57 protein-coding genes, 1 other RNA gene and 1 pseudogene (2 of these 59 only partly in view) are annotated in these 54632 nt (G+C 68.2%); 29 read left to right on the forward strand and 30 right to left on the reverse strand.

Translation table 11 applies throughout. From position 1 onward, the window contains the following. A protein-coding gene (locus tag ACQE3M_RS06985) for an O-methyltransferase (protein WP_430504878.1) crosses the window boundary here: on the forward strand, window positions 1-79 show its end. It extends 581 nt beyond the left edge of the window; the window shows 79 of its 660 coding nt (coding positions 582-660); its start codon lies off the left edge, out of view; the stop codon is at window positions 77-79. A gap of 208 nt (window positions 80-287) precedes the next feature. Here the strand turns inward: ACQE3M_RS06985 and ACQE3M_RS06990 are convergent, their stop codons facing one another. Then, window positions 288-1094, reverse strand: a complete 807-nt coding sequence (locus ACQE3M_RS06990) for a TrmB family transcriptional regulator (protein WP_430504879.1) — start codon at window positions 1092-1094, stop codon at window positions 288-290. 367 nt (window positions 1095-1461) lie between these two features. Between ACQE3M_RS06990 and ACQE3M_RS06995 the strand changes: the two genes are divergently transcribed. The 5 genes from ACQE3M_RS06995 to ACQE3M_RS07015 all read left to right on the forward strand — a co-directional run bounded on the left by ACQE3M_RS06995 (window position 1462) and on the right by ACQE3M_RS07015 (window position 5525). Then, window positions 1462-2274 carry a TrmB family transcriptional regulator gene (locus ACQE3M_RS06995; protein WP_430504880.1) on the forward strand — a complete coding sequence of 271 codons (813 nt, stop codon included), beginning with the start codon at window positions 1462-1464 and terminating at the stop codon, window positions 2272-2274. 265 nt (window positions 2275-2539) lie between these two features. Next, a complete protein-coding gene (locus ACQE3M_RS07000; protein ID WP_430504881.1) occupies window positions 2540-3310 on the forward strand; it encodes a creatininase family protein in 771 nt (256 codons plus the stop codon). Window positions 3311-3391: 81 nt separating this feature from the next. After that, window positions 3392-3787 carry a nascent polypeptide-associated complex protein gene (locus tag ACQE3M_RS07005; protein WP_430504882.1) on the forward strand — a complete coding sequence of 132 codons (396 nt, stop codon included), beginning with the start codon at window positions 3392-3394 and terminating at the stop codon, window positions 3785-3787. Further along, window positions 3784-4524, forward strand: coding sequence for a methyltransferase domain-containing protein (locus ACQE3M_RS07010; RefSeq protein ID WP_430504883.1), 741 nt, complete (start codon window positions 3784-3786; stop codon window positions 4522-4524). The genes ACQE3M_RS07005 and ACQE3M_RS07010 overlap by 4 nt, the downstream gene beginning before the upstream one ends. A 128-nt stretch (window positions 4525-4652) precedes the next feature. After that, the gene (locus tag ACQE3M_RS07015; RefSeq protein ID WP_430504884.1) at window positions 4653-5525 is read left to right on the forward strand and encodes a transcriptional regulator TbsP domain-containing protein; all 873 of its coding nucleotides are present in this window, start codon (window positions 4653-4655) and stop codon (window positions 5523-5525) included. Window positions 5526-5578: 53 nt separating this feature from the next. Here the strand turns inward: ACQE3M_RS07015 and ACQE3M_RS07020 are convergent, their stop codons facing one another. After that, window positions 5579-5905 (reverse strand): transcription factor S, encoded by a 327-nt coding sequence (locus ACQE3M_RS07020; protein WP_430504885.1) that lies wholly within the window; start codon window positions 5903-5905, stop codon window positions 5579-5581. A 176-nt stretch (window positions 5906-6081) separates the two neighbouring features. Between ACQE3M_RS07020 and ACQE3M_RS07025 the strand changes: the two genes are divergently transcribed. Beyond that, window positions 6082-7422 (forward strand): MFS transporter, encoded by a 1341-nt coding sequence (locus ACQE3M_RS07025; RefSeq protein ID WP_430504886.1) that lies wholly within the window; start codon window positions 6082-6084, stop codon window positions 7420-7422. Window positions 7423-7463: 41 nt separating this feature from the next. Here the strand turns inward: ACQE3M_RS07025 and ACQE3M_RS07030 are convergent, their stop codons facing one another. Both ACQE3M_RS07030 and ACQE3M_RS07035 read right to left on the reverse strand, forming a co-directional pair. Continuing rightward, a complete protein-coding gene (locus tag ACQE3M_RS07030; protein WP_430504887.1) occupies window positions 7464-7868 on the reverse strand; it encodes a CBS domain-containing protein in 405 nt (134 codons plus the stop codon). A 213-nt stretch (window positions 7869-8081) separates the two neighbouring features. Next, window positions 8082-8858: an enoyl-CoA hydratase/isomerase family protein gene (locus tag ACQE3M_RS07035; protein ID WP_430504888.1), complete on the reverse strand. Its 777-nt coding sequence runs from the start codon at window positions 8856-8858 to the stop codon at window positions 8082-8084. A 123-nt stretch (window positions 8859-8981) separates the two neighbouring features. On the opposite strand from ACQE3M_RS07035, the gene ACQE3M_RS07040 reads away from it, so the two are divergent. After that, on the forward strand, window positions 8982-9491 hold the full coding sequence (locus ACQE3M_RS07040; RefSeq protein ID WP_430504889.1) for a DUF5797 family protein: 510 nt from the start codon (window positions 8982-8984) through the stop codon (window positions 9489-9491). Between the two features lie 82 nt (window positions 9492-9573). On the opposite strand, the gene ACQE3M_RS07045 is transcribed toward ACQE3M_RS07040, so the two are convergent. The 4 genes from ACQE3M_RS07045 to ACQE3M_RS07060 all read right to left on the reverse strand — a co-directional run bounded on the left by ACQE3M_RS07045 (window position 9574) and on the right by ACQE3M_RS07060 (window position 11671). Then, the gene (locus ACQE3M_RS07045) at window positions 9574-10503 is read right to left on the reverse strand and encodes a mechanosensitive ion channel family protein (RefSeq protein ID WP_430504890.1); all 930 of its coding nucleotides are present in this window, start codon (window positions 10501-10503) and stop codon (window positions 9574-9576) included. Beyond that, a complete protein-coding gene (locus ACQE3M_RS07050) occupies window positions 10503-10748 on the reverse strand; it encodes a YhbY family RNA-binding protein (RefSeq protein ID WP_430504891.1) in 246 nt (81 codons plus the stop codon). The genes ACQE3M_RS07045 and ACQE3M_RS07050 overlap by 1 nt, the downstream gene beginning before the upstream one ends. Before the next feature lie 59 nt (window positions 10749-10807). Continuing rightward, complete coding sequence (locus tag ACQE3M_RS07055; RefSeq protein ID WP_430504892.1) at window positions 10808-11125, reverse strand: ribonuclease P protein component 4; 318 nt, start codon at window positions 11123-11125, stop codon at window positions 10808-10810. A 111-nt stretch (window positions 11126-11236) separates the two neighbouring features. Then, window positions 11237-11671 (reverse strand): hypothetical protein, encoded by a 435-nt coding sequence (locus tag ACQE3M_RS07060; protein WP_430504893.1) that lies wholly within the window; start codon window positions 11669-11671, stop codon window positions 11237-11239. A gap of 130 nt (window positions 11672-11801) precedes the next feature. Between ACQE3M_RS07060 and ACQE3M_RS07065 the strand changes: the two genes are divergently transcribed. After that, a complete protein-coding gene (locus ACQE3M_RS07065) occupies window positions 11802-12101 on the forward strand; it encodes a DUF3892 domain-containing protein (RefSeq protein ID WP_430504894.1) in 300 nt (99 codons plus the stop codon). Between the two features lie 92 nt (window positions 12102-12193). On the opposite strand, the gene ACQE3M_RS07070 is transcribed toward ACQE3M_RS07065, so the two are convergent. Then, on the reverse strand, window positions 12194-13168 hold the full coding sequence (locus ACQE3M_RS07070) for an aldo/keto reductase (RefSeq protein ID WP_430504895.1): 975 nt from the start codon (window positions 13166-13168) through the stop codon (window positions 12194-12196). A 77-nt stretch (window positions 13169-13245) separates the two neighbouring features. Further along, window positions 13246-13818 (reverse strand): LURP-one-related/scramblase family protein, encoded by a 573-nt coding sequence (locus ACQE3M_RS07075; RefSeq protein ID WP_430504896.1) that lies wholly within the window; start codon window positions 13816-13818, stop codon window positions 13246-13248. A gap of 130 nt (window positions 13819-13948) precedes the next feature. Between ACQE3M_RS07075 and ACQE3M_RS07080 the strand changes: the two genes are divergently transcribed. The 3 genes from ACQE3M_RS07080 to ACQE3M_RS07090 all read left to right on the forward strand — a co-directional run bounded on the left by ACQE3M_RS07080 (window position 13949) and on the right by ACQE3M_RS07090 (window position 16649). Continuing rightward, entirely contained in the window at window positions 13949-14560 is a 612-nt protein-coding gene (locus ACQE3M_RS07080; RefSeq protein ID WP_430504897.1) for a hypothetical protein, read from the forward strand. A 78-nt stretch (window positions 14561-14638) separates the two neighbouring features. After that, window positions 14639-16171: a cryptochrome/photolyase family protein gene (locus ACQE3M_RS07085; protein ID WP_430504898.1), complete on the forward strand. Its 1533-nt coding sequence runs from the start codon at window positions 14639-14641 to the stop codon at window positions 16169-16171. A 4-nt stretch (window positions 16172-16175) separates the two neighbouring features. After that, window positions 16176-16649, forward strand: a complete 474-nt coding sequence (locus ACQE3M_RS07090; RefSeq protein ID WP_430504899.1) for a GNAT family N-acetyltransferase — start codon at window positions 16176-16178, stop codon at window positions 16647-16649. 49 nt (window positions 16650-16698) lie between these two features. Here ACQE3M_RS07090 and ACQE3M_RS07095 read toward each other — a convergent pair whose 3' ends face one another. Then, a complete protein-coding gene (locus ACQE3M_RS07095) occupies window positions 16699-16893 on the reverse strand; it encodes a cold-shock protein (RefSeq protein WP_430504900.1) in 195 nt (64 codons plus the stop codon). Window positions 16894-17093: 200 nt separating this feature from the next. On the opposite strand from ACQE3M_RS07095, the gene ACQE3M_RS07100 reads away from it, so the two are divergent. Next, window positions 17094-19736, forward strand: a complete 2643-nt coding sequence (locus tag ACQE3M_RS07100; protein ID WP_430504901.1) for a heavy metal translocating P-type ATPase — start codon at window positions 17094-17096, stop codon at window positions 19734-19736. 21 nt (window positions 19737-19757) lie between these two features. On the opposite strand, the gene ACQE3M_RS07105 is transcribed toward ACQE3M_RS07100, so the two are convergent. The 13 genes from ACQE3M_RS07105 to ACQE3M_RS07165 all read right to left on the reverse strand — a co-directional run bounded on the left by ACQE3M_RS07105 (window position 19758) and on the right by ACQE3M_RS07165 (window position 35276). Next, complete coding sequence (locus ACQE3M_RS07105; protein ID WP_430504902.1) at window positions 19758-20615, reverse strand: VOC family protein; 858 nt, start codon at window positions 20613-20615, stop codon at window positions 19758-19760. A gap of 82 nt (window positions 20616-20697) precedes the next feature. Next, a complete protein-coding gene (locus tag ACQE3M_RS07110) occupies window positions 20698-21294 on the reverse strand; it encodes a winged helix-turn-helix transcriptional regulator (RefSeq protein ID WP_430504903.1) in 597 nt (198 codons plus the stop codon). Window positions 21295-21360: 66 nt separating this feature from the next. After that, window positions 21361-22152 (reverse strand): alpha/beta hydrolase, encoded by a 792-nt coding sequence (locus ACQE3M_RS07115; protein ID WP_430504904.1) that lies wholly within the window; start codon window positions 22150-22152, stop codon window positions 21361-21363. After that, a complete protein-coding gene (locus tag ACQE3M_RS07120) occupies window positions 22145-23143 on the reverse strand; it encodes a VOC family protein (RefSeq protein WP_430504905.1) in 999 nt (332 codons plus the stop codon). Before ACQE3M_RS07120 ends, ACQE3M_RS07115 begins: the two co-directional genes overlap by 8 nt. A gap of 119 nt (window positions 23144-23262) precedes the next feature. Beyond that, complete coding sequence (locus ACQE3M_RS07125; RefSeq protein ID WP_430504906.1) at window positions 23263-24270, reverse strand: isocitrate/isopropylmalate dehydrogenase family protein; 1008 nt, start codon at window positions 24268-24270, stop codon at window positions 23263-23265. Then, on the reverse strand, window positions 24267-24935 hold the full coding sequence (gene leuD / locus ACQE3M_RS07130) for a 3-isopropylmalate dehydratase small subunit (RefSeq protein ID WP_430504907.1): 669 nt from the start codon (window positions 24933-24935) through the stop codon (window positions 24267-24269). Before leuD ends, ACQE3M_RS07125 begins: the two co-directional genes overlap by 4 nt. Next, complete coding sequence (gene leuC, locus ACQE3M_RS07135) at window positions 24932-26353, reverse strand: 3-isopropylmalate dehydratase large subunit (RefSeq protein ID WP_430504908.1); 1422 nt, start codon at window positions 26351-26353, stop codon at window positions 24932-24934. The genes leuD and leuC overlap by 4 nt, the downstream gene beginning before the upstream one ends. Next, window positions 26354-26683, reverse strand: a complete 330-nt coding sequence (locus ACQE3M_RS07140; RefSeq protein WP_430504909.1) for a hypothetical protein — start codon at window positions 26681-26683, stop codon at window positions 26354-26356. It abuts the gene before it with no gap. Then, the gene (gene ilvC / locus ACQE3M_RS07145) at window positions 26676-27725 is read right to left on the reverse strand and encodes a ketol-acid reductoisomerase (RefSeq protein ID WP_430504910.1); all 1050 of its coding nucleotides are present in this window, start codon (window positions 27723-27725) and stop codon (window positions 26676-26678) included. Before ilvC ends, ACQE3M_RS07140 begins: the two co-directional genes overlap by 8 nt. After that, entirely contained in the window at window positions 27722-28360 is a 639-nt protein-coding gene (ilvN, locus tag ACQE3M_RS07150) for an acetolactate synthase small subunit (RefSeq protein WP_430505274.1), read from the reverse strand. The genes ilvC and ilvN overlap by 4 nt, the downstream gene beginning before the upstream one ends. Window positions 28361-28443: 83 nt before the next feature. Then, entirely contained in the window at window positions 28444-30321 is a 1878-nt protein-coding gene (gene ilvB / locus ACQE3M_RS07155; protein ID WP_430504911.1) for a biosynthetic-type acetolactate synthase large subunit, read from the reverse strand. 379 nt (window positions 30322-30700) lie between these two features. Further along, window positions 30701-31915 (reverse strand): LeuA family protein, encoded by a 1215-nt coding sequence (locus ACQE3M_RS07160; RefSeq protein ID WP_430505275.1) that lies wholly within the window; start codon window positions 31913-31915, stop codon window positions 30701-30703. Window positions 31916-33101: 1186 nt separating this feature from the next. Continuing rightward, a complete protein-coding gene (locus ACQE3M_RS07165) occupies window positions 33102-35276 on the reverse strand; it encodes a S9 family peptidase (RefSeq protein ID WP_430504912.1) in 2175 nt (724 codons plus the stop codon). 82 nt (window positions 35277-35358) lie between these two features. Here ACQE3M_RS07165 and ACQE3M_RS07170 point away from each other — a divergent pair, with 82 nt between their 5' ends. From ACQE3M_RS07170 to ACQE3M_RS07190, 5 genes are all read left to right on the forward strand, one after another. Beyond that, complete coding sequence (locus ACQE3M_RS07170) at window positions 35359-35790, forward strand: EamA family transporter (protein ID WP_430504913.1); 432 nt, start codon at window positions 35359-35361, stop codon at window positions 35788-35790. A 72-nt stretch (window positions 35791-35862) separates the two neighbouring features. Beyond that, window positions 35863-36636, forward strand: a complete 774-nt coding sequence (locus ACQE3M_RS07175; protein WP_430504914.1) for an inositol monophosphatase family protein — start codon at window positions 35863-35865, stop codon at window positions 36634-36636. A gap of 274 nt (window positions 36637-36910) precedes the next feature. Continuing rightward, window positions 36911-37594 carry a YqjF family protein gene (locus ACQE3M_RS07180; RefSeq protein WP_430504915.1) on the forward strand — a complete coding sequence of 228 codons (684 nt, stop codon included), beginning with the start codon at window positions 36911-36913 and terminating at the stop codon, window positions 37592-37594. Between the two features lie 105 nt (window positions 37595-37699). Continuing rightward, the gene (locus tag ACQE3M_RS07185) at window positions 37700-38164 is read left to right on the forward strand and encodes a PH domain-containing protein (protein WP_430504916.1); all 465 of its coding nucleotides are present in this window, start codon (window positions 37700-37702) and stop codon (window positions 38162-38164) included. Beyond that, a complete protein-coding gene (locus ACQE3M_RS07190) occupies window positions 38161-39819 on the forward strand; it encodes a PH domain-containing protein (protein ID WP_430504917.1) in 1659 nt (552 codons plus the stop codon). Before ACQE3M_RS07185 ends, ACQE3M_RS07190 begins: the two co-directional genes overlap by 4 nt. Window positions 39820-39983: 164 nt before the next feature. Here the strand turns inward: ACQE3M_RS07190 and ACQE3M_RS07195 are convergent, their stop codons facing one another. The 4 genes and pseudogenes from ACQE3M_RS07195 to ACQE3M_RS07210 all read right to left on the reverse strand — a co-directional run. Beyond that, entirely contained in the window at window positions 39984-40673 is a 690-nt protein-coding gene (locus ACQE3M_RS07195; RefSeq protein WP_430504918.1) for a hypothetical protein, read from the reverse strand. A gap of 136 nt (window positions 40674-40809) precedes the next feature. Further along, the gene (locus tag ACQE3M_RS07200; protein WP_430504919.1) at window positions 40810-41565 is read right to left on the reverse strand and encodes an ABC transporter permease; all 756 of its coding nucleotides are present in this window, start codon (window positions 41563-41565) and stop codon (window positions 40810-40812) included. After that, complete coding sequence (locus ACQE3M_RS07205; RefSeq protein ID WP_430504920.1) at window positions 41562-42626, reverse strand: ABC transporter ATP-binding protein; 1065 nt, start codon at window positions 42624-42626, stop codon at window positions 41562-41564. The genes ACQE3M_RS07200 and ACQE3M_RS07205 overlap by 4 nt, the downstream gene beginning before the upstream one ends. Before the next feature lie 129 nt (window positions 42627-42755). Next, window positions 42756-43040 (reverse strand): annotated as a pseudogene (locus ACQE3M_RS07210) (DUF5779 family protein); the annotation flags it as partial. 900 nt (window positions 43041-43940) lie between these two features. Between ACQE3M_RS07210 and ACQE3M_RS07215 the strand changes: the two are divergent. The 7 genes from ACQE3M_RS07215 to ACQE3M_RS07245 all read left to right on the forward strand — a co-directional run bounded on the left by ACQE3M_RS07215 (window position 43941) and on the right by ACQE3M_RS07245 (window position 48398). Further along, window positions 43941-44360 carry a DUF7548 family protein gene (locus ACQE3M_RS07215; RefSeq protein WP_430504921.1) on the forward strand — a complete coding sequence of 140 codons (420 nt, stop codon included), beginning with the start codon at window positions 43941-43943 and terminating at the stop codon, window positions 44358-44360. A gap of 189 nt (window positions 44361-44549) precedes the next feature. Beyond that, window positions 44550-44860: signal recognition particle sRNA (gene ffs, locus ACQE3M_RS07220), an RNA gene on the forward strand. 179 nt (window positions 44861-45039) lie between these two features. Next, on the forward strand, window positions 45040-46269 hold the full coding sequence (gene ilvA / locus ACQE3M_RS07225) for a threonine ammonia-lyase (RefSeq protein WP_430504922.1): 1230 nt from the start codon (window positions 45040-45042) through the stop codon (window positions 46267-46269). Window positions 46270-46354: 85 nt separating this feature from the next. Beyond that, a complete protein-coding gene (locus ACQE3M_RS07230; RefSeq protein ID WP_430504923.1) occupies window positions 46355-47296 on the forward strand; it encodes a DNA adenine methylase in 942 nt (313 codons plus the stop codon). 34 nt (window positions 47297-47330) lie between these two features. Then, window positions 47331-47618, forward strand: coding sequence for a zinc ribbon domain-containing protein (locus ACQE3M_RS07235; RefSeq protein ID WP_430504924.1), 288 nt, complete (start codon window positions 47331-47333; stop codon window positions 47616-47618). A gap of 42 nt (window positions 47619-47660) precedes the next feature. After that, window positions 47661-48008, forward strand: coding sequence for a DUF7111 family protein (locus tag ACQE3M_RS07240; RefSeq protein WP_430504925.1), 348 nt, complete (start codon window positions 47661-47663; stop codon window positions 48006-48008). A 72-nt stretch (window positions 48009-48080) separates the two neighbouring features. Beyond that, window positions 48081-48398 carry an RPA12/RPB9/RPC11 RNA polymerase family protein gene (locus ACQE3M_RS07245; protein WP_430504926.1) on the forward strand — a complete coding sequence of 106 codons (318 nt, stop codon included), beginning with the start codon at window positions 48081-48083 and terminating at the stop codon, window positions 48396-48398. Window positions 48399-48492: 94 nt separating this feature from the next. On the opposite strand, the gene ACQE3M_RS07250 is transcribed toward ACQE3M_RS07245, so the two are convergent. After that, a complete protein-coding gene (locus tag ACQE3M_RS07250; RefSeq protein ID WP_430504927.1) occupies window positions 48493-49227 on the reverse strand; it encodes a protein sorting system archaetidylserine synthase in 735 nt (244 codons plus the stop codon). Window positions 49228-49424: 197 nt separating this feature from the next. Between ACQE3M_RS07250 and ACQE3M_RS07255 the strand changes: the two genes are divergently transcribed. The 3 genes from ACQE3M_RS07255 to ACQE3M_RS07265 are packed head-to-tail and all read left to right on the forward strand — an operon-like array spanning window position 49425 to window position 53320. Then, window positions 49425-49853 (forward strand): cupredoxin domain-containing protein, encoded by a 429-nt coding sequence (locus tag ACQE3M_RS07255; RefSeq protein WP_430504928.1) that lies wholly within the window; start codon window positions 49425-49427, stop codon window positions 49851-49853. A 2-nt stretch (window positions 49854-49855) separates the two neighbouring features. Then, window positions 49856-50746 carry a sulfite exporter TauE/SafE family protein gene (locus ACQE3M_RS07260; RefSeq protein WP_430504929.1) on the forward strand — a complete coding sequence of 297 codons (891 nt, stop codon included), beginning with the start codon at window positions 49856-49858 and terminating at the stop codon, window positions 50744-50746. After that, window positions 50747-53320, forward strand: a complete 2574-nt coding sequence (locus tag ACQE3M_RS07265; RefSeq protein WP_430504930.1) for a heavy metal translocating P-type ATPase — start codon at window positions 50747-50749, stop codon at window positions 53318-53320. It abuts the gene before it with no gap. A gap of 498 nt (window positions 53321-53818) precedes the next feature. On the opposite strand, the gene ACQE3M_RS07270 is transcribed toward ACQE3M_RS07265, so the two are convergent. Next, window positions 53819-54250 carry a universal stress protein gene (locus ACQE3M_RS07270; RefSeq protein ID WP_430504931.1) on the reverse strand — a complete coding sequence of 144 codons (432 nt, stop codon included), beginning with the start codon at window positions 54248-54250 and terminating at the stop codon, window positions 53819-53821. A 211-nt stretch (window positions 54251-54461) separates the two neighbouring features. Here ACQE3M_RS07270 and ACQE3M_RS07275 point away from each other — a divergent pair, with 211 nt between their 5' ends. Continuing rightward, window positions 54462-54632, forward strand: partial view of a thiolase C-terminal domain-containing protein gene (locus ACQE3M_RS07275; protein WP_430504932.1) — the 5' end (the start) only. It continues 987 nt past the right edge of the window; the window shows 171 of its 1158 coding nt (coding positions 1-171); its start codon is at window positions 54462-54464; its stop codon lies off the right edge, out of view.

The raw sequence follows: 54632 nt of genomic DNA on the forward strand, positions 1-54632 counted from the left end.
CGTCCGCGCGAGCGAGGATTTCGAAACGTCAGTCCTGCCGGTCGGGTCGGGGATCACGGTGAGCGCACTGGTCGGCTGACGGAGACGGACAGTGTGAAAACGCAGCGGCGGTGGAATGCCGGAAAGACGATCTGGGGTGGGATGCCGGAGAGCGGTCTTTCTCGCCGCTGCAAGAGACAATAGCAGCCGTACGCCCTTATATAACCCCGCCTTTGAGCGACGAGATCGGTTTTGAGTAACCGAGTAACTGCTGTAGTTCCCTTTTGTGCGGGTCGGGTCGCTGACGGTTACTCGGAGCGACTTGCCGAGACGGTCTCGTCGTCGAACCACTCCGTGAGCGCGTCCTTCAGCATCTCGACGAGCAGGTTCCGTTCCCCGGTCCCCCACACGGCGAGCGTCGGGTCGATCGACCGATCGCGACCGACTGAAACCGTGACGACGGCCTGCGTGCCGTCGACGAGGAGGCGTTTGCCGTCGGGAATGTCCGTCGTTTCGGGAATCCGCGTCACGGTCTCGACGTCCGGGATGTGCGTCGCTATCGCGTCGTCGTGGCCGTCGCCGTTGCCGCCGCCGTCGCCGACGATTCGCACCTGGATACCGTCCTCGGCGGCTTCCGATAGGGTGTTGAGAAGATCCTCCGAAAGCGGCGTCCCGTCGGTCACGAGGATGATCTCCTCGGTCGCGGCCCGGACGACGTCGACGAGGCAGTCGACGACTTCCGCCCGACCCGTGACGGTTCTAACGTCCGACTCGTCGTCGTTCTCGCCCTCAAGCATGCTCAACACGGCCGTGAGCGTCGCCTCGCGATAGCGATACTCCTGTCTGAGCTTCCGGATCGCGTCCCGGGCCGGAACCGGGTCGAAGTGCTTGGGCGAGTGCTCCTCGACGTCGATCAGGTCGTTCTCGAGCAGCTCCTCCGCAGCGTCGTACACGCGGGTTCGCGGGACGTCGGCGACCTCGCTGACGCCGCGAGCGGTCGAGACCCCGTTCCGGAGCAGCGCCACGTACATCCTCGACGCGTAGGTGCTCAGTCCGAACGCCTGCAGCTGCTCGATGGCCGTCGACGACGGGCTATCGATGGGATCTGGAGTCATGCTCGAGTCTTCCTCGGATGGCAGCTACGTGGCCGCTCCGTTGCTGACGGCTGGTTCTGGCCACGCTCCCGCCGGATGAATGCGGGTAGGTCGGACGGCTGTAATAATGTTTTGTGATTAAGTGAGTCAACCTGTTTGGGCGGTTCGTGACTCCTCGAGTGACTCGACCGGAACCGCCGCACCGCTACCGGGGCGAGAAGCCTACTAAACGGATACTGCAGCCGGTGGCGGTCCCGAGCAGAGAACGGGGCTGAGGAACGCCGCGTGTGACTGTAACGACAGAAGTTACAATACCATCAACGTCTTTTATCTGGAGAGAGAAATCTCGCATAACGCGACACCAATGGGGAGCGACTGACTGGACTCAATGGAAACGAACGACGCGCACACGGAAGCGAACGGGCTGTTACAGGAGCTCGGGCTCAAGGAGTACGAAGCAAAGTGTTTCGTAGCCCTGAGTCGACTTCCGCGGGGCACGGCGAAGGACGTCAGCGAGGTCTCGGACGTCCCACGGACGCGGGTGTACGACGCGGTCCGCGTGCTGGAGTCCGAGGGACTCGTCGAGGTCCAGCACAGCAACCCGCAGCAGTTCCGGGCCGTCCCGGTCGAGGAGGCGATCGAGACGCTCCGGGACAAGTACGAATCCCGCTTCGAGACGCTCCGCAGCGACCTCACTCAGCTTCCACCGGTCCACGAGGACCGGGAGGAAACCGTCCACGAGGTCTGGTCGCTCTCCGGCCGGACGGCGATCGCGAACCGAACGACGCAGCTGCTCGACGAGGCGACCGAGGAGGTCGTTTACATCGTCGGCAACGACGAGGCACTGAACGACGAGATCCTCTCGAGCCTCAACGCGGCGACCGACAGGGGGACGACGGTCGTGATCGGAACGATCACGGAGGACCTCCAGCGCCGCTGTGCACGGGCGGTCCCGGATGCCGAGGTGTTCGTCTCCGAGCTCGACTGGCTCACGGCCACCGCGGACGAGCCGCACCCGGGCACCTCGATAAATCGGCTGCTCCTGACTGACCAGCGGTCGATCCTGGTCAGCTCCCTCGACGAGGCGAGCGACACCGAAAGCGCCGTCTACGGGACGGGGTTCACCAACGGGTTCGTCATCATCGCCAGGCGGTTGATGGCCACGGGGCTGCTGACGAGTGAGGACCCGGCCGACTCCTGAGGACGCTGGCCGCCACGGCTGCCCCCATTGGTCGCTCGTTTTCACCGTCGCCAGCGACGGCCCCCTGCAGTTGCCGGCGACGCTTCCTCCTCAGTCGTCAGCGACGGTTCTCACTCAGCTGCCGATGATGGCTCGACGCCGCGACGGTTCTCACTCAGCCGCCGACGATGGCTCGACGTCCGCGACGGCGACCGGTGCCGCTCTCGAGCGCTTCGTTCCCGGCCGAGTTCACCAACGTATTCAGCCTCCACGCCAAGTCGGGGATATGTATCTCGGAGACGAGGCCTGGCCGGACCTGGGTGAGTACTTCGAAGACGAGTCGCTGGCGCTGGTCCCCGTCGGGTCGACGGAGCAGCACGGCCCGCACCTTCCGGAAGCGACGGACCACCTCATCGCGGAGGCGTTCGCGCGGGAGGCCGCCGACCGCTGCGAGTACCTCTGCACGCCGACCGTCAACGTCGGCGTCAGCCCGCACCACCGGCAGTTCCACGGCACCATGTGGGTCGACGCGCCGGTGTTCCGCGACTACATGGAGTCGCTCACGCGCAACCTCGCGTATCACGGTATCGACCGCGTCATCTTCGTCAACGCGCACGGCGGGAACGTCGACCACCTGCGCGAGGTCGGCCGTCGCCTCCGCGACGACGAGACGCTGTACGCCATTGAATGGATGTGGGACAACTCGATCCCCGAGCTCGTCGACGAGCTGTTCGCGCAGAACGGGCCCCACGGCGGCCCCAAGGAGACCGCGATGATCCAGTACCTCCAGTCCGACCTCGTTCACGACGACCGGCTCGCGGAGGCCCGGGACGGCGGCCCGGCCAGCGTCGCCGAGGCGGACACGGTCAAGCACGGCGCGCGGACGTTCTACGACGCCGCCGACAACACCGAGAACGGCGTCCTCGGCGACCAGACCGACGCGACGGCCAAAAAGGGCGAGCAGCTGTTCGAGGCCGCGACCGACCAGCTCGTCCAGCTGGCCGACTGGCTCGACGAGCAGCCGTTCGAGGCGCTCATGCCGAAAGACCACGTCTGAGCCCGCGACCGGTCGGCGGACTACGTGCGCTGCACTCCACGGTTCAAACCCTTTTTGTATCGGCGTAGCCTCTCTCCAGGCATGTTTGGAGGCGGCGGCATGAACCCACGCAAGATGAAGCAGATGATGAAACAGATGGGCATCGACGTCACCGAGATCGATGCCAACGAGGTCGTCGTCAAGACCGACGACGAGGACCTGGTCTTCGACGCCCCGCAGGTCACGCGCATGGACGCGCAGGGCGAGATGACCTACCAGATCGTCGGCGAGCCCGAGTCCGTCGAGCCCAGCGCGGGCGGCGCCGCCGGCGCGGTCGAGGGCGCCGAGGGTGGCGAAGAGGCCGAGGCGGAGGCCGGCATTCCCGAGGACGACGTCGAGATCGTTGCCCAGCGCGCCGGCGTTCCGGGGAGTGACGCGCGCGAGGCGCTCGAAGCCGAGGACGGCGACCTCGCCGCGGCCATCGCCCGCCTGGAGTGACCGACGCGGCGTACCTCCTCGTCCACGAGGACCGGGAGTACCTGCTGGAGCCGGGCGAGGAGTTCGGCACCGACCTCGGCGTCATCGACGTCCCCGAGGACGTCGCGGCAGGTGACACGATCGAGACGCACCTCGGCACCGAGTTCGAGGTCCGCGAGCTTCGCGGCCCCGACCTGTTCGATCACCTGGAGCGCACGGGCGCGCCGATGATGCCCCGCGACGTCGGGCTCGTCATCGGCCATACCGGCGTGAAGGCCGGCGACCGCGTCCTCGACGCGGGCACGGGCACCGGCATTCTGTCGGCGTACCTCGGGCGCGTCGACGCCGAGGTCACGACCTACGAGCAGGACCCCGAGTTCGCCGAGGTCGCGCGAGAGAACATGCGCGTCGCCGGCGTCTCGGATCAGGTCGACGTACGGACCGGCGATCTCACCGAGCACGTCGACGAGCTCGCGGAGGGCGACGGCTTCGACGTGCTGACGCTCGACACCGCCAACGCCCCGGAGATCGCGGCCCGCGCGGACGAGCTGCTCGTGCCGGGCGGCTTCCTCGCCGTCTACTCGCCGTTCGTCGAGGCGACCCACGACGCGGCCGACGCGGTGACGGAGGCCGGCCTCACGGAAATCGAGACGCTGGAGACGATCCAGCGGGAGATGGACTTCTCCGACCGCGGCTCCCGCCCGTCGACCGCCGGCGTCGGCCACACGGGCTACCTGCTGTTCGCGCGTCGTCCCTGACGCGGGGTCCTTTTTAATAATCTCGACGCGGGACGACAGGTCGTCGCACTCGACCGAACAGTGGATCCCACCTAGCGGATAACGTCACCCATCCGAACGTTCTTGAGGCATCGCGCAGCAGGCCCTGTATGGTTCTCACCGACGAGGCCCGCGACGCGCTCTCGACCGCGAGCGACCTCGTCGTCGCGGACCCCGATCTCGACCTCCTCGAAGCCGTCCTCGACGTTCGGGCGGATGCGGAGCAGGACGCGGAGCAGGACGAGGAGTGGCGATTGCTGCTGTCCGACGACGTCGCTGACACGCTCGGCTACGAGTTCGTCCTGGGCACCCGCGTCGAGGAGCGTCGGCAGCGAGGTGGGCTGCTCGCTCGCCGGGTTGCGTCGCCGCCAGGGACGCTGATCGCGACCCCCGACGCGGCGTTCGCCGTCGCGGGCCCGCCCTCGTCGCGGACGTTGCTCTCGACGACCGAGACGGCGGACGCAGTCCGGGGCGCCGTCGTCGACCGCTTCGAGACGGCCCAGCCCGTCGACCTCGGCGTTCCGGATCGACGCACCCTGCTGAACGCCGCCGAGCGATCGCTGTCGACGGCGTTCGCGGCCGACCTCGACGTCGCGCTCCGGGAGACCGACCGGCTGCATCGGTCGAGCGACGTCAACGTCCTTACCCTCCTGGTCGCGCTCGGGGCGAGACACGGCCACCTGTTCGGCGTGGTCCGGACCTGGGCAGAGGAAGTCGGAATCGCCCCCCGGCAGCTGTTCAGCGACGAGAAGCGGACGCTCGTCGACGCCGACGTGATCGAGACGATCAAGCTCCCGCTCGGTAAGGGGCACCCACGGTCACGGCTCCAGCTCGTGGCCGAGGAGTTCGGCGACTGCCCGCCGGGAACCCTTACGGAACGGCTGGAAGCACGGCTTCAGGGGGAAGCCGAGGCCGGTCCTGCAGCTACGGAAGAGCGAGTGCCGGTGTGGAAACGCCAGAATCGGTCCGTCGGGCCGGACTAGCGGGAGAATTGAGCCGGACTAACGGGAGAAGGTCGTAGGGACGAGCTCGTCGCTCAGTGGTCGTCTTCGCGCCACTTGTGCTCGCACTCGGTACAGACGAAGAAGCGCGTCTCGGACTCGTCGGCCGCGCGGATCTGCTGCATGTACCAGTAGGCCTCGTCGTTGTCGCACTCGGGACACTGGGCCGTCGTCGACGGGAGGCCCTTGTCCTCGGCGTCGCTCACGTCGATGATCTCGGAGGACTCCTGGCCCGTGGTCGTGACCATCTGTGCTTCCGCCTGTTTGTCTCGACCCTTTTCGAAGCCGCAGGAGGAGCAGACCCAGTGGTCCTCCCCCTCTCCGGCTTTCATCATCGATCCGCACTCGTCGCAGAACTCCATAGAGAACCCAGCGGATACCGATATTTAAACGACGGGGTTCCGGGGGCAACCCGGACTACTGTGCCGACGGCTCGTCTACGCTCGCTCGGTGATCTCCAGGCAGTCCCCCCAGTGAAAGCCGGCAGTCCGGAGGGAGTCCAGAAGTACCTTGTCGGCCGACGAGAAACGTGTCGGTAATGGTGCTTTCTCGGCTTTTTTCTCCGATCGCCGACACCGACAGACGGGTGATCGTCCTCGCGCTCGCCCGGATGGTCGGCGCGCTCGGCAACTCGTTCCTCGTCGTCGTGCTGCCGCTGTACATCGCCAGCGAGGTCGTGGATGTCGACGCCCTCCTCGGCTCGACGGTCGGCGTCGCCGGGATCGGGATGACGGTGACGGAACCACTCCTCATCGGCTTCGTCCTCTCGCTGTTCGGGTTCCTCAACAGTCTCTCACAACCGTTCACCGGTCGCCTCTCGGACCGCACGGGGAGCCGGAAGCCGTTCATCCTCGCCGGGGTGCTCCTGCTCGGGACCGCCTCGGGGCTGTACGCGTTCGCGACCGAGTACTGGATGCTCGTCCTGTTGCGCGCGATCCAGGGGCTCGGGGCGGCGCTCACGATCCCCGCGACCGTCGCGCTGGTCAACGAGTACGCCACCTCGGGCAGCGAACGCGGCGGCAACTTCGGCGTGTACAACACGTTCCGGTTGATCGGCTTCGGGCTCGGCCCGATCATCGCCGGCGCGGCTGTCGAAGCGGGCCCGTACGACCTCGGCTGGCTCGGCATCGACCTCGTGATCTCCGGTTTCGACGCCGCGTTCATCGTCGCCTTCGTCGGCGCGTACCTCTCGCTCGGGCTGGTGTACCTGTTCGTCCACGACGCCGCGGAGGCGAGCGAGGCCGGCGAGGACCTCTCGATCCGGATCCGCGGCGACGAGAGCCTCCTCGACCCGGTGTTCGCGCTCGGGCTCGCCACCATCGCGATGGGGATCTGCATCGCGCTGTACGCGACGCTGCAGAACCAGATCAACGTCAGGCTCGACCAGGCGCCGATCTGGTTCGGCGCGCAGTTCTCGGCGGTCACCCTCGCGAACGTCTTCCTCCAGATCCCCGTCGGGCGCGCGTGTGACCGGTTCGGCCGCCGCCCGTTCCTGCTCTCGGGCTTCGTGCTGCTCATTCCCGCAACCCTGTTCCAGGGCATCGTGACGACGCCCGTAACGATGCTTGCCGTGCGGATCCTCCAGGGCGTTTCCGTCGCGTTCGTCTTCGCGCCGTCGCTGGCGCTGGCCGGCGACATCGCTCGCGAGGGCGAGTCCGGGTCGACGCTCTCCGTGCTGACGATGGGCTTCGGCTTCGGCATCGCGCTCGGCCCGCTCGTCTCCGGTTGGCTCGTCGCCTACGGCTTCCTCGTCCCGTTCGCGGTTGGCGCTGGGCTCGCCGCGGTCGCGCTGCTGGCCGTGATCACGCAGGTGTACGAGACGCACGACGTTCGCGATAAGGACCTGGCCGTCGACGCCGATGCCGACGCCGCGGAGTAGATCGGAGAAGGAGTTCCGTCGACCCAGCCAGTAGTCGGCGACTATCGCGCCTTCTTCGTCTGCAGACCGGAGATGTACGCTGCCAGGTCCGTCGTCGAGACGATGCCGATGACACCCTCCTCGTCGTCGACGACCGGGAGGTGATGGATGCCGTGGTCGATCATCTTCTCGGCGGCCTCGGCGATGCTGTCCTGTGCCGACGCGGTCGTCACGTCGGTCGACATGTATCGCTCGACCTTCGTCTCCGCCTTCGGCTTGCTCGCAGCCACGATCTTCACGAAGTCCGTCGTCGTCAGGATGCCTTCGAGGTTGCCGTCGTCGTCGACGACGATCAGCGATCCGACGCCGTTGTCCAGCAGCTTGTTCGCAGCCGGCTCGACGTACGTGTCCGCCGTCACCGTGATCGGGTCGGAGGTCATTACCCGCGCAACGAGAATATCGTCCATGTGGTATGGTGGCAGTGGCCGACTAAAAGGGTGTTGCCACCAGCGAACCGCTAACACTCGGGTCGGTCGGGTGCCGAGTCGAAGACGCGGTTTGCCACGTTCGGCGACTCTGGAGCCGCTCTTCGTCGGTCCTGATTCGACGTTCCGATACTGGATAACGGCTCGTGAGAGGGTATCGGGCGCTCCTATTTATAAATAAGACGGGCCCTCGCGCTACTCGAAGTCGGCCTCGCGGTCCTCGAGGAACGCCTCCATCCCCTCTCGCTGGTCGTGGGTGCCGAAGAGCCCGGACCAGGCGCGGCGCTCGAAGGCGAGACCGGCCTGCTGAGGCTGCTCGTGGACCATGTTCATCGCCTCCTTGGCGGTGCTCAGGGCGAACCGCGGCTTCGCGGCCAGCTCGGCGGCCAGCTCCGCGACGTGGTCGTCGATCCGGTCGTGGGCGACGACCTCGCCGACGAGGCCGATCTCGTTGGCGTCGGTCGCGTCGACGCGGTCACCGAAGAAGATGAGCCGGCGGGCGGTCTCGTCGCCGACGAGCCGCGAGAGGCGCTGGGAGCCGCCCCAGCCCGGGACGATCCCCAGGTCGATCTCGGTCTGCCCGATGATGGCGTTCTCGGAGGCGACCCGGAGGTCACACGCGAGCGCGAGCTCGCAACCGCCGCCGAAGGCGTAGCCGTTGATGGCGGCGATGACCGGCGCCGGGAACGCCTCGAGTCGGTCCGCGACCTCGTGGCCGAGCTCGGCGTACGCCTGCGCTTCTGGCGTGGACAGGTCCTTCATGTAGGAGATGTCCGCACCGGCGATGAACGCCTCCTCGCCGGCGCCGGTCAGCACCAGCACGCGGGCCTCGGCCTCCTCGGCTTCGGTGAGGGCCTCGCGGATCGCCTCAAGCGTCGTCACGTTGAGCGAGTTGAGCTTCTCCGGGCGGTCGATGGTAAGCGTCGCGACGCCGTCGTCGTCAATGTCCAGTGAGATGGTTTCCCACGTCATGCCCTGACCGTTCGGCGGCATCCTCAAAATCGTTCCCCAACGGAGCGGCGACCGTCGCCGCGCTCCGGGATACCCAGCTGCCGATTCGGAACGCCCTTTACCGGGGTTCCTGTATCACGCCGTATGGATCTGTCGGAGGAGGAACGAGAGCGACTGGCCGACGTCGTCCGCCTGCAGCCGACGAAGAACTCGGAGCTGCAGGACGCCTGGGACATGGAGAGCGGCAGCGAGGTGCACGGCTACCTCCAGTCGCACCTGAAGGATTACTACTTCCGCGACGACAACAGCCTCATCCGCGCGACGGCCGAGGCGGCCGACCTCGTCGACGTCGAGCCCGGCATCGAGAGCGGCGAGGGCGGCGAGGAGGGCGGCGTCCCGAGCGTCGTCCGCGTCCCCGAGCTGGAAGCGCAGGTGTTCGAGGTCCTCGCCGGCCCGGACGAACGCTCCGAGTCCGTCGTCAGCGTACTCAACAAGGTCCGGGAGCAGTTCGACGTCGACCCGGAGGCCGAAGACGTCAGAAGCGCGCTCCAGAGCCTCCGTCGAAAGGGCGTCGTCGAGATCGAGTATCGGACCGTTCCGACGTTCCGGCTGGCCGTCGCCCGCGACGAGGTCGACGTCGAAGTGAGCGAGTAGGTCGACGTCGAAGTGAGCGGGGAGCTGGTCGCGTGCATCGTTTTTAAAAGATCCGGGAATCGCCGTCAGCAGCGAGCTTTCCTTACGATTCCAGGTTCTCGGGCGAGGCGCCCTTGCCGAACTCGGCGGGGTCCTCCCAGGCATCCCGGCCCGAGACGGTCATCTGCGGGAACGGGAAGGAGATACCCTCCTCGTCGAACCGCTTCTTGACCGCTTCCACGTACTCGGCGCGCGTTTTCACGAAGTCGGCCCGCGACGGGTTTTCGATCCAGATGCGGGACTGGAGGCCCACGTAGGAATCGGCCAGCTCCGTCAGGCGAACCGACGGCGCGGGGTCGCCGAGGATACCGTCGTGCTTCTCGGCCTCCTCGATGATGACGTTCGTTGCCTGGTCGATGTCGTCGTCGTAGTCGATGCCGAAGACGAACTTCAGGCGGAGCTGGTCCTTGTCGACCGGGTTCTTCACCACGCTGCTCGTCAGCTCGTGGTTCGGGACGGTGAGCAGCTCGTTGTCGAACGTCCGCACGCGCGTCACGCGCAGCGAGATGTCCTCGACGATGCCCGAGTGGTCGCCCCACTCGATCCAGTCACCGATGCGGAACGGCTTGTCCGTGTAGATGAACACGCCGGAGACGAAGTTCTTGATGATGTCCTGCATCGCGAAGCCGATGGCGAGCGTGGCGGCGGCCGCGATCGTCGCGAGCGACTGCAGGAAGTTGCCGAACCCTGCCAGGCCGAAGCCGACGCTAACCCCGGCGAACAGCACGACGAACGTCGCCAGCTTGTTCAGCGGACGGCGTGCGTGAGCGTCGAGGCCCCGCTTGTCCAGCATCGAGTTGACGAGCGGGTTGAGAACCGCCTTGTTCAGCACGTAGAAGACGGCGACAACGAGCAGGAAGACGCACGCCGAGACGACGATCGAGGCGAGGCCAGCACCGAGGAACGGCGCCAGCGCTCTCTCGGCCGGGGCGAACTGTGCGACCGGCGTCGCGGACCCTCCGATTCCGGCCATTAGTGCAGTACTGCGGTGTTCCCTCGGGTTTCGACCAGCTCTGCGTCGACCATGTCGGCCAGCTCCTCGGCCAATGCCTCCGTCGACGTGCCGGCGCGTGCCGAACGGAGGAACTTCACCTTCACCAGACGCCGATCGTCCAGCTGGTCGTCGAGTTCGTCGACGACCGACTCGATACCGCTCTTGCCAACCCAGACCGTCACGTCGACGTCGTGGGCCTCCTGTCGGAGTGTCTGATCGGTCATGCAAAGACGAACAACCCCCGAGACATTGAAGCTTGAGGTACGCGGCCGTCGCCAGCGCGTCAGGCGCCGGACGTCGCGTCCGACTCCTCGCCCTCCGAATCCCCGAACGGGTAGCGGTGTGTTGCGCCACAGGAGAGACAGCGGACCACGACGTGACCGGGCTGCGTCCGGACACGCGCGGTGACGCCCGGGCGGAGATACACGTCGCAGTCGTCGCACGTTTTGCGGGCAAACTCGCGCGGGAGACCGGTGCGGTGGCGCTCGGCGATCCGCCGCGCGAGGTGCACGTACTCCCGGGACCGGTCGGGCTCGCCCTCGACGACGGCCTCGCGGGCGAGGGTCAGCAACCGGTCGATTCGCTCCTCCGGGATTCCCATGGAGGTAGGCGGGCGCCGCGGGCCAAAGGTATTGCGAAGCGGGCGACGCGACTACAGGTCCGGATCAAAAGTCGAAATACCGAAGTCGAAAACGCGGGGGCAGCCGGAGCCTCAGTCTTCGAGCGCCTGCGCGATGCGCTGGAGCTGGCGGGTCGCGTCGCGGACCTCGTCGCGGAGCTGGCGCACTTCGCGCACGAGCTCCTCGTTGCCGACGCTCTCGCCGCCTTCCTCGCCGGGGCGACCGCCGGGACCGCCGGGACCGCCAGGACCGCCGCCCATCCCCGGCGGGCCGCCACCGCCGCCGCCGCCCATCATGCCGGACATCATCTGCGCGAAGGGGTTACCGCCGCCACCGCCGCCACCCATGCCGGGCGGGCCGCCACCGCCACCCATCATCTCCTCGGGGCTGGGGCGCTCGCCCTCGCCTTCCTCGCGTTCCTGCTCTCGTCGCTCGCGGATCTCCTCGACCCGCTCGCGGAAGGACTTCTCCTCCCCGTCGCCTTCCTCGCCGTTCTCGCCGGAGTCGGCTTGCTCGTCGTCAGCCATACATCGCGGTAGTGCGCCACACCCGAAAAGGGTTGTTCCTCGTGTCGGCCAGTCGCCCGCCATTCGCCGGGAGGGTGAACCGAGCCGACCCGCCAGCGTTCTTAAGGGTCCGCCGGGAGCAACGTCGGACATGTCCGAGTGGGACGCGGAGTACGTGATCACGCACGTCAGGTACGTCGGCCACCACATCGAGAACGTCCGTCGGTGGCGCATCGAGAACGGGCACCTCGTCGACCCCGTCGAGGTCTCCCGTGAGATCGTGGCGCAGGACCTGGAGATCGGGCTGACGTACCGGACGGCGATTCAGGAGGACGACGAGTGGATCCCGGGCGACCGGGTGACGGCCTTCGACATCGACGGCGACCGCTACCTGCGGACGAAAGCGGGCGACAACCCCGCGGACAACCTCGGCGGCCTCCCGGAGTTCTGAGGGCGTCGCTGGCGCCGGCACACCTTCACTGGCGGCGGCATTCTGTCGCTGTCGATAGCGCTTGAGGCGCTTGCGACGGTGCGTGACCGCCCCTACTCGTGGCCGGACACCGGCACCGGCTCGTAGGGCTCCTCGAGGTACTCGACGTCGGAGTCGCTCAGGTCGATGTCGAGCGCCTCGACGGCGTCCTCGAGGTGCTCGACGCTGGTGGTGCCGACGATCGGCGCGTCGACCCAGTCCTTGTGGAACAGCCACGCGAGGGCGATCTGGGCCATCTCGACGCCTTTCTCGGCGGCGAGCTCCTCGACGCGCCGGTTGATCGACCGGCCGCCGCCCTCGCGGTAGGGGTGATCGTACATGTGCTCTTCCGTCTGGCCCCGTAGCGTCGCGTCTATCTCCTCGTCCGGGCGCGTGAGGTAGCCGCGGGCGAGGGGGCTCCAGGGCATGACGCCGACGTTCTCCTGCTCGCAGAAGGGGAGCATCTCGCGCTCCTCCTCACGATAGACGAGGTTGTAGTGGTTCTGCATCGTGACGAACCGCTCCAGCCCCAGCTCGTCGCTGGTGTGGAGCATGTCCTGAAACTGGTGGGTCCACATCGACGAGGCGCCGACGTACCGGACCTTGTTGCGACGGACGGCGTCGTCGAGCGCGCGAAGCGTCGTCTCCGGCGGCGTGTCGTAGTCGTAGCGGTGGATCTGGTAGAGGTCGACCGTGTCCATGCCGAGCCGGTCGAGGCTCGCCTCCAGCTCCTGCTCGATCGCCTTCCGGGAGAGACCGCTTGAGTGTGGGTTCCCCTCGTCCATCTGGTGGAACACTTTCGTGGCGACGACGGTCTCCTCACGGTGCCCCTCCAGCGCTTCGCCGAGCACGCGCTCGGACTCGCCGTTCGAGTACATGTTGGCGGTGTCGAAGAAGTTGATCCCGAGATCGAGCGCGCGGTCGACGAGCTCTTTCCCCTCCTCCTCGTCGAGAACCCACTCGCGCCAGTCCGAGTCGCCGAAGCTCATGCAGCCGAGGCAGATCTTCGAAACTTCCATGCCGGTGTCACCGAGGGTCGTGTACTCCATGGGAGGGGTGTCGGTGTCGGGTGGCAAAAAGGTCCCTTCCGCGGCGAAGAACTGGGCGATCTTTTAAACGCGGCGTCTCAGTTCCCCTGAATCGCGTCGATCACCATCGCGGCGGCGACGACAGGCTCCGTGGGCACGTCACTCCCGTCGTCGATGCTGATCACGTATTTGTCCTTGAGCGAGAGCTTGCCGCCGATGGTCCCCACGTGTCCGCCGTCGGCGTCGGCGATCTCGTACCTGTGCGGAATCAGCTCCCCGAGCGGGAGGGTGTTTCGCGCGAGCGTCGTGAGCGCGCCCCGCGAAGTTATCGTTGCGATGACCGACTCGCTCTCCGCGTCCCGGACGCGCCAGCTGTCCTTGAAGATGGAGTAGTCGTTGTCGAGCACGACGACGTCCTCCCCCGTCACGGCGTCCGAGATCACGTAGTTGCCGGCGACGTCGATGATACCGCCAGCGTTCACCTCGAACACCTCGTTGCCGTCGCCGTCGACGAACGGGAACTGCTCTTTCAGTTTAAACAGCTTCTGCTTCCCCCGGAGAACGACCTCGTCGTCCTCGTCGTAGGCGGCGTACTTGTTCCGGACCAGCGACTGGACGACGGTGTACGTGTCGTCGTCGAGCGTGATCGCTTCGAACCCGTGTTCGGGCATAGGGCAGGATCTCTCGGGTCCATGCTTGAAGCTTTTTTATTCCACCCTTAATCGGTGGAAAATACCCTGGTTCGCGCGGCGTCGCGTTCGAACCACAACCCTCAACTCGCCGTTTCACCTGGTATCCGACGTGCCGAAGTGTGACTACTGCGGGGAGACGTTCGACGACGACGACGCCCACGACGAGCACCTGCTGGCGACGCATCGCGACGAGCTCGGCCGGATCGACAGACGCCGCCTCGACCTCGCCGGCGACGACGAGGGGGAGGAGGGCGTCTCGGCCGGCATCGTCATGCTCGGCGCCGTCATGGCGCTCGCGCTGATCGCCGTCGGCGTCGCGATGTACCTGACGAGCGGCAGCGACGGGGGCGGAGCCGACGGGCCCACGAACGTGGGCGGCGTCCATTACCACGGGACGATGGACGTCGTTATCGACGGCGAGTCGGTCGACTTCTCACAGCCGAAGTACCAGTACAGCAACACCGGCGAGGACGCCTTCCACTACGAGGCCGGCGACGGATCGCAGTGGCACGTCCACGCCAACCGCGTCACGCTCGCGTACGCGATGGACAGCCTGGGCATCCCGGTCAACGCGACGAGCGTCACCTACGAGGGGACGACCTACCGCGACGGCGACGCCAACACCACCGTCACCATCACGGTCAACGGCGAGCCGGTGACGCCGAGCGAGTACGTCCTGCAGGAGGGCGACCACGTCCGGATCGTCGTCGAGCAGTCCTGAGCCCGTCCTCCCGTGCCCACCTTTAAGTAGCGCCCCGTCGACCCCGACGTATTTGGGGCCTCCCGTCGACGACGTGGTATGACCGTCTGGCTGCTCGGCGACCAGCTGTACCCCGAGGCCGACGTCCTCGAATCCGCCGACCGCGTGCTATTCGTCGAGGCCCGCGAGGTCGGCGACCGGAAGCCGTACCACCCGCAGAAGCTAACGTACCTCTTCTCGGCGATGCGGCACGCCCGAGACGACCTCCGCGACCAGGGGTACGAGGTCGAGTACGTCGAGTCCGACACGTTCGGCGAGGGGCTCGACGAGTACTTCGCGGCCGAGCCCGGCGACGACCTCGTGATGCAGCGCCCGCCGAGCCACGGCGTCCCCGAACGCTTTCGGGAACTCGTCACCGCCCGGGGCGGGTCGCTCTCGTTCGTCCCCGACGGCCGGTTCGTCACGACGCCAGCCGAGTGGGACGAGTGGGCCGACGAGAACGGGGGTAGCGAGGGAGACGACGCGAACCCCTCCTACCGCCAGGAGGACTGGTACCGCCACGTGCGCCGGCAAACCGGCGTCCTGATGGACGACGGCGACCCCGTCGGCGGCGAGTGGAACTACGACGACCAGAACCGGGAGACGCCGCCCGACGACTGGACGCCACCGTCGCGCGCGACGTTCGAGGCGGACGCGATCACCCGGGAGGTTGCCGAGGAGGTCGCCGAGCGATACGGCGACCACTGGGGCGCGCAGGAGCCGCCCGACGGGTTCGACTGGCCCGTCACGCGCGAGCAGGCGCTCGCGGCGCTGGACCACTTCGTCGAGCACCGGCTCGGCGCGTTCGGGCCGTATCAGGACGCGATGGTCGAAGGGGAGTGGGCGCTGTCGCATTCGCTGCTCTCGCCGGCGGTCAACCTCGGACTCCTGCATCCGATGGAGGCCGTCGAGGCCGCCGAGGCCGCCTACGAGGCCGGCGACGCGCCGCTCAACAGCGTGGAGGGGTTTATCAGGCAGCTGATCGGCTGGCGGGAGTTCATGCGCCACGCCTACCGCGAGGCGATGCCGGGCCTGGCCGAGGCGAACCAGCTCGGGCAGGAGCGCGACCTGCCGCCCGCTTACTGGGACGGCGACACCGACATGACCTGCCTCTCCGAGGCCGTCGGCCACGTCCACGACCGCGGGTACGCCCACCACATCGAGCGCCTGATGGTGCTCGCGAACTTCGCGCTCGTCTACGGCGCCGACCCCCAGGAACTCAACGACTGGTTCCACCTCGGCTTCCTCGACGCGTACCACTGGGTGACGACGCCGAACGTCGTCGGCATGGGGACGTTCGCCTCCGACGTCGTCTCCTCGAAGCCGTACGCGTCCTCGGGAAGCTACGTCAACCGGATGAGCGACTACTGTGCGTCCTGTCCGTACGCCGTCTCCCGGACGACGGGCGAGGGGGCCTGCCCGTTCAACGCGCTCTACTGGGACTTCCTCGCCGAGCACGAGGAGACGCTGCGCGGGACCGGCCGGATGGGGCTGATGTACTCACACCTCGACGACAAGGACGACGACGAGCTAGCCGCGATCAGGGAACGCGCCAACGAGGTGCGCGAGCTGGCCGCGAGTGGGGAGCTGTAGACCAATGCCCGGCACGGACGTCGAGATCCGCGAGGCGACGAGCGACGACGCAGAGCGTCTCGCGGGGGTCTACCGTAGCGCGTACGCCCACAACCGGAAAATCGGGTTTCCGGCAAGCGCCGAATCGGCGACGCGGTCGGAGGTCGTCGAATGGATCACGGCTCACACGGTCTTCGTCGCCGTGGCCGAAAGCGCCGTCGTCGGCGGCGTGCGGTTAACTGAACCGGAGCCGGCCCGTGGCAAGATCAGTCGCTTCGGCGTCCACGAGGACTGGAAGGGGCGGGGCATCGGCGGCGAGCTGCTGGCGCACGTCGAAGAGGTCTGTCGTAACCGTGGGTACGACTCCGTCCGACTCACGACCCCCGGCGACCATCCGTTTCTACCGGGTTTCTATCGCTCCCGTGGATACGAGAAAACCGGGGACTACCCGCTCGACTACCGGGACTACGACGAGATCGTGATGGCGAAGCAACTGTGAGACGCGTCGCTATCGACCTGCGAGACGCGATAAAAGGTGCCGGGTGGGCCTACAGGCGCGTCAGGTTCTTGGCGCGCGGGCCCTTGTCGGCCTGCTCGATCTCGAATTCAACTTCCTGTCCCTCCTCGAGGTCCGGGCCGCCGATGTCTTCCATGTGGAAGAAAACGTCCTCATCCGCTTCCTCGGTCTCGATAAAGCCGTAGCCTCCTGTGTCGTTGAAGAAGGCAACCGTTCCTGTCGCCATCGCGTCTCCAAAGACACCCAACGCGGAAATAAACGTTTGGGGAGCGGTCGCCGACCGCTGGCGACCGCCACAGCGAACGATAGGGCGCAACCTCCAAGATAGAAACGCAGTTCAGGTTTGGATTCCGAAGTACATCCGCGTTTGAGTTCTCGTTTAAAGGCACAACCGCCATCAATGAGGAGCCCGTAGTATACAATAACATGAGCACCCAGCGAGCGCATCTCGAGATCCGGGGAATGTCCTGCGCGACCTGCTCCGGGACGGTGCAGGAGGCGCTGACGGCCCTCGACGGCGTCGAGGAGGCGAGCGTCAACTTCGCCACCGACGAGGGCACCGTGACGTACGACCCGGAAGCGGTCTCCCTGGGCGAGATCTACGCGGCGATCGAGGACGCGGGCTACGAGCCGGTGTCCGAGTCGGCGTCGGTGACGGTGATGGGGATGACCTGCGCGACCTGCGCGGAGACGACCGAGCGCGCGGTCGCCGACGTCCCCGGCGTCGTCGAGGTCGACGTCAACGCGGCCAGCGAGGAGGCGCGGGTCGAGTACAACCCGATGGACGCCGACCTCGAGGCCGTCTACGACGCCATCGAGGCCGCCGGCTACGAACCGGTGCGCGAGGAGGACGGTGACGCCGGCGCCCGCGAGAGCGCTGTCGACGCCGAGCTGCGTCGCCAGCGACGGCTCGTCGTCGGCGGCGGGCTCCTGACGCTCCCGTTCTGGGCGCTGATGGGGAGCATGGTCGGCCTCTACTCGGTCCCCGAGACCGTCGCCGGCGTCCGGATCGGCTGGTTCGAGTTCGCCATCGCGACGCTGCTGATGGCGACGCTCGGCAAGGAGTTCCTCGTCAGCGCCGGCCGCGCGTTCCTGAACAGCCGCGACGTCAACATGGACACGCTGGTCGCGGTCGGCTCCTCGGCCGGGTACCTCTACTCGACGGTCGTGCTCTTCGGGCTGCTCTCGGTCGGCAGCGGCCTCTACTTCGAGGCGGTCGCGTTCATCCTCTGGTTCATCACCGTCGGCAACTGGCTGGAGGCGCGCTCGAAGGCGACCGCCAGCGACGCGCTCCGCTCGTTGCTCGAGCGCGAGGCCGAGGAGGCGACCCTCGTCGAGGACGGCGAGGAGCGCACCGTCCCGCTCTCCGAGGTCGAAGTGGGCGACGTGATGAAGGTCCGCCCGGGCGAGAAGGTCCCGACCGACGGCGTCGTCGTCGACGGCGAATCCGCGGTCGACGAGTCGATGATCACCGGCGAATCGGTCCCGGTCGAGAAGGAGCCGGGCGACGAGGTCGTCGGCTCGACGGTCAACGAGAACGGCGTCCTGCTCGTCGAGGCGACGAAGGTCGGGGAGGACACCGCCATCCAGCAGATCGTCGACCGCGTGCGCGAGGCGCAGTCGCGCCAGCCGGACATCCAGCGCCTCGTCGACAAGGTCTCCGGCGTCTTCGTCCCGCTCGTCCTGCTCAACGCGACGGTCTGGGCAGTCCTCTGGTTCCTCTTCCCCGAGCAACTGACCGCGGTCGCAAACGCCCTCCCGCTCTGGGAGCCGGTCGGCGGCGGCCCCGTCGCCGCTGGCGTCCCCGTGCTGGAGTTCTCGATCATCGTCTTCGCCTCCGCGGTCCTCATCGCGTGCCCGTGCGCGCTCGGCCTCGCGACGCCCGCGGCGACGATGGTCGGCTCCACCATCGCCGCGACCTCCGGCATCCTATTTAAAGGCGCGGACGTCCTCGAGCGCGTCCGCGACGTCGACGTCGTCGTCTTCGACAAGACGGGGACGCTGACGCACGGCGAAATGGAGCTGACGGACGTCGAGGTCGTTGCGGGCGACGGGCACGCTGTGGACGGCGGCGTCCCGACGGAAGCCACCGACGGCGGCGTTGCGACCGCGCCGGACGCCCAGGGCCCCGAAGCCGACGACGACGACCAGCCCGCAGCGACGGAGGAACTCGTCCTGCAGGCTGCCGCGAGCGCGGAGGGCGACAGCGAGCACCCGCTCGGCGAGGCCATCGTCGAGGGGGCCGCGGAGCGCGGCGTCGACGTTCTCGACACCGAGTCCTTCGAGAACGTCCCGGGCCACGGCGTCCGGGCGACGACCGAGCTCGGCGAGGTCCTCGTCGGCAACCGGAAGCTCCTCCGGGACAACGACGTCGACCCGGGCCCCGCCGCCGAGGCGATGGAGCGGCTCGAACGCGAGGGGAAGACCGCGATGCTCGTCGTCGTCGACGGTCGGCTCGTCGGCGTCGTCGCCTGCGCGGACACGGTCCGCGAGAGCGCTCGCGAGACCGTGCAGGCGTTCCGTGAGCGCGGCATCGCGGTCCAGCTCCTCACCGGCGACAACGAGCGGACCGCGCGCGCGGTCGCCGAGGAGGTGGGCATCGACCCCGAGAACGTCCGCGCGGAGGTGCTCCCGGACGACAAGGCGGACGTCGTCGACGAGATCCAGGCCGACGGCACGCGGGCGGTGATGGTCGGTGACGGCGTCAACGACGCCCCGGCACTGACGACGGCCCACGTCGGCATCGCCATCGGCTCCGGCACGGACGTCGCCATCGAGTCCGCGGACGTGACCCTGATGCGGGACGACCCCGCGGACGCGCTGAAGGCGCTCCGGATCTCGGACGCCACCATCGCGAAGGTCCGCCAGAACCTGTTCTGGGCGCTCGCGTACAACGCGACGCTCATCCCCGTCGCCTCGCTCGGCCTCTTAAACCCGGCGCTCGCGGGGCTGGCGATGTCGATGTCGTCGGTCTCGGTCGTCACGAACAGCCTCACGTTCCGCCGCTGGGACCCGAACGAGGAGTACCACCCGGCCGTCCTCCGGCCGGTCTACCGGCTGCTCGAATAACCCGCGTTCCGGCTGCTCTTTTTAAACGGATCCGTCGCCGGCGACGAGCCGGCACTCCATGCCGTCGACCGTGACGGCGTCCGTCGCCTCGTCGACGTCGTAGCCCGCGCTCCGCAGTCGCTCGCGGGTGGCAGCCAGCGCCTCGGCGCTCGGGAGGCGGATCTCGAACCAGTCCAGCCCACGGCCGCGCTGGGGTTCGGTCCGGTCGTTCCAGGTGTTGAGCCCGACGTGGTGGTGGTAGTCGCCCGCGGCGACGAACGTCGCGGACTCGTTCCACGTCTGGCGGACGCGCATCCCGATACCGTCGACGAACAGTGACTGAGCCGCCGGGAGGTCGGTCACTTCGAGGTGGACGTGCCCGACGGTCGTGGCAGCTGGGACGCCCTCCGCCGCTGTCGCGTCGGCTCGGCTCGCGTGCGCCCGGAGGTCGGCCAGGTCCAGCGGCCGGCTGTCGATGGCGACCTCGCCGTCTCCCTCCTGCCACTCGGACCTGGGGGTGTCACAGTACACCTCGACGCCGTTGCCCTCGGGGTCGCGGAGGTAGAGCGCCTCGCTGACGAGGTGGTCGGAGGCCCCCGTCAGGGTGGCCGTCGCCTCGATGCGCTCGAGGGCGACGCCGAGCGCCTCGCGCGAGGGGACCAGAAACGCCGTGTGAAACAGGCCGGCCTCCTCGCGGGTCCGCGCGGGCGCGTCCGGCGCCGCGGAAAGCACTAGCAGGGGTTCCTCGCCGGCCCCCAGCACGACCCGGTCAGCGGACTCGCGCAGGCGACGGAGTCCGACCACCGTCTCGTAGAACGTCGCTACCGTCTCGAGGTCGGCGACGCGTAGCGATACCCGGCCGATCGCCGTCGACGGCGGGATCCCGTCGGTTTCTCCCATATTGAAATACAGGCAGCAGGCTGCCTTGAGGTTACCCCCTGCAGCGCGCCCGCCGCTAGCCGGGCCACGGCCGGCCGTCCCCTCAGGCCCCCTCCTCCAGCTGGTCGTACCGCGCTTCGAAGTTTGCGAGACAGGAGCCACAGCAGAAGTGGTAGCGAGTGCCGTCGATGCGGGCGGTCTCGCCCTCGCTCCCGACGGTGTTCCCGCACTCGACGCAGTCGATGGCGAGCTCCGCGTCGCCGAGCGAGGGCGTCCACTCGTGGCTGGCCAGCATCGTGACCGCGACGTCCTCGACGGCGTCCAGCCCGACCGTCTCCGCGAGGAAGGGACGGATCTCGCCCTCGACCGTGGTTGTGAACCGGATCGTGCCGTCGGCCGCGACGAACACGTGGTCCACGCGGTCGGAGGCGACCAGGGCCGCTCGGCACTCCTCGACCGCGTCGGCGGCGTCGGTGCTGACGGTCAGCGTGACGAGCGCCTCGATCCCCTCGGAGACGGTCTCGTCGTCGATACGGACCGAGAACCCCTCGATGACGCCGATCTCCTCGAGACGGTCGACGCGGTCGGAGACGGCCGGCGCCGAGAGGTCGACCTGGTCGGCGATGTCGCTGTATGGGCGGCGGGCGTCCTCCAGGAGCAACCGCAGGATCTCGCGGTCCACGTCGTCGAGCGTTCGCATGGCCGGACGTTGCGCTGCATCCGTTAAGTCGTCTCGGGTCGACCACAGGGGAGCGGTATCCGGCGTTCAGTCGGCGGCGTCGACGAGCGCGTCGAGCCGGTCGCGGATCCAGTCCATTTCGTCCTCAGTGACGGCGTGGCCGGCGTCCGCGTAAATCCGCTCGGTGACGTCGGCTCCGTGTTCTCCCAGTATCGCCGTCGTTTCCCGGACCGCGTCGCGGCTGACGTGCGGGTCCGTCTCGTCGCAGCCGACCAGCGCGGGCGTGCCGGCGAGCGATCCGCTGTCAGCGGGGCCGGTTCCGATCCGTGCGTCGATACCACCATCGCCGCCGCGGGCGCCGTCGCCGGCTGCACCAGTCCCCGGAACCGCACCGGAGAGGACCCCCAGGCCGCCGTATCGGTGGCGGTTCCGAATGGCGTACTCGGCGGCGACGCAGGCGCCCTGCGAGAACCCGACGAGGACGGTGCGCTCGGGCGGCACCCCGGCGTCACTCGCGCGGTCCAGCGCGTGCCGGACGCAGTCGACGGCCGAGGAGAGGTGCGGCTCGTTGGCCTCGACGGGCGCGTCGAACGCGCGCGGGTACCAGCTGCCGTGGTACGCCGCGGGCGCGAGGAACGTGACCCCGTGGCGGTAGAAGTCGCTGGCGACGCCGCGGACGAACCCCTCAGGCGTCGCTCCCCGGCCGTGGAGGAGGACGACCGCCGCCTCGGCCGCCATCGCCGGCGCGCCCGCGGTGACGAAGCGCTCGCCGCCGTGGGGCCCCGTGACGTCGGTCATCGTTCCCGCGGTCGCGTCGGTCGCGTCGGTCGTGTCGGGCGCATCGGGCGCCCCGTCGGGCCCTGGCGTGTCCTCAGTCATGGTCCGTCCCGTACGGCAGTTCGAGGTCGGGCAGCTGGCTCTCGATCAGCTCGCGGTCGGGTTCGAAGGTGTCCGGCAGGTACAGCGACTCGCCGAGCGCGTCGACCGACTCCACGCCGGCGAGCCCCGGTTCGGTCGTCGCCAGCTCGAAGAGGATCCCGCCGGGGTCACGGGCGTACAGTGAGTGGAACAGGTGCCGGTCCTTCACGTCGGACACGTCGAAGCCGCGCTCGTCGAATTCCTCGCGCCAGGCCAGCAGCGCGTTCTGGTCGTCCGCCCTGAGGGCGACGTGGTGGATGGTGCCCGGGCCCTCCCGCCCGAACCCCTCGTCGCGGTCGACGACGTCGACGACGGCGTCACCGCCGATACCACGGTCGTCGCTCGCCGCCTTCGCGTACCGAACGCGGTCGCCCGCGCCGTCGACGTGCTCGAACCCGAGCAGCGCCAGCGCGCTCGCCGTCGCGTACGGGTTGACCGGCAACAGCGTCACGCCCCGGATCCGGCGGATCGCCGCGCGTTCGGGGACGAGCTCGGTCCAGGGCGTCGGCCCGCCCGCGGCGTCGGGCTGTCCGGTACCCGCATCGGCGACGGCGACGAGCTCCAGCGGCGTCCCGGCGGGATCCGAGAAGGTGAGCAGGTCCTCGCCGAACCGCTCCACGCGCGTGAACTCGACGCCGTGGTCGGCGAGACGGTCGGCCCAGAAGTCGAGCGAATCCGCCGGCACCGCGAACGCCGTCGCCGACGGCTGTGGCCGGCCGAGTCGGCCCGGGTCGCCGTGTGGGTTCGGAAACACGGTGAAGACGGTGCCGGGTGTCCCCCTCGCGTCCCCAAAGTAGAGATGGTGCTGGAGCATGTCCTCGTAGTTCACGGTGCGCTTGACGAGCCGCAGGCCGAGCGTGCCGGCGTAGAAGTCGACCGCGGCCTGCGCGTCGCCGACCATCGCCGTGACGTGGTGGATGCCGTCCGGCGGCTGCGGCGCCTCGTCAGTCATATAAATCCCCTCCGCCGTCGGCAACGACGCGTCGCATACTTCAACCTGGCAGGGCGTCGGGTAAAAGAGCGCGGCCGACGGTCGACGTCGGTCGTTGCTGGTCCGGGTGGTGGCGACGATCAGAGGTACTCGACGATGGCCTGGCTGACGGCCGCCGTCGACGCGTCGCCGCCGAGGTCGGGCGTGCGCGGGCCGTCCGCGAGGACGGTTTCGACGGCGTCGCGGACCTGCTGTCCCGCCGCGTCGTGGCCGAGGTACTCTAAGAGCATCGCGGCCGAGAGCACCGCCGCGGTTGGGTTCGCGACGCCGTCGCCGGCGATGTCCGGGGCAGTGCCGTGAACCGGTTCGAACAGCGCGTTCTCCTCGCCGATGTTCGCCGACGGGAGCAGTCCGAGACCGCCGACGAGCCCGGCGGCGAGGTCCGAGAGCACGTCGCCCGCGAGGTTCGGCGTGACGACGACGCCGTACTGGCTCGGGTTCATCGGGAGCTTCGTCGCGAACGCGTCCATCAGCTCCTCGTCGGCGTCGACCCCGTGGTCGTCGGCGACGTCGTGGACCGCCTCGAGGAAGCGCCCGTCCGTCTCGCGCATCACGTTCGACTTGTGGACGACGGTGAAGCCGTCGCCGTGGTCGGGCCCGCGGTCGTCGCCGACGAACTCGCAGGCGAACTCGGCGAGCTGGCGGGAGGCGGAGGAGGTGACGACGCGCGTGAGCGTCGAGAGGTCCTCGCTCAGGCGGTTCTCGTGGCCCGCGTAGACACCCTCGGTGTTCTCGCGGAGGAAGACGACGTCCGTCTCCGGGCGCACGGCGTCGACGCCCGGGTAAGCCCGCGCCGGGCGGACGTTGACGAACGAGCCGACGGCCTCCCGGAGCGGGAGGATCACGTCGGCCGCCGTCTCGCCGGCGGCACCGAACAGCGTCGCGTCCGCGGCGGCGACGGTATCGTACGTCGCGTCGGGGAGCGGCACGCCGGTCGCGTCGGCGACGGCGTCGCCGGCGTCGGCCTCGACGAACTCGAAGTCGACGTCGGCGTTCGCGGCCTCGACCGCTTCGAGGACCTCGACCGCAGCCGGGACGACCTCCTGACCGATTCCGTCGCCGGGAACGACGGCGATCCGCTCCGTCACGCTTCCTCCTCCGGATCGGGAACGTGGTCGTCCGGCACGTAGGGGAGCGAGCGCGCGGTGTCGGCGACCGCGTTCGCGTTCGCGCCCATCAGCGCCGTCGTGTCCCAGACGCCCTCGACGAGGGCCTTCCGCTGGGCGTCACTGACGCTCGCGTCGACGGTCGTGTCGCCGTAGTGGACTTTCTCGTTCTCGACGTCGACGTCGATCTCGGCGTCGGGGTTGGCCGCGACGAAGTCCTGGAGGTTCTCGATGGCCTCCTGGCTCGCCGTGACCGTCGGGATCCCGAGCGCGAGGCAGTTGCCCGCGAAGATCTCCGCGAACGACTCGCCGACGACGACGTCGATCCCCCAGCGCATCAGCGCCTGGGGCGCGTGCTCGCGGGAGGAGCCGCAGCCGAAGTTGCTGTTGACGACGAGGACGTTCGCGCCCTGGTACTGCTCCTCGTTGAAGGGATGGTCCTTCTCGTTGTCGTCGTCGTCGAAGCGCTGGTCGAAGAAGGCGAACTGCCCCAGCCCGTCGAAGGTGACGACCTTCAGGAACCGGGCCGGGATGATCTGGTCCGTGTCGACGTCGTTGCCGCGGACGGGGATGCCGGTGCCGGCGACGTCCGTCACCTTCTCGGCCGGCGCCTCGCCGTTCGCGAACTGGTCGTGGTCAACGCTCATGCGGCCGTCACCTCCTTCATCTCGCGAACGTCGGTGACCTCGCCGGTCACCGCCGCAGCCGCAACCATCGCCGGGCTCATGAGGACCGTGCGCCCCTCCTTGGATCCCTGACGACCCACGAAGTTCCGGTTCGAGGAGGACGCGCTCGTCTCGGCGCCCTCCAGCTGGTCGTCGTTCATGCCGAGACACATCGAGCAGCCCGGCTCGCGCCAGTCGAAGCCCGCTTCTTTAAATACCTCGTCGAGGCCTTCTTCCTCGGCGGCGCGCTGGACGCGCTGGCTGCCGGGGACGACCATCGCGCGCACGTCGTCGGCGACCTCGCGGCCCTCGACGAACGTCGCGGCGTCGCGCAGGTCCTTCAGGCGCGCGTTCGTACACGAGCCCAGGAACGCGACGTCGACGTTGTAGCCCTCCATCGTGTCACCGGGTTCGACGTCCATGTGCTCCATCGCCTGCCGGGCCGTCTCCTGCTTGTCAGCCGGCAGCGTCTCGGGGGCCGGGATCGGCTCCGTGACGCCGACGCCCTGCCCGGGGGTCGTGCCCCAGGTGACCGTCGGCTCGATCGCGGAGCCGTCGATGGTGACGACGTCGTCGTACTCGGCGTCGTCGTCGCTGGCGATGGACTCCCAGTACGGCTTCAGCTGCTCGAACTTCTCGGGGTCGTCCTCGAAGGCGTCCGTGCCCTCGAGCCACTCGTAGGTGGTCTCGTCGGGGTTGACGTAGCCCGCGCGGGCACCGCCCTCGATCGACATGTTGCAGATGGACATCCGACCCTCCATCCCGAGGCTCTCGATGGCCTCGCCGGCGTACTCGTAGACGTAGCCGACGCCGCCGTCGGTGCCGAGTTCGCGGATGATGGTCAGGATGACGTCTTTGGCGGTGACGTGCTCACCGAGCTCGCCGGTAACCTCGATCTTCCGGACCTTCTGCTTCTCCATCGCGACGCAGCCGGTCGCCAGCACGTCGCGGATCTGCGAGGTGCCGATCCCGAACGCCAGCGCGCCGAACGCGCCGTGGGTCGACGTGTGGGAGTCCCCGCAGACGATCGTCATGCCGGGCTGGGTCAGTCCCTGCTCCGGTCCAATGACGTGGACGATCCCCTGGTCGCCGGTGTCGGGATGGGAAAAGTCGATGCCGGCGTCGCGGACGTTCGTCTCCAGCTCCGAGAGCATCTCCTCGGCGGCGTCGTCCGCGAAGGGGCGGTCGCGGTCGCCCGTCGGGACGATGTGGTCGACCGTCGCATGCGTGCGCTCGGGGTACGCGACCTCCATGTCGCGCTCCTTGAGCATCCCGAAGGCCTGGGGACTCGTTACCTCGTGGACCAGATGGAGACCGACGAACAGCTGGTCCTGCCCGGTCGGCAGCTCCGTCACCTTGTGGCGGTCCCAGACTTTGTCGTACAGCGTGCCCTCGCTCATTCAGTCGTCACCTGGGACGAAGCCGGAATCGCCGCGGTCCCAGACGTTGTTCACGTTCAGGTCCCGCGGCGTGTGGTCGATCTCACCCATCGTCTGGGTGCTGTCGGTGGCCGAATCGCTGGCGTCGACGGCCGCCGAGGTGCCGTCCTCGCCGTCGACGACCTTCGGCTCGGCGCCGCCGTCGGCGACGGCCGGGCCGCGGCGATAGATGCCGCCGAACGTCTCGTTCGTGTACGGGTTCGTGTGCGAGACGTCGCCCATCGTGGGTCGGTCCTCCGACTGGTCGGCGTCGCTTCGGTCGTCCGCGCCCCGGTCGCGCTCCTCAGTCATCCGCGCTCACCTCGGCCTTCTCCTCGGCCGTCTCCTCCTCGTCGGCCCAGGCGAACAGGCCGCGGAGCTCCTCGCCGACGGCCTCGATCTCGTGGTTGCGCTCGGCCGCCTTCAGCTGGGTGTAGGAGGGCCGGCCGGCCTGGTTCTCCGCGATCCACTCGCGAGCGAAGGTGCCGTCCTGGACGCCCTCCAGGACCTCCTCCATGTTCTCGCGGGCGTGGTCGTCGATGACGACGTCGCCTTTCGTGAGGCCGCCGTACTCGGCGGTGTCGGAGACGGAGTCCCACATGTCGCCGATTCCTCCTTCATACATCAGGTCGACGATGAGCTTCATCTCGTTGAGACACTCGAAGTAGGCCATCTCCGGGGAGTAGCCGGCGTCGACGAGCGTCTCGTAGCCCTGCTTGATCAGTTCGGCGATGCCGCCACAGAGGACGGCCTGCTCGCCGAACAGGTCGGTCTCGGTCTCCTCCTGGAACGACGTCTCGACGACGCCGGCGCGGGTACAGCCGATGGCCTTCGCGTACGCCAGGGCCTCCGCTTTCGCGTTGCCCGTGGCGTCCTGGTAGACCGCCAGCAGGCCGGGCGTCCCTTCGCTGTGCTCGTAGTTGCGGCGGACGAGGTGGCCCGGCGACTTCGGCGCGATCATCGTCACGTCGACATCCTCGGGCGGCTGGATCTGGTTGTAGTGGATGTTGAAGCCGTGCGCGAACTGCAGCGTGTCGCCGGCCTCGAGGTTCGGCTCGATGGCGTTCTCGTACACGTCCGGCTGGACGGTGTCCGGCACCAGCACGGAGACGACGTCGGCAGCTTCCGCGGCGACCGCGGGCGTCTCGACCTGCAGCCCGTCGGCTTCGGCGGCCTTCCGGGAGGCGGAGTCCTCGCGGAGGCCGACGACCACGTCGACGCCGCTGTCGGCGAGGTTCTGCGCGTGGGCGTGGCCCTGGGAGCCGTAGCCGAGGACGGCTACCGTCTTGTCGATGATCTGGGAACTGTTCGCGTCGTCGTCGTAGTAAATCGTCGCGTCGAGGTGGTCGCTCATTTGTTGTATGGGGTTTCGTGGGGTGTCGGTTCGCCGGAGGTTCCGGGTTCCTCTCCGGGGACTGTCGCGGTGTCGCCACGCGCCAGTGCTGCCTGGCCGGTGCGGGCGACCTCGATAATGCCGAACTGCTCGAAGGCGTCGAGTGCGTCGTCGATCTTGTCCTCGTCGCCGGTCAGCTGGACCGTGATGGTCCGGGGGCCGGCGTCGCGGGTGGTCCCGCCGTACATCTCGGTGATGGCCTGGACCTTGTCCGGCTCGTCGCCGCGCACCTTCAGCAGGATCAGCTCGGTGGCGACGGCGTCGTCGGCGAGCTCGCCGACGGAGATGACCGGCTTCAGCTTCGAGAGCTGCTTTTTCACCTGGTCGATGCCCGGGTCGGGCTCCTCGACGACCATGGTGAGCCGGCTGTGGTTCTCGACCGTCGTCGGGCCGACGGTGAGGCTCTCGATGTTGAACTGGCGCCGGGAGACGAGCCCGGAGATACGCGAGAGGACGCCGGGTTCGTCCTCGACCAGCGCCGAGATGGTCGCGCGGCGGGGCTCGTGTTCCGCCTCGGCCGCGGGGTCGATGCGGATCCCCTGCTCGTTGCGGCGGCCGGTGGGGCGCGGTCGTTCGTCCGGTGCCGGCCCCGGCATGCGAGCCGAGTCGCTCCCGCCGTCGGCGCGGGTGCGGTAGTCGACGTGGTCGGGGTGGTCGTCGCCTTCGGGATTCTCTTCACTCATAAGTGCTCCTCCGAGAGGGCGAACTGTCCGTTTGCACCACCTGATGGCACCATCGGCAGAACGTTCTCCTCGGGGTCGATGTGGACGTCGACGACGGAGGGGCCGTCGTAGTCGAGGGCGTCCTCGACCGTGTCGGCGACCTCGTCGTACTCGTCGATGCGGAAGCCGCGGGCGCCGAACGCCTCGGCGATCTTGTCGAACTCCGGCATCCAGTCGTAGTCGGAGGCCATGTGGCGGCCCTCGAAGAAGGCGTCCTGCCACTGGCGGACCATCCCGATGTACTCGTTGTTGAGGACGGCGATGGTGACGTCCATGTTCTCGCGGACCGCGACCGACAGCTCCTGGATCGTCATCAGGAAGGAGCCGTCGCCGTCGAAGCAGACGACGTCGCGGTCCTCGTGACCCTCCACGTCGGCGGCGAGTCGCGCGCCGATGGCGGCGGGGATCCCGTAGCCCATCGTCCCGAGGCCATGCGAGGAGACCCAGGTCCGGGGCTCGGTGAACGTCCAGAACTGCGCGGCCCACATCTGGTGTTGCCCGACGCCGGTGGTGACGATGGTGTCGTCGTCGGTCGCCTCGTCGAAGGCCTCGACGACGAACTGCGGCTTGAGCGGCTCGTCCGCGGGCGTGGCGTACGTCATCGGGTACTCCTCCTGCCACGCCTCGCACTGGTCGCGCCACTCGGCCGCGGCGGGCGCATCCTCGACGGCGTCGGTTAGCTGGTCGAGGACGGTGCCGGCGTCGCCGATCAGCGGGTAGTCCGCGTGGACGTTCTTGCTGATCTCCGCCGGGTCGATGTCGACGTGGATGACCTCCGCCTCCGGCGCGAACGCGGGGATACCCCCCGTCAGCCGGTCGTCGAAGCGCGTGCCGACCGCGATGAGGCAGTCAGTGTGGGTGATCGCCATGTTGGCGTAGCCGGTGCCGTGCATACCGGCCCACTCCAGACAGAGCGGGTCGTCCTCGGGGAACGCGCCGATGCCCGGCATCGTCGTAACGACCGGGATACCGTTCTCCCGGGCGAACTCGCGGGCTTCCTCGCTGGCTTCGCCCTTGATAACGCCGCCGCCGAACAGGCACAGGGGCCGTTCAGCGGATTCGATCGCGCGCGCGGCGCGTTCGACGGCGTCGGGGTCGGCGTCGGGCGTCGGTTTCGTGCCGGCGGGCGCCTCCGCCGGGCCGGGCTCCGACTCCGTTTCCGTCAGCGTCGTGTCCTTCGGCAGGTCGACGAGGGTCGGGCCGGGACGGCCGGACTCCGCGTAGGCGAACGCCTCGCCGACGGTGTCGCCGACGGTGTCCGGGTCGTCGGCGAAGTAGTTGTGCTTCGTGATGGGCGCGGTGACGCCGGTGGTGTCCGTCTCCTGGAAGGCGTCGTTGCCGACGAGGTCCGTCGGGACCTGGCCGGTGAGCGCCAACATCGCGTCCGAGTCCATCGAGGCGTCCGCGATGCCCGTCACGAGGTTCGTCGCGCCGGGGCCCGAGGTCGCGAGCGCGACGCCGGGCTCGCCGGTGACGACGCCGTAGGCGTCGGCGGCGTGGGCCGCGCCCTGCTCGTGGGCCATCGTGACGTGGTTGACGTCGGACTCGTAGAGCGCGTCGTACACCGGCATGATCGCGCCGCCCTGCACGCCGAACGCCGTTTTGGCGCCGGCGTTCTCGAGGGCGGTCACGACCGAGTCGGCGCCGGTGCGCGGCTCCTCCGTCGCGGGCGACGCGGCGTCGCCAGACGAGATCTCCTCGGCGTCCGCTGTCGATGCCCCTTCCTGTTCCGTGGCCGCGGCCGAATCCGTGACGGGGTCGGCGGGGTCGTCCGCCGCCGTCCCGGCGTCCGGGGCCGCGTCCGTCGGTTCCGTCTGTGCTGCGTGCTCAGTCATCTGTTGTAGCTGCTGTTGTCGCGATAGTAGTCGTCCGCGGCCGGCGCGGTGGGACCGACTCCGGCCCGCACACGCTGGCCACGGCGCTGGTGAACGATACCTGGAAACCGTGAAAAGTGGGGTAAGTAGGGGGCTAGGCCCCTACAATACCCGAAGTGATCGCGACGACAGCGAGCGCTCCACGGGACCGAGCCTGCGGAGTATCCTGTCGTCTCATCGTGTCCGCCGAAACGGGCGGCGCCTATAAATCCCTTGCGTGCCGCGCAAGGATTGCACGACCCCATCGGCGAAACGGGGTGTGTCATTGACGATCCCTCAGTTCCGTGGCCTGGTCGGTGCCGTAGCTGCCGCTGCCGACTGTTTCGAAACGGGGGAGCGCTCATCTGACCCTGACCTCCTCCTCTTCGAGGACGCCCATCTCGTTGGCGAACCGCTCGACGTCGCCGACGGTGACGCGCCGTTTCTCGGCGCCCTGCTTTTTCACCTTCTTCGTGATGGTGCGTACCTCGTCGTCGGTCGGGTCGAAGCCGGCCTCCTCCAGGTGCTTGCGCACGCTGTGGGTGCCGGTGTGCTTCCCCAGCACGAACTCGCGCTCGGCGCCGACCATCTCGGGGGTCATGACGCCGGGCTCGAACGTATCCGAGTTCTCGATCACGCCCGCGGCGTGGATCCCGGATTCGTGGGAGAACGCGTTCCGGCCGACCACGGGCTTGTTGCCCGTGACCGGGATGTCGGACGCGTCCTCGACCATTCGTGAGAGGCCCGTGATGCCCTCCGTCTCGATGCCGGTGTCGACGCCGTACATCGATTCCGCGGCCATCACGACCTCCTCGTAGGCGGCGTTGCCGGCGCGTTCGCCGATGCCGTTCACCGACACCTGCGCCTGGTCCGCGCCGTTCTCGAACCCGGCCAGCGCATTGGCCGCGGCCAGTCCGAAGTCGTCGTGGGCGTGCACGTCGATGCGCGCGTCGGTCACGTCGTCGACCGCGGCGACGGTTTCACCGAACGCCGTCGGCGTCGCCACCCCGCAGGTGTCCGGGATGTTGATCCAGTCGACGTCGACCTCGCTGACCGCCTCGACGATCTCCGTGAGGAAGTCGGGGTCGGTGCGCGTCGCGTCCATTGGCGAGAACATGCACTCGACGCCCGCTTCCTTCACTCGCTTCACGCTTTTCACGGCGCGCTCGATGGCATCCGAGCGGGTCGCGTGCATCGAATCCTGGAGCTGTACGTCGCTCGTGGATACGAACACGTGGACCATCTCCACGCCGGAATCTATCGCTGCCTCCACGTCCTTGTCGACGACGCGGGCGAGCCCGCAGGTCGTGACAGAGGTCGCGGCGGCGATGTCGCTCACGGCTTCGAACTCGGCCTCCGAGTTCACTGGGAACCCAGCTTCGATCACGTGGGTGCCCATGTCGTCCAGCCGTTCGGCTATCTGCCGTTTCTCGTCGTAGCTGAACGACGTCCGCGGTGACTGTTCGCCGTCGCGTAACGTGGTGTCGAAAATCCGAACCGGACCGATCTCAGTGGTAGAGGCTATTGTGCCCTTGAAGATCTCGATCCGCCGGCTTTGCCGACGTATCCTCCGTATGGTGTGTCATCGCACTCGATGAAAGGATGGACCTCCTATTAAAGGATTTCGCCAAGTCAGATTTCGCGCCATTTTGATCTATCACGATCGAAATTACAGGTTCAAAAATCGCCAGACGTAATCGGTGTGGTATGCAGGTTAGGAATAAAAGGGACCTTATACACTCCCGACGAGTTCTGGTTCGAAATCTCGTTTATACCCTCTCTGGACGGGTGTTCAGACCTCGGCCGCACCTCGCGCGCGCTTCTGCGACTTGTGGGATTCTCCCCGGTTCTTCACGACATTCAGATATATTTGGGGCCAGTATTGCTGATTCGAATGGATTGGAGGGCTGCTCTGAGGTTGTGTACGAAAGGTTCGTCTACTACTGCTGGTGAGAGCATAAATCCGATCGCGAAAAGTCGTGTGCTGCCTGATCGCGGTTCGTTGTATGGTTTGTTCGTTCGGTTATCGGCGCCAGCAACACCACTCAGCATGCCCAGAAAGCCCCAGCCGCTGAGGCGCTCGCGCTGCTCGCTGCGCTCCTCACAGCTCGCTCCCTCCGGTCGCTCGCTGATTGCGGTGCCTGAGTCGGAGACTCAGACTAGCGAGAGCTTCGCTCTCGCGTCGCTTACTTCGCAGGGCGTCCCGCGCAGCGGCTGCCCCTTTCAGTCCCGCCCGGGAGTGGTAGCAGGGCATCGCTCGCGGCGGTTGGTTGGCCGTCGCGGCGCAAGTGCGGTGGCGCGCGCGAGTAACGCGTGCGAGGGAGGCCGGCGCCGCGGCGGTGCGGTTCCGGCGCCGGCCGAGGCTGGGGAGGGGCGAGGCTTGCGCTAGCTGAGCGGTTGCGGTGCGGTTGCGGTGCTGTTGCTGTCGCGGTTGCTGTCCTGGCGGACTGAAAGGGCGCGGCCGGTCTCGTGAACGGAGTGAACGAGAGCTTGGAAGTCGCAGCCCGGCAGCGCAGCGGAGCGAGCAGCCCGGACCGTCTTTCGCGGCGGAGAGCCGCGGATATGTCGCGGAGCGACCGCGAGCGGCCGAGGGCTTTCGAAGTGTTTGCGGTGCTGTCGAGAGCAATCCCGTATCACCTGTTCAAAACGATTTATAAAGAGCGGCCGAGGGTTATCAACGAGTCTGCATTGCTGTCAAGGGCAAGACTGTATCAACCCTCCACTCCATCCAATCAAGAATCCGTCTCGAAAGAACCGCCGATCTACTTGCCGTCGTCGTCCGCTTCAACCGCTGGGTCGTGCTTCTCGTACCACTCGAGCAGCGCGTCCAGCCGGTGGATCGCCCTGTCCGGATCACCGATGTTGTGGTGCTCGTCCGGGTAGACGATCAGCTTCGCGTCGACGCCCTGTTTCTGGGCGGCGAGGTACAGTTGCTCGGATTGGCTCGGCGGGCAGCGCCAGTCCTGCCCGCCGGCCGTGACCAGCAGGGGCGTTTCGATGTTGTCGGCGTCGAGGATGGCGCTCGACGCGTCGATGGGCTCCGGGTTCTCCCACGGGAGACCGTACTCGTTCTCCATCCACTTGTGGGAGTCGTCAGTGCCGAACGCGGAGCGCAGGTCGTAGATGCCGTGTTCGGGCGCAGCCGCGGTGAACAGGTCCGGGGCCTGCGTGACGAGGAAGCCCTGCGCGATGCCGCCGTAGGAGAAGCCGTAGCCGAAGACGCGGTCGGGGTCGGCCCAGCCGCGGTCGACGAGGGACTCGACGCCGGCGACGACGTCGTCGACCTCGACGGTGCCCCACTGGCCGCGGAGCGTTTCGCAGAACTTCCGGCCGCGCGAGGAGCCGCCGCGGTAGTTCGGGCGGAAGACGACGTAGCCCCGACTCGTCAGGGCGGCGTGAACGAACGAGAAGACCGGCTCGTCGTAGGAAATGGGGCCGCCGTGGATGGCAACGACGAGGGGATGGTCGCCGTCGCGGGGGTCGACCTCGGGGTCGGAGTAGAGCAGGCCGTCGATGTCCCAGCCGTCGGACTCCCACTCGACGCGGTCGACGTCCGGCATCGAGAACTCCGCGATGAGGTCCTCGTTGACCCGGCTGATCCGCCGGACCGACTCGGGCTCGTTCGGGAAGCCCTCGGGGTCGGTCGCGGGGTGGTGGGGCTCCGTCGCGGGCGCCTGGTCGAGGTCGTCGACGTCGACGGCGTACACGTCCGAGCCGTCCTGCGGGTCCGAGAGGACGAGTGCGGCGGTCGAGCCGTCCGCCGAGACGTCGAAGCCGCCGACCGCGCGCTGGTTCCCCTGCGCCTCGAAGACGCGGTCGACGCCCTCGCTCGACGCTCGCACGAGTCGCGTGCGCGAGTGGTCCGCGATACGGGTGTACACCTCGCCATCGACCCAGTTGACGTCGCCGCCGCGGGCGATCGTCCGGTCGAGGTCGGCGGTGATGGACTCGTAGCTGCCCGCCTCGTCGCTCAGGTAGAGCTCGTCCGGCTTGCACCAGTTGTCCGGGTCGCCCGCGGTGAAGCCGAGCGTGCCGTGGTCGCTCCAGGTCGGGTTCGACGCCGAGAGGTCGCTCGTGGTCCGCTTCGTGGCCTCGCTGCCGGACGGTTCGTCACCGTCGCCCGCGTCGGGGTCGACGGTGTAGACGTCCACCACGAGCGTGTCGTCCGGGTTCGGCAGCCGACAGGAGCAGAACGCGATCCCGGCCTCGCCCCAGTCGGGCTGGAGGCCAGCGAGGTCCTCGTACGCGCCGCCGCCGTAGGCGTCGTCGAGGCGGCGCTCCGCGCCCGTTTCGGCGTCGACGACGAAGAGGTAGGTCGTCACGTCGTCGGTCCAGCCGACGCCGTCGAGCTTGTGCTGCATCCGCGTCGTCTCGATCGGGCCGCCCTCCTGCACCTGCTCGAGGTACTCCGCCTCCTCGTCGGTGGGGTCGCGGGCGGCGACGACGAGACGGTCGCCCTCGGGGCTCCAGTCGAACTCCGAGACGCCCTCGTCGCGGTCGGTGATCTGGCGCGCGTCGCCGCCCATCGCGAGGTCGAAACACCAGACCTGCGTCTTCGGTTCCTCCTCGTCCTCGCCAGGTCCGGCTTCGTCGCCTTCCTCGGCTTCCTCGGCGTCGCTCCCGCTTTCCCCGTCCGCCTCCTCGTCCTCGCGCTCCTCCCAGCCCACCCGCCGGTCTAGATCCTCGTCGCGGGCGGCGAGGAACGCCAGTCGGTCGCCGTCCGGCCCCCACGTCGGTGCGGAGGCGCCGGAGACGCTGGTGAGCCGGTGCGGGTCGCGGGAGCCGTCCGTCGGCGCGACGAACAGCGACGTCACTGCCTCGTCCGCCGACTGGTCCGATTCGGCCGCCGTGAAGGCGACGCGATCGCCGGAGGGCGAGATGGCGACCTCGGTGATCTGCGTGAGGTCGTAGTACGCATCGGTTGGCAGGTTCTCCATGCTTCCGTCTCTCTCGGCCACGTCATATACGTTCGGCAACCGGAACCGAGAGGCATTTGGCCGCGCCCCCGCTGGGCCCAGTATGTTCAGCGGCTACGTCTCCTACTCGTTGCTGGCGGTCGGCGCGTACGCGCTCGTCGCGCCACTGATGCGAATCGCCACGACCGGCCCCAACGCGATCCCGAGCGACGTGGCGGCCGCGATCTCGAACTCGATCCTCGTCGTCGCCGCCGTCGGCATCGTCGTCGCGAGCGACCAGGAGTTCGCCCCCCACGTCGGCGGCCCGAAGACGGTTCACGTCCTGATCGCCGGCCTCTGCCTCGCCGTTGGGATCCTGGCCTACTACCGGGCGCTCGCGCTCGGCCCCGTCAGCGTCGTGACCCCGATCTTCGCCACCTTCCTCGTGTTCAGTTCGGCCATCGGCGTCCTCGTGCTCGGCGAGTCGCTGACGATCCGCAAGGCCGCCGGGATCTGCTTCGCGATCCTCGGCGTCTACCTCGTCGCCGGCTCGTAGCGCGTCTTCGATAGTTCGAGCCAGCGATCGGAGGTCGCAGGGTCTTTTACCGCGCTTCGAGCAGGGTTGGACATGGATATATCGCCCGAGACGCTCGCGGACGTCGCCGCCGAGGCCGCTCGTGCGGGCGGCGACTTTCTCGCGTCCGAGTTCCGTAGCGGCCACGTCAACGGAGAGTACGGCGTCGACGACGTGAAGGCCGAGGCCGACGTCGCCGCGGAGCGACGCGTCCTCGATGTCGTCGACGAGGCGTTCCCGTCGCACGCGACCCACGGCGAGGAGTCGGGGTACCGTGGCGATAGCGACTACGTCTGGCTCGTCGACCCCCTCGACGGAACGAACAACTTCGCCGACGACTTTCCGTCGTTCGCGACGGCGGTCTGCTGCCACTACGAGGACGAGCCCGTCGCCGCCGCCATCTACGAGCCGCTCCCGGACACGATGTACCGCGCGACCCGGGGCGGCGGCGCCACGGCCAACGGCGATCCGCTCGCGGCCGACAGCGACGTGCCGCTCGAACACGGGACGGTGTCGTACGTCGTCGGCCTCCCGGCCGTTCGTGACGAGGAACTGCGCCCGGACGCCCGGGCGGTCTCGGACGCACTCGACTCCGTCTGCAAGCGCGTCCTCGAGACGTGGTCCCCTTGCGTCGACTGGGGCCTACTGGCCCGCGGCGCCACGGAGGGCGTCGTCTGCTTCCACCCGGACATCTACGAGCAGTATCCCGGGACGCTGCTCGCGGAGGAGAGCGGCGCTGCGACGCGGTCGACCGACACGCTGTACGTCGCCGCACCGGACGCCGAGACGCGCGACCGCCTGTTCGAGACGGCGACGAGCATCCTGTAGGGAATCGCTGGCGACACGTGGTCGTAGGCGAAGCGGCCACCTCCCGCGATTTCCTGAGACGTAACCGGCCCCCGCCGGACGGCAAGCACGGCCCCGGTTTCGTTCGCCTCCCCGTTGCGAATTCGCCAGTATCACCACTCTATCGGTCGCGGTCCCTTTTAAATAGCCGCTGCCGGCCGCGTCCCTCGCCCCGTCGCTCGACGAGCGCGCGGAGTCGATCACGTTGCACGGGCACGGCCGGTGATCCTTTCCGCTCACCCTCCCTTCGTTCGGTATGCTCGGGTCCCACCTCCTCGAGATGACCTGGCGAGACGCGCTGTTCTGTCACTGGTCGGTGCCCCCGGAAACGGTCGCCGAGCGACTCCCCGAGGGACTGGAGGTGGCGACCTACGACGGGGACGCCTACCTCGGCATCGTCCCGTTCGTGATGGAGGACGTCCGCCCGCGAGGCGTCCCCGTCGGCCTCTCCTTCCCGGAGCTCAACCTCCGGACGTACGTCGACGGCCCGCGGGGGGGCGGCGTCTACTTCTTCAACCTCGACGCCGACGATCCCGTTGGTGTGCCCATCGCGCGCTGGCTCTTCCAGCTCCCGTATTATAAGGCCTCGATGCAGGTCGGACGGGAGAACGACCGGATCGAGTTCACGAGCCATCGCACGCACCGTGGCGCGGACCCGTGCCACTTCGACGCGACCTACGAGCCGACCGGCGAGGTCTTCGAGGCCGACCCGTCGTCGCTGACGGCGTTCCTCCTGGAGAACTACCGGTTCTACGCGGCCGGCAACGACCTCTACTGCGGGGAGATCGATCACGAGCCCTGGCCGATCCAGCGTGCCACCGTCGACCTGCGAACGAACACGCTGTTCGAGACGAACGACTTCGAGCACCCGGGCGGCGAACCGGTCGTCCACTACAGCCCCGGGATCGACGTCACGGCGAGCCGCATTCATCGGGTATGAGCGCGGGGGATCACCGGTAGCTCGGCGGCCGCAGTCGCCGGCACTTATACGGGATCGGCCGTAAGCGGTGGGTATGTTGGAAGCGCTCGCCTCGGAGGGCGGACAGTGACCGCACAGCGACTCCACCCGCGGGTCCGGATCGTCTGGACCGTCCGAGCCGTCCTGCTTGCAGTGGTCGTCACCGCGATCGCCGCGGTTCCGTCCCTCCTGTTCGACCTGCCGCGCTGGGTCCCGCTTGCTATCGGCGGCGTGGTTCTCGTCGCCGGGGTCGGCCACGCGCAACTGCGCTATCGGCGCTGGAGCTACGAGGTGCAGGAGGACGCACTCTACCTCGAACGAGGCGTCGTCACCGAGGTCCGGACGGTCGCGCCCTTCGTCCGGGTCCAGCACGTCGACTCGCGCCGCGGCCCGGTCGAGCGCGCGTTCGGGCTCGCCTCGTGCGTCGTGTACACCGCCGGGTCGCGCGGCGCCGACGTGCGGGTGCCGGGGCTCACGCCGGAGCAGGCCGACGACCTTCGCGAGGAGCTGAAGCGACTGGCGATCCGGGCCGAGGGGGAGGACGCGGTGTGAAGCTGTCGCCGTTGACGGTTCCGTACCGGGCGGTCCAGAAGGTCTCGAGCCTCCTGATCGCCGCGTTCTTCCTCGGAACCTCGGGGACGTTCCCGCGGGAGTTCGTCGTCGCCGGCGCGGGCCTCGGGCTCCTCGCGAGCGTCGCGTACGAGACTGCCTACTACCGCCGCTTCGAGTACGACCTCACCGAGGACACGTTCGACATCGCGTCCGGCGTCGTCACGCGACGGAACCGCGAGATCCCCTACCGCCGGATCCAGAACGTCGACGTCAGCCGGAACGTCGTCCAGCGACTCCTCGGCATCGCCGCCGTCGACCTCGAAACGGCCGGCGGCTCCTCGACCGAGGGGTCGATCCGGTACGTGACGGCCAAGGAGGCGACCCGGCTCCAGGAGGAGATTCCGCGGCGGAAAGCCCGGGACACCGAAGCGGGTGGTGAAGCCGGCGGGATGACCGAAGCTGAAGCCGAGGCGGACGCCGCGGCGACCGGCGAGGAGCGCACCCGCTCCGAGTCGGACCGGGGCGCGGAGACGCTGTTCGCCATCGACCCGAAGGAGCTCGCCCTGGTCGGCGCGCTCTCGTTCGACGCGCGGCTCGTCGGGCTCCTGCTGTTCCTCGGCTCAGGCTCCGTGCCGGCCGTCTCCGGACTCGTCCCGGATATCTCGATGCTACTCCTCACCGCGACCGGGTTGCTGCTCGGCAGCGTGCTGCTGTTGGGGTCGTGGCTCCTCGGCGCGGCCGTCACCGTCTCGAACTACTGGGGCTTCCGGCTCTCCCGCGTCGGCGACGAGCTTAGGTACGAACGCGGGCTGTTCCGGCGCTTCTCGGGGTCGATCCCGACGGAGAAGGTCCAGAGCCTCACGATCAGCGACAACCCCGCGAAGCGCCTCCTCGGCTACGCCTCCCTGACCATCGAGACCGCGGGCTACACCGCCGGGCAGGGGGAATCCGGCGGGAGCCAGTCGGCCGTCCCGCTCGCGCGGGTTGACCGCGTGCGCGACCTCGCCCGGACCGTCGAGTCGTTCGGCGAGCCGGAGTTCACCCGCCCACCGGGGCGGATCCGGGTTCGCTACGCGTTCCGCTACGCGCTGCTCGCCGGGCTCGTGACCGCCGTCGCGGGCGGCGTTCACGCCTACTTCGGCCTCTTCGAGCGCTGGTACGCGCCGCTGGCACTGATCGCGCTGACGCCGGTCGCCGCCCATTATAAATGGAAGCACCGCGGCTTCTGGCTCGGCCCGGACCACCTCGTCACGCGCTCGGGATTCTGGCGTCGGGAGACGAAGGTCGTCCCGTACTACCGGCTCCAGACGGTGATCGACAGCCGGACCGTCTTCCAGCGTCGCTGGGACGTCGCCACCGTCGTCGCCGACACCGCGGGGTCGGGCTCGCTGGTCGGCCGCGACGCCGTCGCCTACGACGTCGAGGAGGCCGTCGCCGACTACCTCCACGAGGAGCTGACCGAACAGCTCCAGCGCTCGCTGCAGGAACAGCGCGAGCGGCGGCGGGGAGGGGATCGATCAGCAACCGACGAGGAAGCAGTCGACGACGAAGCAAATTACAGCGCAGTCGACGACGAGAAAACCGCGAGTGATTCCGCCACGAGCGATGAGGAAAGCGGGAACGACACCAACGCAAGCAACGGGCTAGCCCAGTAGGTGGCACTGGAGCTGTTGTTCGGGCTCGTGTCTCGAAATTATCGAAATCGAAATGACGGCCAGTTCACAGGACGCTGCAAGCAGCGAAGCAGGTCACGAACGAAGGCGAGCGTGAGTCTACACTTGGCCTTCTGAGGATGTCTCGTTTTTGGTGACCGAGGGCACTACTCGTTCGATTCGATTTCCAGTTCCAGTTCCGGTCCGGAGTTCAACGCCAGTATGTAATCCACGCTCTCGTCGACCCTCGTAGACCCGACCTCCAGTATTTCGATACTCAACTCCTTCCGGTAGCGTCCGTCCGGGAAACAGGCGTCATTCGGCCCCTCGTAAATTATCTCGTGTCTGACCCGGTGTGTCTCCCCGGGATCAAGTTCGATTATATTTTTGTGACTGATGATTCCCGGTTTGTTTTCTTCATTATCCCCGAACGCTCCTCGCCAGCAACCGTCTTTTCGTTCCTCTGGGGTCCCACCTTCGACGAAGTGAACTCCGGTCGTATCGATCGGAAACAGCCAGACTTCCCCGACTGGTCCTTCGGATAATGGGGCTACCCACTCGAGCGGGTCGCCACCTCGATACCCTGAACGAATAGATACTGGGACGTCGCTAACGTTCGTGACACCCAGTTCGGCGATTGCGGGGTATTCTTCAGTCGACTGCTCGGATATTGCCCCACGGATTTTCACGGTCGATCCGATTTCGGTCGGCGGCGAACCGCTATCGGCCGTGAGGGTGTCGCTACTCGTCGTGGTAGCGCTGTTCTCAGTTGGGTGGTCGTCATTACTGCTACCGAGGCAGCCAGTTAGAGCAGTAAACCAACCGATGGAGGCTAAGATGGTTTCACGACGATTCATGCCGAATAATGAGAAGAGGGTTGTAAGTGTTTTCTGGCAAACGAAGACCGGAACAGAAGTCGCGCTTGCCATCCGTAGGGATCCAAAATTTCGAACTCACTACGGAGTCGGGTCCACAAACGTATTCTGGAGGGTATTAGTCGGTTCGCGGGATCGCGAACGCCCCAGCAGCGAGGAACGCGACGGCGAGGGCGGCCAGGACGAGCAGGTCGCCGAGCCAGGGATCACCGGAGTAGGTGATGGCTCGAACGCCGCGAGCGAAGTACGTTAGCGGCGAGAGGTTCACGGCCGGGAGGAACCACCCGGGCAGCAGCGACGGCGGGACGAACGTCTCCGAGAGGAACAGCAGCGGGAGCGCGACGGTGTTACTCGCCGCGATGACGCCGTCCTGCGAGTCCGCGATGGCGCCCAGCAGCGCGCCGACGCCACAGAACACGGTCACGCCGAGGACGACGAACACCGGTAGCGCGATGAGCGCGGGCGTGAGCGCGACGCTCGCGTCGGTGACGGCGACGACGAGCCCGAAGATGAGCAGGCTCGCGGCGCCGATGATCCCGACGTTGACGACGGTGTGCGCGAGCAGCCACTCGGTCCGCGAGAGGGGCGTCGTCGCGAGCTTCTCGAACCGATTCCCGGAGCGATGCCGCGCGATCTCCGAACCAACACGGGAAAGTGGCGTGAACAGGACGACGACCGCGAGGTAGCCGGGGAGGTAGTAGCCGCCGGGCTTCGCGAACAGCCCGCCGCCGGTGGGCTGGGTCCGAACGAGGACGCCGAAGATCAGCACGAGGATCACCGGGAAGAAGAACGTGAAGAACACCGCCGTGCGGCGCCGGAGGAACGACCGCGCCGCCGCCGTCGCCTCCGCGCTCACGCGACCGATCCGGGTCATCGCTCGCCCTCCGTGGCGGTCGCGCCGGTATCGTCGGTCGCGCCGGTTGTACTGGTCGGCTGTGCGGGAGCCGTTTCGGCCTCAGTCGCGGCCGGCGCGGCCCCTCGACCATCCCCGCCGAACCCGGCACCGGACCGCGGTGTGTACGTCTCGCCGGTGAGCTCCAGGTAGACGTCCTCCAGCGTCGGTTCGCTCCACGAGAGGGAGTCGAAGGCCACGTTGGCCGCGTCGAGCGCGTCGACCACGGCGGCGATCCCCTCGGGCGCGACGCCGGTGAACCGCAGGTGGTCGTCGACCCGCTCGATCCCGAACTCGGTTTCGGCCGCGAGTCGGTCGGCGGCTGCGGCCGGTGTCCCGTCGTCCGCGAGGTCGACGTCGAGGTGCGGGTCGCCGCCGTACTCGGCGACGAGGTGGTCGGGGGCGCCCTCGACGACGACGGCGCCGTCGCGGAGCAGCGCGACGCGGTCGGCAAGCCGCTCGACCTCGGCCATCTCGTGGCTCGAGAGGAAGATGGTCGTGCCCGCGGCCGCGAGGTCCTCGATGAGGCGGTGGAGCCCCCGTCGGCCGGCGGGGTCGATGCCCGTCGTCGGCTCGTCGAGGAAGAGCACGTCCGGGTCGTTCACGAGCGCCGTCGCGACGCAGGCCCGGCGCTGTTGGCCGCCCGAGAGCGTCTCGTACCACGCGTCGGCGTCGTCGGCGAGGCCGACGTCGTCGAGGACCGCGTCGGCGTCCCGGGGGTTCTCGTACAGTCCGCCGTAGTAGTCGACGAGCTCGCGGGCGGTCAGCCGCTCCGGCGGGTCGAACGCCTGCGGGAGCAGCCCCACGCGCTCGGGGTCGACGTCGCGCGGGTGTTCGCCGAACACGCGAACCTCGCCCTCGACGTCCGTCGTGCCGGTCAGTGCCCTGACGAGCGTCGTCTTCCCGGCGCCGTTCGGCCCGATGAGCCCGAACACCTCCCCCGGATCGACGGCGAGGTTGACGCCGTCCAGCGCCACGACGTCGCCGTACGCCTTCCGGACGTCTTCGGCGACGAGCGCGGCGGCAGCCGCTGTGTCGGTCATAGCGGTCGATCGGTCTCCCTGCCGCCTAAGGGTTCCTTTTCAATGACGCCGGGGTCGGTTATTAGGAGAGAAGGACGACGGTCGGAGAACGGCCCCGATCGCGGAACGGCCCCGGTCGCCGCGTCAGGCCGAGAGGCGATCCGTGTCGATGTCGGTGCCGGGCGGCGTGACGACGAGGAACCCGCGGAAGTGCATGAGCTCGCCGTCCATGTCGCGGATCTCGCGGGCGAACCCCGCGGCGAGCTCGTTGATGTCGCCGTCGACGTTCAACACGAGGACGTTCCCGTACTCCACGTTCCGGATCCACTCCTCGGCCTCGGTCGACCCGTCGAGGACGCCGAGGACGACGTCGCCGGAGCCCGCGTCCTCCAGCTGATCCTCGGCGTGCCGGAGGTCCAGATCCCAGTCGCTCATATCCCCATCTCCATGTCCTGTGAGAAAAGGGTTCCCCCATTGTGAGCGTGGTTCTTCTGGACTGGTGTTCTATGCGGAAATCGAGTGAGGTCTGGTGGATTCACGAACGTGTTGGAAGGAGTCGGCCAATCGCGATGTGTTGGTTTAAACAGGTTACTCGGGCTTGGTCTTTACAGCAGCGCGGACTCCTCGAAATCCCTCGTCCTCTCTTTATAAGCATATCTGAACAGGTGATACGAATTCACTCATGACAGCACCGCAAACACCCAGAAAGCCCTCGGCCGCTCGCGGTCGCTGAGCGACATATCCACGCCTCTCAGCACCGCCCGGCGTGGATAGAGGTCGACTCAGCGACTCCGTTACACCGCGACCGGCCGTCGCCCTTTCAGTCCGCCAGGGCCGCGACAGCACCGCAACCCGACAGCAACAGCACCGCACCAGATCCTGCATACCTCAGCCCTCCCCAGCCTCGGCCGGCGCCGGAACCGCACCGCCTCGGCGCCGGCCTCCCTCGCACGCGTTGCTCGCGCGCGCCGGCCGCCCCGGCACCGCGACCGCCCAACAACCGCCGCAAGCGACGCCCGGCGACCACTCAGTGGGCGGGACTGAAAGGGGCAGCCGCTGAGCGGGACGCTCTGCGACGGAAGCACCGCAACCCGGTGAGCGAACGGAGTGAGCCGGGTGAGGAGCGCAGCGAGCAGCGCGACCGCTCAGCGGCTGGGGCTTTCTGGGCGTGCCGAGTGGTGTCGTTACCGACGATAACCGACCTAACCACGCAAAAGCAACCGACACACCGACTGGCTGCTCGATATCAACACCGTCCTTGCAGTACCCATAATCGGACGAATCCGACGAACGCGAATCAGTCTTTTTTAAGTCGCGTCCGCGCAAGCAACGCACATGGACATTCGGAGCGTCGCGCCGGTCGCCGGTGCTGTCGCATGCTTGCTCGTCGTCATCGTCGTCGCGCTCCCGTGGCTGCTCGTCGAGGGGCAGTCCGGGCTGGTGCGAGCGTACTACAGCGCCGGGCTGGTCGGCGCCGGCGGCGTCGGCTTCTTCGCGCTGATCGGCATCGTCGCGTTCGCGTCCGCCGAGCGGGGGAACGTCGACCCGGTGACGATGGCCGGCGGGCTCGTCGTCCTCGGCGTCGCCATCCTGCTGTTCGCGCTCAGCTGGTGGCTCGCGATCCCGGAGACGGTCGTCTTCAGCTTCAGCGCCGAGTACAGCTGGATCGAACACCACCCGCCGGCCGTGGTGCTGCTCTCGCTGCTGCCGCAAACGATCGCCGCCGTGTACGCCCGCGCCGTGTTGAGCGAATAGGCGGCGTCGACAGCACGAAGGTGCTCTGCCGACAGCGCGAATGGACTCTGCCGACAGCACGAACGGACACGGTCGGCAGCAGCGACCGTCCCGACACCTACGTTGATTTTTACGTAGGTGCCAGCGAATCACGCCGACGGCTCGGACCCTCCAGTTCGAAAGGCCCTTAAGTAGGACCGGTGTATCATGGGATGGACTAGGTCGGGCGGTTAGGCCCCGCTCGTTACCCGTGAGGTAGTCTTCAGCGGGGACCGAACTCCGGGGCGTCCGGTCAGACCGACACGGGCCCCGGGAGCCAACGTCGAAACCTCGTCCGACGGGGACAGCGGTTCCACGGTACTCGCCTGCAGGGGCGACCTGCCGTGGTTGATCAGTGGTACTGGGTCAGGCGCGGAAGCGAGCAGCCCACCGCTGGACGTGCGTCGCTCGTCGGGTCGCGGGGTGGAGGAGGCAACCGGGACTACCCGTGCCGGAACGCCGGGCAATCCGGGCGTCCACCCATTCATACCGTTCATTACTCGCGTAGCACCGCGGACACCGTGCCGATCGCGAGGCTGACCCGTTCTCCCGCTCTCGATTTCCGTTTCCCACGATTTATCATACACTCCGGTATAGCAGGAACCATGCGTACCGGATCAGGCGAATATTCGACCGACTCGGCACCAGCCGCTCCCGACAGATGACCGAGGTCACGCTTGCGGACGTCGAGAAAGCCCGCGACCGCATGACGAACGAGGACGTCGTCCGACGGACGCCCATCGAGCCCAGTCGCTCGCTGAGCGACGTCTGCGGCGGCGACGTGACCCTCAAGATGGAGCACCTTCAGCGCACGGGCTCGTTCAAGACCCGCGGCGCCTACAACAAGCTCTCCCAGCTCGCCGAGCGCGGCGACGTCGAGCGCGTCGTCGCCGCCAGTGCGGGGAACCACGCGCAGGGGGTCGCCCTCGCGGCGACGACCTTCGACATCCCCTCGACGATCGTGATGCCGACGACGGCCCCGCAGACGAAGGTCGACGCCACGCGCGACTACGGCGCGACCGTCGAGCTCGTCGGCAGCAACTTCGCGGAGGCGATGGACCACGCCCGGTCGATCGCCGGCGACCCCGGCGTCGCGTTCGTCCACGCCTACGACGACCCCGACATCGTCGCCGGGCAGGGAACGCTCGGGCTCGAGATCGCCGAGCAGATCGACGACCTCGACACTGTCGTCGTCCCGATTGGCGGCGGCGGACTCATCAGTGGCGTCGCGACCGCGCTCAAGGGCCGGCTCGACGACGTTCGCGTCGTCGGCGTGCAGGCCGCCGAAGCGGCGACAGTGCCGGAGAGCCTCGACAAGGGGATCCCGGTCGACCACCCGGATCCGAACACCATCGCGGACGGCATCGCGACGGGCGGCATCTCGGAGTTGACCCTCGATATCATCGCGGAGCACGTCGACGAAGTCGTCACCGTCTCCGACGACGAGATCGCGCGGGCGACGCTCGCCATGCTCGAGCGCGCGAAGCAGGTCGTCGAAGGTGCCGGGGCCGCCTCCGTCGCCGCACTCCTGACGGACGACCTCGACGTCGCGGGCGAGCGCGTCGTCCCCATCCTCTGTGGTGGTAACATCGACATGAGCGCGCTCCAGGAGGTCATCACCCACGCGCTGGAGGACCGGAGCCAGTTGCTCACGCTCCGGGTGCGCATCGAGGACAGACCCGGCCGGCTGGCCGAGATCAGCGACATCATCGCCGAGCACGGCGGCAACGTGCGCTCGGTCCGGCACGACCGCGCCGTCGAGGACCTCTCCATCGGCGAGGCGTACCTCGTCTTCGAGGTCGTCGCCTCCGGCCGGGAGCACACCGAGGACGTCCTCAGGTCGATCGAGGACGCGGGCTACGAGGTCGAGCGACTGACGAAGCCGGTGTAGCGCCGCGAGCTGTCGTCCCCGGCGACGCCCCGCCGCCGCAGACGGCTCATTTTTAAGCCCGGACGGACTCCCATCCGACGAACCGATGGCGACGCCGATCCTGAAGTGGGCGGGCGGGAAACGCCAGCTCCTCGACGAGCTGTACGCACGTTTCCCGGCCGACTACGACCGAGAGAACGACGCCTTCCACGAGCCCTTCTTCGGGAGCGGCGCGCTCTTCTTCGACCACGAGCCGAGCCGCGGGACGATAAACGACCGCAACACGCGACTCCACAACTTCTACGTCCAGGTGCGCGAGCGACCGGAGGCGCTGATCGAACGCTGCCGCGATTTCGACGACCCGGAATCGGACCCGGATCCTGACGAGGAGTTCGCCAAGGAGGGTCGCGACGGCCGCGCGATCGACCAGTACTACTACCAGCAGCGCGCGCTGTTCAACCGGCGGCCGAACGACGAGGCGTTCGACCCGCTCGACGAGGCCGCCCGGCTGCTCTACTTAAACCGTACCGGGTTTAACGGGCTCTACCGCGAGAACAGCGACGGCGAGTACAACGTCCCCATCGGGCGCTACGCGAACCCCGACTGGGTGCGCGCCGAGGAGGTCCGGGCCGCCAGCGAGGCGCTGAACCGGCTCGACGCCGGCGACCTCCACAACGACGACTACGCGTACGTGCTCGACGCCGCGGAGCCGGGCGACCTCGTCTACTTCGACCCGCCCTACGAGCCGATGAGCCCCACCGCCGAGTTCACGGAGTACAGCGCCGGGGGCTTCGACAGGGACGACCAGCGCGAGCTGCTCGACGCCGTCCTGGAGCTGGCCGACCGCGGCGTCCACGTCATCCTCTCGAACAGCGGCGTGATGTACGACCTCTACGACGAGGCCGGTCTCCACGTCGACCACGAGGGGGCGACGCGGGCGATCAACAGCGACGCCGACAACCGCGGGGAGGTCGACGAGGTGATCGCGACGACGGTCGCGCCCGCCGACCGGCAGGCGTACGGCGACAGGACGCTCGGCGAGTTCTGAGATCGTTTATAAGTAAGCGCCCGCGAGTGCGACCGTGACCCGTCAGCGCACCGTCCAGTGTCTCAGCTGCGGCGAGCCGATGAGCGAGGACGCCAGACTCTGCCCGAACTGCGGGGAGCTCCAGCCGTCGCCGATGCTGGCCATGTTGCTGGGCTTCGTCGGCGTCTTCGGGGTGCTCGTCGGGGTCCTCCTCTCCGCGTTCACGCTCGGCCTGTCCCGAATGGTCGGGCTCGCGATGGTCCTCGTCGGCTTCGCGCTGATCGTCGGCGGGTACACGAGCTACCTGGACGCGCAGGCCCAGCGTCGACGGAAGGCTCGCTAGGGCAACCGACAGGTTGGAACCCCTCCCGTTCGATGTACGAGCATGGTCGACAGTGACGCCGACGCGGCGGACGGCGACGAGATAGCCGACGAGCGAGCCACGGCCCCGACGCGCGAGGAGCCGGCGCAGGCGACGGAGAACGGCATCACCGCCAGCTACTACGAGGCCGATGGGGAACGCGTCCTCGCGTTCGAGGCCAACGGCGCCACCGCGGCGATCGCGCAGAACGTGGAGGGGTACGCGATGTTGAAGGTGCGCCCGGCCCCCGCGGGCGACGAGCTGGAACGCTACTACGGCTTCGACATGGCCCTCGATCACGCGGCCGAGCTGCTCGGCGTCGGCGTGCACGACCTGCCGATCCCGGAGCCTGCGGCCGACATGGGGATGTAACACGTTCTGGACGGAGAGCTCCGACGGATCGGAAGTTAATACATAAATCCGGAACCCGTATTTAAACACCATATGCAATTCTGCGACGAGTGTGGCTCGATGATGCACACGGAGGGCGACGCGTGGGTCTGTCGCTCCTGTGAGAACGAGGCGTCGCGGGACGCGGACACGGAGGCCGACATGACGACCCGGGATGGACAGCGGGACGACGGGGCACCCGCCGTGGCCGACGCGACCCAGGGGACCGAGGAGACGATGCAGGAGCCCTGTCCGGCGGACGGCTGTGACAGCGAGCAGGCCTACTACGAGATGATGCCGAAGCCGGGCGGCTCCTACGAGGTACGGCTGTTCACCTGCGTCGAGTGCGGCCACAAGTGGCGCGAGACCTGAGGGCGCAGCTCGTCGACGCCCCCCGTCACGAGAGCCTCCGTGGTTTCAACCTGTCTCTGTCCGAGAACCCGGTGTTTCCACCTACTGCTACCCTTCAGCCCTCGACGGGCGAGGATCCACTCCCAAGCCCCTCCCGCCAGTAGAACCGCGGCCCGAGGATCAGATATCCGGCCGCGAGGAACAGCAGCGCGAACGCGAAGACGCGGCCCCAGAAGCCCGGGGTGAGCACGGTCGCCGCCTGCACGAGCCCCATCACGAGCGCGTCCTGCGGGTGGAGGTCGGGGTAGGTGATCGTCGACACCATCAGCCCGGCGAACACCGCCGTCACGGCCAGCAGGAGGATCGGGTTCGTGTAGCCGGCGAGGACGGCGGCCGCGAGGATGGTCGCCGCGAGCGTCGTCGGGACGCCCTCCGTCTCGTCGTGGTCGGTGTCGTAGGCCGTGTACATCCCGAGCCGGGTGACGGCCATGGCGACGTAGACGGCGGGGACGACGACGGCCGCCGCGGCGAGCGCGAGGTCGGCGCTGCTCCCGCCGGTTCCGGCCCCGAAGCTCGCGGCGTCTAGCGCGCGGACCGCGACGACCATCGCGGGCGCAACGCCGAAGGAGGCGACGTCCGCCAGCGAGTCGAGGTAGCTGCCGACCGGCGTCGATCCCCGCTTGCGCGCGACGACGCCGTCGAGCCCGTCGGCGATGGCCCCGAAGAGGACGAGGCGCGCGGCGAGCCCGGCGTCGACGGTGGCGAGGACGGCGGCGGCGAAGCCGACGGCTGCGTTGGTCACCGTCACCGCGTCGGCGAGGCCGAGCCGGCCGACGAACCGCGGTTGCATATCCGGGCGGTCGGCAACCGCGGATTTACGTCTTTATATCCGGACGGGGCGTGTCAGTCGGCGACGATGTCGCGACGTCGTCGGTCGTCGTCCCGCGTTGGTCGCGAGAACGGGCACCGCGCGGCCGCGTCCACGACCCCTTATCAGATCGTGAGAGGAACCGCGATACATAAACGCCGTCAGTCCCGAGCAGGAGTATGCAGCGCAGACGGTTCCTCGCGTCCGCCGGGGCGGCCGCGACGGCCGGCGTCTCGCTTCTCTCCGGCTGTCTCGGTGCCAGCGGTAGCGACACCGCCGCGTACGACATCGGCATGACTGCCCAGGCCTTCGTCGAGGCCGAGTTCACCGTCAGCCCGGGCGAGACGGTCGTCTGGCACAACAACAGCGCGAGGACCCACACGGTCACCGCCTACGAGGCCGCGCTCCCGGAGGGGACGGAGTTCTTCGCCTCCGGCGGCTTCGAGTCCGAACAGGCCGCGCGCGACGCGTGGTGGAGCGACCGGGGCGGCGCCCTCGAGAACGGCGACGAGTTCTCGGTCACGTTCGAGGAACCGGGGCAGTACGACTACTTCTGCATCCCGCACGAGCAGGCCGGGATGCTCGGCACCATCTACGTGGAGGAGTGAGCATGCACCGCGCCGTCCTCGGTCCGTCGCCGGCGACGGTGCACGGCGTGCTCCAGGGAGCACCGTCGGCCCTCTCGGACCTCGTCGGCGTCGACGTCGCGCTCTTCCTCCTCATCGGCCTGCTCGGCGGCGCGCACTGTATCGGGATGTGTGGCCCCCTCGTGACGATGTACGCCGGCCGGATGAACCCGGAGACGGACGGGGGGACGGCGACGACCAAAGGCGGCACCGCGAGTCGCGCCGGCGACGACCGCCGCAGCCACCTCTCGACGTACGAGGTCCGGCAGCACCTCCTGTTCAACGTCGGCCGCGCGACGAGCTACGCGACCATCGGCGCGCTGGTGGGCGCGCTCGGCGGGGCCTTTTACGTCGGCACGGAGCGGCTCGTCGCGACCGCGGGCCTCGTCCGCGGCGTCGTCGGCGTGCTGATCGGGCTCGCCGTCGTCGCGGTCGGCGTCAGGTACCTCCTCGGCGGGTCGACCGGCGGCGTCCACCTGCCGGGGCTCGACCGCGTCGCGGGCTGGCTGACGACCCACGTCGACCGGCTCGCGAGCGGTCCGGGGATCCTGGCACTCGGCGCGGTCCACGGGCTCCTCCCCTGTCCGATCCTCTACCCGGCGTACCTCTACGCGTTCGCCACGGGGTCGGCGCTCTCGGGAGCCGTCGCGCTCGGCGCGCTCGGACTCGGGACGATCCCGGCGGTGTTCGCGTACGGCACCCTCATCGAGAGCGTCGACGCGGTCCACCGCCGGCGGCTCCACCGACTGCTGGGCGTCGTCTTCGTCGCGCTCGGCTACGTCCTGCTCGCCCACGGGCTGATGAGCCTCGGCATCCACGTCCCCCATCCGATGTTCCCGTTCTACGACCCGCTGACTACCGGGGGTGGGCACTGAATGAGCACGGACCCGTCGACGAACGATTCGGCACAGTCGACGAGCGATCCGGCACACGACGCCTGTACTCTCTGTGAGCTCCCGGCCGCGGAGACGGGCGTGGTCGACGACGACGGCAACCAGTTCTGCTGTCCGGGCTGTCGGGACGTCTACGACGCCCTCGGCGACGTCGACGGCGTCAGCGAGGGCGACGTCCGCGAGGCCCACGACGAGGGCGAGGCCGGCGGCCCCGTCGGCGTCGGTGATGAGGCCGACGCCGGGGCCGACGCCGGATCGGAAGCGACAGCCGACGTGCCCGACGACCACGAGGCGACGTTCTTCGAGGTGCAGGGGATGCACTGCGCGACCTGCGAGGCGTTCATCGAGTCGGTCGCGACGGCCGAGGACGGCGTGAGCGACGCGAGCGCGAGCTACGTCACCGAGACGGTCCGGATCGACCACGACCCGGACGCCGTCGTCGAGGACGAGCTCCGGGACGCCGTCTCGGGGCTCGGCTACGACGCCTACCCGCGCGACGACGCCTTCTCGCGGCGGCAGGCCGACCACATGGCGACCGCGCGGCTCGCCGTCGGCGTGCTCCTGGGCATGATGGTCATGCTCCAGTACGTCGCCATCATCTACCCCACCTACTTCGACGGGCTGTTCTACAACGACCGGACGGCCGCGTTCCTCGCGGACGCGATGGCGAGCACGTCCGGGACGTACTTCTTCATCCTGCTCGCGGTGCTGACCACGGTCATCCTGCTGTTCACCGGCAAGCCGATCCTCCGGGGCGCGTACGTGAGCGCCCGCACGCGGTCGCCGAACATGGACCTGCTCGTCGCGCTCGCGGCGGTGAGCGCCTACCTCTACTCGAACCTCACCGTGATCACCGGCGGGAGCCACGTCTACTACGACGTGACGGTCGCCATCATCGTCATCGTTACTGTCGGGAACCACTACGAGACGAGCGTCAAGCGGCGCGCGACGGACCTCCTCTCGGACCTGACCGCCGTCCAGGTGGACGAGGCGCGCCGCGTCGTCGACGACGGCCACGAGACGGTCGCGATCGACGAGCTCTCGGCGGGCGACCGGCTGCTCGTCAAGAACGGCGAGCGCGTCCCGGTCGACGGCACGGTCGTCGACGGCGAGGGCGCCGTCGACGAGGCGGTCGTCACCGGCGAGTCGCTGCCGGTCCACAAGGCCGAAGGCGACACGGTCGTCGGCGGCTCCGTCGTCGCCGACGGCGCGCTGGTGGTCTCGGTCGACGAGGGCGCGACGAGCAGCCTCGACCGCATCTCCGAGCTCGTCTGGGACCTCCAGAGCTCGAATCACGGCATCCAGGGGCTCGCAGACCGGCTCGCGACCGTCTTCGTCCCGCTCGTGCTGGCGCTCGCCGTCGCGGCGGCTGCGACCTATCTCGCGCTCGGCGCGGGCGTCACCGAGGCGCTGCTGGTCGGGCTCACCGTCCTCATCGTCTCGTGCCCGTGCGCGCTCGGGCTCGCGACGCCGCTCGCGGTCGCGTCCGGCGTGCGCGACGCGCTCGAGCGGAGCATCGTCGTCTTCGACGAGACGGTCTTCGAGCGGATCCGCGACGCCGACACCGTCGTCTTCGACAAGACCGGCACCCTCACCACCGGCGACATGCGCGTCGTCGACGCCGACGTCCCCGACGACCTGCTGCGGGCCGCGGCGGCGCTCGAAACGCGGTCCTCGCATCCGGTGGGCCAGGCGGTCGCGATGGCCGGTGAGACAGGGGCCGACGGCGCCGGCGACGCGACTGGCGACGCGTCGGACGACTCCGTGGCGGACGGCGGCCAGGTAACCGAAGTCGAGGCCGACCAACGCGCCGCCGGCGACGTCTCCGCGTTCGAGAGCCACCGCAAGGGCGTCTCGGGGGTCGTCGACGGCGCGGAGCTGCTCGTGGGGCATCCGGACCTCTTCCGCGACCGGGGCTGGGACCTCCCCGCGGAGATCGCTGAGCGCGCCGAGGACGCACGCGACCTGGGTCGCGTGCCCGTCATCATCGGCCGCAACGGCGCGGCCGAGGGCCTCGTCGTGGTCGGCGACGAGCTCCGCGACGGCTGGGAGGCGACGCTCGAATCGCTCACCGACCGCGGGATCGAGGTCGTCGTCCTCACGGGCGACGAGGAGCGCGCGGCCGCGACCTTCCGGGACCACCCGGCCATCGCGCGCGTCTTCGCCGGCGTGCCACCGGAGGGGAAGGCCGAAACCGTCTCCCGGCTGTCCGAGACCGGTGACACGGTCATGGTCGGCGACGGCACCAACGACGCCCCCGCGCTCGCGACGGCCGACCTCGGGATCGCGCTCGGCGGCGGGACGGCGATGGCCGCCGACGCGGCCGACGTCGCCATCGTCGACGACGACCTCGCTTCCGTCGGTACCGTCTTCGACCTCGCGTCCGCCGCCGGCACCCGCGTCAAGCAGAACATCGGCTGGGCGTTCTGCTACAACGCCGTGGCGATCCCGCTCGCCGTCCTCGGGCTGTTGAACCCACTGTTCGCCGCGGTCGCGATGGGCACGAGCAGCCTGCTCGTCGTCACGAACTCCTCGCGCGACCTGCTGTCGTCGTAACCGGGAAGGCGGACGGCCGGTGAACTGCTTCTTCGCCTCTCAGCTCCCGAGAGTCGCGAGCGTGTCGGCCGTCTCGGAGAGTGAATCGACGGAGTCGACTTTGATACGAAATCTGTTTAGTCCTCTTAAAAGTGCTTGAACTGATAGGTAACGGCGTTTGGTCGTTTTCCCGGATATATATCCCCGAACATGGGCTGATACCCGAGCTAAATGCCTGAGGAAGGATTTCTCAGCAACATTGTTCACCCTCAGATCTCGAGGGTCGATCCCGGAGTGCCTTTTTATATGATCGAGGAGACAGCGTAGCGTACTTATAAGTATATTATAAGCGGGTGCCGTGATCGAGAGCTAAACAGCACCAGGCACAAGTACCAGATCTACAGTATTATAAGAAAAAGTAGCTTGTGAGGGAAGGCGTTCGGATGCTCGGCTATGGGACGACCGACGAGTCGAGCGTCGCTCGTGCGTACTGCCGTCGCTGGGCGGCGCGGTCCGGCTTCAGTCCGCGGACGTGCCGACGACGACGGGGGCGTCCGCATCGAGGATGACCGCCTGGATCGTACTGCCGAACAGGGCCTTGCCCACCGGGCTGCGCTCGCGGCCGGCCATCACGATCGAGTCGGCGTCGAGCTCGTCGGCGACGTCGAGGATGACCTCCGAGGGGTCACCGTGCTCACGGCGGACGTCGACGGTGAAGCCGGCGTCCTCGAGATTGGCGGCCGCCTCGGCCGGGACCTCCGGGAACTCCTCGTCGTAGAAGTCCGCGGAGCTCACGTCGCTCCACTGCGTGCTCTCGACCTCGAACTCCTCGAACACGTTGAGGACGACCGCCCGCACGTTCTCGCGGTCGAACGGCACGCGCTTGACCGCTTCCTCGATCCGGCTGGCTCGCTCCGCGTTCTCACTGATCGGCACCAGTATCGTCTGCATCACGCTGTATCTGTCCACGCATGGACTTAACCCTACTCACCGTCGCAACGGGAGCCGTCCGCCGCCGACACCGCCGGCGAACCATGTGAGTCAACGTCACCGTTATACCACGTTGGTTGCAAGTGCGTACCGTACGATGACGACCCACTACCGTGGGGAGCAGCCAGAGGCATCTCCAGCCAGCGCCGGGGAGCGGATTCCCGGCGTCGGTATGACCGAGTTCAGCTCGGCGGACGACCGCTCGCTCCTCGAACTACTGGAAACGGCAGCCGAACGCGCGCTCGACGACGCCGGCCTCCTGACCGGCGCCATCGACTCCGTCCACGTCGGCAACATGGCCGCGGAGGCGTTCGTCGAACGCTCCGGCCTCGCCAACGCGCTC

This window comes from Halosubterraneus shenae (assembly GCF_050510935.1).
In the GTDB taxonomy this organism is placed as follows: domain Archaea; phylum Halobacteriota; class Halobacteria; order Halobacteriales; family Haloferacaceae; genus JBDGPU01.

Coding starts and splice junctions, on each gene's coding strand:
- ACQE3M_RS06990 (WP_430504879.1), bottom strand. CDS start 1,094: ATGACTCCAGATCCCATCGATAGCCCGTCGTCGACGGCCATCGAGCAG.
- ACQE3M_RS06995 (WP_430504880.1), top strand. CDS start 1,462: ATGGAAACGAACGACGCGCACACGGAAGCGAACGGGCTGTTACAGGAG.
- ACQE3M_RS07000 (WP_430504881.1), top strand. CDS start 2,540: ATGTATCTCGGAGACGAGGCCTGGCCGGACCTGGGTGAGTACTTCGAA.
- ACQE3M_RS07005 (WP_430504882.1), top strand. CDS start 3,392: ATGTTTGGAGGCGGCGGCATGAACCCACGCAAGATGAAGCAGATGATG.
- ACQE3M_RS07015 (WP_430504884.1), top strand. CDS start 4,653: ATGGTTCTCACCGACGAGGCCCGCGACGCGCTCTCGACCGCGAGCGAC.
- ACQE3M_RS07020 (WP_430504885.1), bottom strand. CDS start 5,905: ATGGAGTTCTGCGACGAGTGCGGATCGATGATGAAAGCCGGAGAGGGG.
- ACQE3M_RS07025 (WP_430504886.1), top strand. CDS start 6,082: ATGGTGCTTTCTCGGCTTTTTTCTCCGATCGCCGACACCGACAGACGG.
- ACQE3M_RS07030 (WP_430504887.1), bottom strand. CDS start 7,868: ATGGACGATATTCTCGTTGCGCGGGTAATGACCTCCGACCCGATCACG.
- ACQE3M_RS07035 (WP_430504888.1), bottom strand. CDS start 8,858: ATGACGTGGGAAACCATCTCACTGGACATTGACGACGACGGCGTCGCG.
- ACQE3M_RS07040 (WP_430504889.1), top strand. CDS start 8,982: ATGGATCTGTCGGAGGAGGAACGAGAGCGACTGGCCGACGTCGTCCGC.
- ACQE3M_RS07045 (WP_430504890.1), bottom strand. CDS start 10,503: ATGGCCGGAATCGGAGGGTCCGCGACGCCGGTCGCACAGTTCGCCCCG.
- ACQE3M_RS07050 (WP_430504891.1), bottom strand. CDS start 10,748: ATGACCGATCAGACACTCCGACAGGAGGCCCACGACGTCGACGTGACG.
- ACQE3M_RS07055 (WP_430504892.1), bottom strand. CDS start 11,125: ATGGGAATCCCGGAGGAGCGAATCGACCGGTTGCTGACCCTCGCCCGC.
- ACQE3M_RS07060 (WP_430504893.1), bottom strand. CDS start 11,671: ATGGCTGACGACGAGCAAGCCGACTCCGGCGAGAACGGCGAGGAAGGC.
- ACQE3M_RS07065 (WP_430504894.1), top strand. CDS start 11,802: ATGTCCGAGTGGGACGCGGAGTACGTGATCACGCACGTCAGGTACGTC.
- ACQE3M_RS07070 (WP_430504895.1), bottom strand. CDS start 13,168: ATGGAGTACACGACCCTCGGTGACACCGGCATGGAAGTTTCGAAGATC.
- ACQE3M_RS07075 (WP_430504896.1), bottom strand. CDS start 13,818: ATGCCCGAACACGGGTTCGAAGCGATCACGCTCGACGACGACACGTAC.
- ACQE3M_RS07085 (WP_430504898.1), top strand. CDS start 14,639: ATGACCGTCTGGCTGCTCGGCGACCAGCTGTACCCCGAGGCCGACGTC.
- ACQE3M_RS07090 (WP_430504899.1), top strand. CDS start 16,176: ATGCCCGGCACGGACGTCGAGATCCGCGAGGCGACGAGCGACGACGCA.
- ACQE3M_RS07095 (WP_430504900.1), bottom strand. CDS start 16,893: ATGGCGACAGGAACGGTTGCCTTCTTCAACGACACAGGAGGCTACGGC.
- ACQE3M_RS07100 (WP_430504901.1), top strand. CDS start 17,094: ATGAGCACCCAGCGAGCGCATCTCGAGATCCGGGGAATGTCCTGCGCG.
- ACQE3M_RS07105 (WP_430504902.1), bottom strand. CDS start 20,615: ATGGGAGAAACCGACGGGATCCCGCCGTCGACGGCGATCGGCCGGGTA.
- ACQE3M_RS07110 (WP_430504903.1), bottom strand. CDS start 21,294: ATGCGAACGCTCGACGACGTGGACCGCGAGATCCTGCGGTTGCTCCTG.
- ACQE3M_RS07115 (WP_430504904.1), bottom strand. CDS start 22,152: ATGACTGAGGACACGCCAGGGCCCGACGGGGCGCCCGATGCGCCCGAC.
- ACQE3M_RS07120 (WP_430504905.1), bottom strand. CDS start 23,143: ATGACTGACGAGGCGCCGCAGCCGCCGGACGGCATCCACCACGTCACG.
- leuD (WP_430504907.1), bottom strand. CDS start 24,935: ATGAGCGTTGACCACGACCAGTTCGCGAACGGCGAGGCGCCGGCCGAG.
- leuC (WP_430504908.1), bottom strand. CDS start 26,353: ATGAGCGAGGGCACGCTGTACGACAAAGTCTGGGACCGCCACAAGGTG.
- ACQE3M_RS07140 (WP_430504909.1), bottom strand. CDS start 26,683: ATGACTGAGGAGCGCGACCGGGGCGCGGACGACCGAAGCGACGCCGAC.
- ilvC (WP_430504910.1), bottom strand. CDS start 27,725: ATGAGCGACCACCTCGACGCGACGATTTACTACGACGACGACGCGAAC.
- ilvN (WP_430505274.1), bottom strand. CDS start 28,360: ATGCCGGGGCCGGCACCGGACGAACGACCGCGCCCCACCGGCCGCCGC.
- ilvB (WP_430504911.1), bottom strand. CDS start 30,321: ATGACTGAGCACGCAGCACAGACGGAACCGACGGACGCGGCCCCGGAC.
- ACQE3M_RS07165 (WP_430504912.1), bottom strand. CDS start 35,276: ATGGAGAACCTGCCAACCGATGCGTACTACGACCTCACGCAGATCACC.
- ACQE3M_RS07170 (WP_430504913.1), top strand. CDS start 35,359: ATGTTCAGCGGCTACGTCTCCTACTCGTTGCTGGCGGTCGGCGCGTAC.
- ACQE3M_RS07175 (WP_430504914.1), top strand. CDS start 35,863: ATGGATATATCGCCCGAGACGCTCGCGGACGTCGCCGCCGAGGCCGCT.
- ACQE3M_RS07180 (WP_430504915.1), top strand. CDS start 36,911: ATGCTCGGGTCCCACCTCCTCGAGATGACCTGGCGAGACGCGCTGTTC.
- ACQE3M_RS07195 (WP_430504918.1), bottom strand. CDS start 40,673: ATGAATCGTCGTGAAACCATCTTAGCCTCCATCGGTTGGTTTACTGCT.
- ACQE3M_RS07200 (WP_430504919.1), bottom strand. CDS start 41,565: ATGACCCGGATCGGTCGCGTGAGCGCGGAGGCGACGGCGGCGGCGCGG.
- ACQE3M_RS07205 (WP_430504920.1), bottom strand. CDS start 42,626: ATGACCGACACAGCGGCTGCCGCCGCGCTCGTCGCCGAAGACGTCCGG.
- ACQE3M_RS07215 (WP_430504921.1), top strand. CDS start 43,941: ATGGACATTCGGAGCGTCGCGCCGGTCGCCGGTGCTGTCGCATGCTTG.
- ilvA (WP_430504922.1), top strand. CDS start 45,040: ATGACCGAGGTCACGCTTGCGGACGTCGAGAAAGCCCGCGACCGCATG.
- ACQE3M_RS07230 (WP_430504923.1), top strand. CDS start 46,355: ATGGCGACGCCGATCCTGAAGTGGGCGGGCGGGAAACGCCAGCTCCTC.
- ACQE3M_RS07240 (WP_430504925.1), top strand. CDS start 47,661: ATGGTCGACAGTGACGCCGACGCGGCGGACGGCGACGAGATAGCCGAC.
- ACQE3M_RS07245 (WP_430504926.1), top strand. CDS start 48,081: ATGCAATTCTGCGACGAGTGTGGCTCGATGATGCACACGGAGGGCGAC.
- ACQE3M_RS07250 (WP_430504927.1), bottom strand. CDS start 49,227: ATGCAACCGCGGTTCGTCGGCCGGCTCGGCCTCGCCGACGCGGTGACG.
- ACQE3M_RS07255 (WP_430504928.1), top strand. CDS start 49,425: ATGCAGCGCAGACGGTTCCTCGCGTCCGCCGGGGCGGCCGCGACGGCC.
- ACQE3M_RS07260 (WP_430504929.1), top strand. CDS start 49,856: ATGCACCGCGCCGTCCTCGGTCCGTCGCCGGCGACGGTGCACGGCGTG.
- ACQE3M_RS07265 (WP_430504930.1), top strand. CDS start 50,747: ATGAGCACGGACCCGTCGACGAACGATTCGGCACAGTCGACGAGCGAT.
- ACQE3M_RS07270 (WP_430504931.1), bottom strand. CDS start 54,250: ATGCAGACGATACTGGTGCCGATCAGTGAGAACGCGGAGCGAGCCAGC.